The organism is Streptomyces siamensis (genome assembly GCF_039543605.1).
Taxonomy (GTDB): domain Bacteria; phylum Actinomycetota; class Actinomycetes; order Streptomycetales; family Streptomycetaceae; genus Streptomyces; species Streptomyces siamensis.
The window spans coordinates 1-45037 of record NZ_BAABKB010000014.1 but is presented as its reverse complement, the minus strand read 5'-3'; the positions used below and the strand labels follow the sequence as shown (position 1 = coordinate 45037).

The following is a 45037-nucleotide window of genomic DNA, read 5'->3' as shown; positions in this document are numbered from 1 at the left end:
CACAACACCAGCGCACCGCTGAGGACATCGAACGCAAGGCCGCCGGAGCCGCACGGCGCCTGATCACCGGCAACCGGCAGTCCGCGTAGAGGCCCCGTCGAGACGCCCAGCGGCGTGGGAGGCCGCTCAGCCACCACGCCGCTGGAGATTTTGTCCGGCCTGTGGCCGGGTGTTCCGGTCAGGCCTTGGAGAGATGCTCACCGAAGAAATCGGTCAGCCGATCCACGGCCCGGCTGACGTACTCGTCGTCGTAGAGGTCGACGCGGGTCGTGCCATCGATCGTGGGTGCCCGACGACGGTGGCCGGAGGGGGAGACCCGCCGTTCCGGAGAGCGGCGGGGTCGCCGGGGGCGTCGGCCAGGGGAGGGGAGCCCGGACCGACGCCGGGAAGCTCAGCTCGCGTCGGCGGGCTTGACGGTGAGGTGCTCGCGGAAGAAGGGTGTGGCCTCCTCGATGGCGCGGTCGACGTACTTCGGGACGTCGTAGAAGTCCATGTGGGCGCCGCCTTCGACGACCACGAGCTTCTTGGGGCTGCGGGCGCGGCCGTGCAGCTCGGTGGACATCCACAGCGAGCCGGCCTCGCTGCCGGCCACGATCAGGATGGGCTGGGTGAGCAGGTCCTCGACCATGTGGAAGGCATCGAAGGTGAAGATCCGCGAGACGCTCTTGGTGAAGAGGAACTTGTTCTTGGCGTTGGGGTGCTGGGCGCGCGGGGTGAGGTAGTAGTCGTGCGCCTCGACCAGGTCACGGGGGGTGGTCTCGTCCGGCTCGGCCGGCACGTAGGGGAGGTAGGCGACCTCGGCGCCCTGCGCTTCGGCGGTGCGCTGCTGGGCGAGGGCCTGGAGCGTGGGCACGGCGGCCGCGTCGGAGTCGGTGCCGTACCAGTTCCGGCGGAAGGACGTGCCGATGTTCAGGCCGCTGGCCGTGGTGACGGCCTTGATGCGGTAGTCCGTCATCGCGGCGTTCACGGCGTAGCCGCCACCGGCGCAGATGCCCAGCGCACCGATGCGCTCCGCGTCCACGTAGGGGAGGGACTGGAGATAGTCCACCGCGGCGCGTACGTCGTCGACGCGGGCGTAGGGGTCCTCCAGGTGGTGCGGCTCGCCGCCGCTGTCGCCCTGGAAGGAGGCGTCGAAGGCGAGCGCGACGAAGCCCTGCTCGGCCAGCTTGCTCGCGTACAGGCCGGACGCCTGCTCCTTCACGCCACCGCCGGGGTGGACGGTGACGACCGCGGCGTAGCTGCCCTCGGGGTCGAAGCCGGCGGGGAGGTAGAGGTTGCCGGCCATGTCGATCGGGCCGTTGGGGAACGTGATGGCTTCCACTGACTGCTCCATGTGCTGTCCTGATGCGCTCGACCGGTTGGTTCGGGCGACGACATTCAGACTGCGGGCTTTCGCGCGCCGGTGGGAGACGCTGCTTATCGGGGGTACTGGCAGCCTCTCCATAGCGGCCCAGGAGGCACCTAGCCTCGGAGCATGGACACCGTGGAGACCGCCAAGGACATCAAAGACTTCCTGACGACCCGGCGCGCGAAGATCACCCCCGACCAGGTGGGACTTCCCTCGTCGGGACGCCGCCGGGTGCCCGGCCTGCGCCGTGAGGAGGTCGCGTTCCTGGCCGGAGTGAGTGCCGAGTACTACATCCAGATCGAGCGCGGCCAGGTCGCCGGCGTCTCCGACGAAGTCCTCCACGCCATCACCACGGCCCTGCGACTCGACGAGGTCGAGACGACCCACCTGTTCGACCTTGCCCGCGCCGCCACCGCCAAGGCGGGCAGAAGGCAGGGGCGGGCACGTAGCCCGCGCCGGCAGGTACCGCTGAGCGTCCAGGCACTCATCCAAACGATGGTCACCGCGCCGACCATCGTGCAGAACGCCCACCTCGACATAGTGGCGGCCAATCCACTGGGCCGGGCCCTGTACGGCCCGGTCTTCGAGCACCAGGCCGAGCCGCCGAACCTCGCCCACTTCATCTTCCTGAACCCCCGTGCCGACGAGGTCTTCCCCGCCTGGCAGAAGGCGGCCGACGACGCCGTGGCACTGCTGCGTGTCGAAGCCACGCGGTCGCCCTACTCCAAGGCCGTCACCGGCCTCGTCGGAGAACTGGCAACCCGCAGCGCCGAGTTCCGGACCCGGTGGGCGGCCCATGACGTGCGGGCCCACCAGAGCGGCAGCAAGGACTTCCACCACCGTGCGGTGGGCGATATGACCCTGCGCTTCGAGGCCCTCGACGTCGCCAGCGCCCCCGGCCTCACGGTCATCGGCTACACCGCCGAACCCGGCTCACCCTCACACGAAGCGCTCATGCTGCTCTCCAGCTGGGCCGCGACGGAACAGGGCGCACCGACGCCGGACGGTGCCGAGAACGCGGACCCGTACGCCCCGAAGTAGCCCCACCGCCTCCTGGCCGCAGGCGCACGGCAGCCCCGCCGCCCGGAGGCTCGCAGAGGAGATCAGCTCATGGACACCACTCCCACCCGCGTTCTCGTCGTCGGAGCCACCGGACGCACCGGACGCCACGTCATGGCCGCGGCCGCAGGTCGTGGTCTCACCCCCGTCGCGCTCGCCCGCGACGAGAAACACGCCCGCGACGTCCTGCCCGGCGCGGAGATCATCGTCGGCGACCTCGAAGACACCGCGAGCCTGGCCGGCGCGGTCCGAGACGTCGACGGCATCATCTTCGTCCACGGCTCCGACAACGACAGCCGGGCCGACTCCGTGCGACGCGTCGACTATGGCGGCGTCGTCAACGTCATGCGGGCCCTGGGCGACCGTAAGCCCCGGATCGTGCTCCAGACCTCGATCTTCGTCACCCGCCGCGACCACTATTTCAACGTGGGCGGCCACGCCCTGGACTGGAAGCGCCGCTCGGAGCGGGTTGTCCGGCTCAGCGGCGCCCCGTACACCATCGTGCGTCCGGGCTGGCTGGATGGCGGCGAGGCCGGCCGCCACGTCACCATCGAGCAGGGCGACACCGGGGAAGGCGGCATCAGCCGCGAGGTCCTCGCCAACCTCCTGGTGGAGGCGTTGCTGACGAAGGACGCGCTCGGCAAGACCTTCGAGGCGTACTCCGGACCCGGCAGGGTCACCCGCGACTGGGCCGCCCTGTTCGGACGGGCAGTCGAGGATGCCGGCGGGGCACTGGACGCCGTCGAGGACACGGCCAACATGCCGCTGGAGGACGAGCCTTCCCGGGTCCGGTCCGACCTGGCCGAGTTCCGCGCCCACTGAACTGGGCGGTCAGCGGTGCGGGTTGCCCATGGGTGCCGACTTTCAAGGTCGGCGCCCGGCTGTGTCGGCGGTGGGGAAATCCCAGCCCACAGAGGGGTTGACGCATTTAATATATTGTATAAAGTGGCGCCATCTTACGAACTGCGCGGCCGCGAGGAGACACCCGGGTCGCCGTTCGGCGGGAGGACGAAGCTGTGGTCTGGCAAGGAAATTACGCGCGGTTCTTCATCGGGGGCGAGTGGGTCGAGCCGCGGTCGACCGAGACGATCGAGGTGATCAACCCCTTCACCGGGAAGCCGATCGCCAACGTGCCGGCGGGCTCCGCCGAGGACATGGACCGCGCCGTGGCCGCCGCGCGGCAGGCGTTCGACCAAGGCGAATGGTCACGGACCACGCTGCAGGAGCGCATGCGGGTCCTGCGTCGGCTCAGCGTGTTGATGGGGGAGCGGACGGACGACATCGCCTCGCTCGTGACGGACGAGATGGGCTGTCCGATCACGCTGTCGCGGTCCATGCAGGCCGCCAGCCCCAAGGTACTGCTGGACAGCTTCCTGGAACTCGCTCCGCAGTACCCGTTCACCGACGTCCGCCAGTCGGCGACGGGGCGGGCGCTCGTGCTGAGGGAGCCGGTCGGAGTCGTCGCCGCGGTCGTCCCGTGGAACGCGCCCCTCCTCATCACGATGCTCAAGCTGGCTCCGGCCCTGCTCAGCGGTTGCACGATGGTGCTCAAGCCCGCCCCGGACACCCCGCTCGACGCCTATCTGCTCGGCGAGCTCCTGGCGGAGGCAGGGCTTCCGGCCGGCGTCGTGAACATCGTCCCCGCTGACCGGGAGGCGAGCGAGTACCTCGTCACCCACCCAGGCGTCGACAAGGTCACCTTCACCGGTTCCACCGCGGCCGGCCGCCGGGTCGCCTCGCTGTGCGGGAACGACCTGAAGCGGGTGACGCTGGAGCTGGGAGGGAAGTCCGCCGCCATCCTCCTGGACGACGCCGACTTCGCGGCCGCCGCCGAGTCGCTGCGCGTGGGGTCGTTCCGCAACAGCGGACAGGTGTGCAGCCTCAAGACCCGCATCGTGGTTCCCCGGTCGCGGGAGGCCGAGTTCCTCGACGCCTTCGAGGCCGTCGTCTCCTCGATGCCGGTGGGTGACCCCAAGGACCCGAGCACGCAGATCGGCCCGCTCGTCAGCGCCCGCCAGCGGGAGCGCGTGGAGGGCTACATCGAGGCCGGCCGTGCGCAGGGCGCCCGGGTCGTGCTGGGTGGCGGGCGCCCCGCGAACCTCTCGGAGGGCTTCTTCGTGCAGCCCACGGTGTTCGCCGGTGTCGACCCGTCGATGACCATCGCCCAGGAGGAGATCTTCGGTCCGGTCGTCTCGGTGCTCACCTACGACGACGAGGACCAGGCCGTGGCGATCGCCAACAACTCGTCCTACGGCCTGAACGGCTCCGTGTTCACGGCAGACCCCGAACGTGGCGTCAAGCTCGCGCGCCGCATCCGCACCGGCACCATCGAGGTCAATGGCAGCCCGGTCGGATTCCACGCCCCCATCGGGGGGTTCAAGTCGAGCGGTATCGGCCGTGAGGCCGGGCTGGAGGGGTTCGACGCGTACGTCGAGCTGAAGTCCATCGGCCTGCCGCAAGGGCTCGATGTCCCGGCGTGAAGTCGCCGGACAGCAGAAAAGCACCAAACCGCAAGGCAGCAGCAGAGCACCGAACCACATAACAACAGCAGAGCACCGAACCACAAGGGAGTGGGAAGTGAGCGGAGAGCACCTGAAGGCTCAGGCGCGACGTGTGGTGTCCGGCCTCGACGCCGAAGGCAAGTCGGCGATCATAGCCGACGAGCTGACCCCGACGCGGATGGCGGCGCCGGGCTTCACGGTCATGGATGTGTGGCAGTTCGACAGCCTCCCCTCGCGCGTCGACGGGCCCAACACGCTCGGTGCGGACGCGGTCATCGCACCGCCGCCGGAGGGCCTCGTGGTCCGGCTGGCGAGCTTCCCGCCGGACAGCGAGTTCGACGCGGCCGACTACGCCGCGTCGCTCGACGCCTTCGGCGGCGGCGACACCCACGACGGTGACACCAGTGAGGCCGGCGGGGTCTGGCACCTCACCGACACGGTGGACGTCGTCACGGTCATCTCGGGCGAGCTGCACGCCGTCACCGAGACAGGGGAGACCCTCCTCAAGCAGGGCGACACGTTCGTCACGCGGGGTGTCAAGCACATCTGGAGCAACCGGACCACCGAGCCGGTCGTGATCGTGGCGACGATGACGGCGGCCAAGCGGTGACGCGTCGGACGACTGCTCGGCCCGCAACACAGCCTGACGGCGAGACTGGAGTCATCTGATGCGCGGCGTGGTGTTCAAGGGGAATCGAGAGCTCGAGGTCAGGGACTTCCCGGACCCGACTCCCGGCCCCGGTGAAGTAGTGATCGAGATCAAGGCCTCGGGTCTGTGCGGCAGCGACCTCAAGTTCTACCGCGACCCGCCCGAGGCCGCCCTGAAGGCCCTCGGGTTCAAGGACTTCGCCTCCCGGGGCATGGCGGAGGTCCCCGCGATCATCGCAGGGCATGAGCCCTGTGGCGTGGTGGCCGAGCTCGGCCCGAACGTCGATCCCCGCAGCTTCAAGGTCGGGGACCGGGTCATGGTCTTCCATTACAAGGGATGCGGATACTGCGACCTGTGTCGCACCGGATGGAGCCAGATGTGTCCCCAGGGGGCCACCATCTACGGCGCCACCGCCCACGGCGGCCACGCGAACTTCATGGTCGCGCCCGCCGAGACCCTCGTCCGCCTGCCCGAGGAGATCAGCTTCTCGGCCGGCGCCGCCATCGCGTGCGGTACCGGTACGGCGTTCGGTGCGCTGAGGCGTGCGGACGTGACAGGTCGGGACACCGTTTCGGTGTTCGGGCTCGGGCCGATCGGCCAGTCGGCCATCCAGTTCGCCTCGGCCATGGGCGCCGAGGTGATCGCGGTCGACATCGCCGCCGACCGGCTCGCCCGGGCACGTGAACTCGGGGCTCACCACGTCGTCGACTCGAGTGACACCGACGCGACAGCCGCTATCAGGGAGATCACCGGCGGCAGGGGGGCGACCGTCTCCATCGAATGTTCCGGCGCTCCCGCGGCACGTGCCGCGGCGACGCGATCTCTCGGTCCTTGGGGTCGTGTGGCGCTGGTCGGGCTCGGTGGCGACATCACTCTGGATGTGTCCCCCGACATCATCATCAAGCAGATCTCGCTCATCGGTTCCTACACCTTCTCCAACGTGGGACTGGGCGACTGCGCCAGGTTCGTCGCCAAGAACGGCATCGACGTGGACAAGCTGTTCACCGATCGCTGGAGCATCGAGGACGCCGACGCCGCGTACAAGGAGTTCGACAAGCAGGTGCGGGGCAAGGCCGTCATCGAGTTCTGACGGCCACGCTCTCTGAACCAGGATGGCCGGCTGATGCCGGCCGTCCTGGCTCTCCCGCCGGGGAGCTCGGTGAACGAAACACGACTCCCCCCAACTGATCGGCACAGAAAGGCCGCCACGCTGCGGCAACCGAAGGGAACCTTGTGAGCACGTCAGAAGCCCTCGAAGTCCAGGTACGTTCCGTGGCCGACCGCCCCACGGGTGGGTCCGCGGTGGCGGCTGCACCCGTCGGGTTCAAGAGGCTGCTCGGTGATCGCTGGAGCTGCCGTGCGTTTTTGCCGGACGAGGTTTCCGACGACGTGATCGCGGAGATGTTCGGGATCGCGCAGCGAACGGCGTCCTGGTGCAACACCCAGCCGTGGCAGGTGTATCTGACGAAGGGCGAGGCGACCGGACGGTTCGCGGCGAGTCTGACCGACCACGCGAAGACCCATCAGCCGACGCCCGACCTGGAGACGCCGGCGGAGTACCGCGGTGTCTACAAGGAGCGTCGGCGCGGGGCGGGTTACGCGCTGTACGCCAGTCTGGGGATCGCGCGGGAGGACCGGGAAGCCCGTGAGGCGCAGGGACTGAGGAACTTCGAGTTCTTCGGTGCGCCGCATGTCGCCGTGATCACCACCGATCAGGATCAGGGTGTGTACGGGGCGGTCGACTGCGGCGGTTACGTCGCGAACCTCATCAACGCCGCCACGTCGCTGGGCGTCGCGACGATTCCGCAGGCGGCGATCGCGATGCACTCGGACCACGTGCGTGAGTTCTTCCGGATTCCGCAGGACCGGCTGATCGTGTGTGCGGTCTCCTTCGGCTACGCCGACACCGAGCATCCGGTCAACCGGTTCCGCACCACTCGTGCGGACGTCGAGGACACGGTCGTCATCGTCGACCACTGACCGCTGTCACCTGATCGCCGACCACCGACCCGGACAACCGACCGCACGACGGACCCGGGGCTCCCGTTTTCGAGGCAGAGCAGAGAGGGCGCGCAGATGATGAAGCCGTGGGCCGAGGCAACTGTCCTGGATGTCTTCGAGTCCGCCGTACGGGACCGGCCGAGAGGCGAGGCGGTGGTCTGTGGGTCGGAGCGCCTCAGTTACGAGGACCTCGATGCCCAAGTCGACGGGTTCGCACAGGGGTTGAGGGAGCTCGGCGTCACCGGAGGCGACCGGGTCGCGGTGTGGATGGTCAACCGCACCGAGTGGCTCGTCACTTACTTCGCGGTGGCCCGACTCGGAGCGGTCCTGGTCGCGCTGAACCCCCGGTACACCGTTGACGAGTGCCGGCACGTTCTCGACGCCTCCCGGGCGAAGGCCGTCGTCATGCAGGACCGGTTCCGGCGGCACGACTACCTCGACGCGCTCCGCTCGCTCTGCCCCGAGATCGACGCGGCCGGGCCCGGCCGGTGGTCGAGCGTCGCCGTGCCGAGCCTGCGCGAGGTCGTCGTGGTGGGTGAGACCGGTGCGCGGGGAACACGCTCGTTCTTCGAAGTGGCGGAGCGCGGCCGCCGCTCACTCGACGCCGGCGAACCCGCACCGAGAGCCGATGTCTCCCCGGATGACATGTTCCTGCTCCTGTTCACCTCGGGGACGACGTCGCGTTCCAAGGGGGTGATGCTGAGCCATCGCAACATCGTCGCCAACAACTTCCTGAGCGGGGAGCGGCAACGGCTGACCCCGGAGGACAGGATGCTGTTCGTGCTGCCGCTCGCCTCGGCGTTCAGCTGCGCCCACGGGCTGATCGCGATCCTCAGCCATCACGGTACGTTCGTGCTGCTCGACTCCTTCTCGGCACCGGACTGCATGCGCCTGATCGAGCAGGAGCGATGCACGACGATGTACGGCGTCGCCTCGATGTTCCAGGACATCATCGACGCGCCGGAGCGTCCGGACTACGACCTGGGCTCCCTGCGCACGGGCGTCGGCATTCTGACACCCGAGGTGGCGGCCGCCATCAGGGAGATACTCGGCGTTCCCGAGTACCACAACGGCTGGGGCATGACCGAGTCCGGCGGCGTCAGCACCATGACCAGCGTCGCCGATCCCGTCGAGATCCGCACGGCCACGGTCGGCACCCCGTTGCCCGGAGTGGAGCTGAAGATCGCCGACCCCGGGACCGGTATGGCAGTCGCCGAGGGCGAGGCCGGGGAGGTCCTGGTGCGGGGCACCGCGGTCACCCAGGGCTACTACCAGGACCTGGAGGCGACCGAGGCGCTGATCGACGAGGACGGCTGGCTGCATTCCGCCGACCTCGGCCAGGTACTGCCCGGCGGTTACCTGAAATACCTCGGACGGCTCAAAGACCTGATCAAGCCGAACGGGTTCAGCGTGTCTCCCGCGGAGATCGAGACGGTGCTGTCCACGTTGCCCGGTATCAAGACCGCCGCGGTCGTCGGGGTGCCCGACCGCCGGACGATGGAGGCCGTCTTCGCCTTCGTCGTACGCGATCCCGCTGCGCGAGAACCCCTCGACACCGAGGACGTGCGGGAGTACTGCGCCCGCCGGCTCGCCGGATACAAGATCCCCAAGTACGTCGAGTTCCTCGAGGACGATCTGCCCCGCAACGACCTCGGAAAGGTACTCAAGAACCGGCTGCGTGAGGATGCGGCGCGACGGATCTCCGCACGGGCGGCCGGCCGTGGGTTCCCGCGGGCAAGGACGACCGCATGAGCGGGCCCCTGGAAGGCATCCGGGTGCTGGAACTCGCCGGGATGGGACCGGGTCCTCATGCCGGAATGCAGCTGGCGGACATGGGGGCCGACGTCGTACGCGTCGTCCGGCCGACGGCGGCCGTTCACGAGCGCGAGGGCAACGCGTACGTGCAGCGTGGGCGCACCATCGTCGTCGCGGACCTGAAGGACGAGCATGCCCGCGGCGGCCTCACGGACCTCGTCCGCCACGCGGACGTGCTGATCGAGGGCTTCCGGCCAGGGGTGGCCGAGCGCCTCGGGCTGGGACCCGAGGAGTGCCGGGCGATCAACCCGCGCCTCGTGTACGCGCGGGCGACGGGCTGGGGCCAGGACGGTCCGCTGTCCGGGCGCGGCGGGCACGACATCAACTACATCGCCCTGACCGGCGCGCTCCACGCCATCGGTACGGCCGACGAGCCGGTGCCCCCACTGAGCCTGGTGGGCAACTACGGCGGTGGCGCCATGTTCGTCGTCACCGGCGTACTGGCGGCACTGCTGCAGCGGAGCCGCACCGGACAAGGCGACGTCGTGGACATCTCCACCGTCGACGGCACCTGCACCCTCCTGCAACCGATCCTCGAACTGCGCGGTCAGGGGTTGTGGTCGGACCGTCGGCAGGACAACCTGCTCGACGGCGGACGGCCCTATTACCGCACCTACGCGTGCAGCGACGGCCGGCACATGGCCGTGGGCGCCATCGAGCCGCAGTTCTACGCGAACCTGGTCGCAGGACTAGGGCTCGACGGGGTGGATCTCCCGGCGCAGGACGACCCCGACGGCCGACCGGTCGTGGAGAAGGCGTTCGCCGACGCGTTCGGGCGGCATCCCCGCGGCCACTGGGAACAGGTCTTCCGGGATCTCGACGCCTGTGTGACGCCGGTCCTCTCGTTCGACGAGGCCGTGACGCATCCGCACATCGAGGCGCGGGGGACGCTCGTGGACGGCCCGGAAGGCCTGGTCGCGGCCGGTGCGCCCCGCTTCTCGTCCACGGCCGGCACTACTGCGCCGACTCCACCGGTCTCCCGGACGGCGACCCTGGCGGAGGCGGCCGAGACATGGCGGAGCTGAGAGATCGTCAGGAGGACGGTCGTCCTTCGACGACAGGGAGGTGGCCCGCCCCGCCACCTGGTGCTGAAGACGCCGGCGCGCCGTTGCACGGGATACGGGTGCTCGACTTCTCCGCGTTCCTCCCCGGCCCGTTCGCGTCGCTGGTCCTCGCCGAGGCGGGCGCGGACGTCGTACGCATCGAGCCCGCGGGATCCGGTGATCCGCTGCGGTTCTTCGAACCCCTGCTGGGACCGGGGCGGGTCAGTGCGATGTACGCGATGCTCAATCGCGGAAAGCGTGCCTTCGGCGCCGATATGACCGATCCCGGGGACCGGGCTTCGGTCCTGGAACTGGCCGCGGCCGCCGACGTGGTGATCGTCCAGGAGCGGCCCGGTGTCGCCGAACGCCGGGGCCTCGGCTACGACGAGCTCAGCCGGAGGAACCCGAGGCTCATCCACTGCGCGATCACCGGATACGGCTCGTCCGGGCCGCACGCCGAACGGGCCGGGTTCGACCTGGCGTTCATGGCGGACTCGGGGCTGCTCGGCGCCGCACTGTCCGCGGAGGGCGCCCCGGTACTGCCGGCGACGAGCGTGGCGGACATCGCGGGCGGCACCTATCCCGCGCTGATCAACATCCTGTTGGCGCTGCACCGGCGAGAGCGCACCGGGCGGGGGACCTCGCTGGAGATCTCCATGGCCCACAATCTCCAGGCGCTCGGCTACCGGCACTTCGTGCAGCGACAGGCACGGGGCTCTTGGCCCGATCCGCGGCAGGACTTCCTGGGTGGCGGCAGCGCGCGCTATCACATCTACCCCACGGCCGATGGTCGGTTCGTCGCGGTGTACGCACTGCACGACCGTTCATGGGACCGGCTCGTCGCCGTACTGGGTCTGACCTTGGAGGCCGCCGGGGACGGGAACGGCCGTGATGCGGTGAGGCTGTTGACCGACGCCTTTCTCCAGCACCCGGCGGCCCGTTGGCGGGACGTTTTCGCCTCCACGGGCATCAAGGCGACCGTGGTGTCCCACTTCGGCGAAGCCGAACGGTCCGGGCTGATCGACACGGACTCCGCCGACCGGGTCCGCTGCGGGGACGACGAAGTCGGAACCCTGCCGAGCGTCGTCGACCCGAACCTCCGGCGTCCGCCCGGCACGCTGGACTGCCCCGAGCTCGCCGAGCTCGGCACACCGCACGGCAAGGAGGACCGATGACCGCACTGCTTCTTTGGTGAATCGGTCTGTCACACGCACAAAGTACAAGGAGGCAATCGTGAGGACTCGAGCCGCGATCATTCGGAACAGCCCTGGGAAATTCGAGGTCGTGGACCTCGACCTGGACGAGCCGCGTCAGGGCGAACTCCAGGTCAAGCTGACGGCCGCCGGTCTGTGTCACTCCGACGACCACGCCCAGACGGGCGATCTGGTACTCGCTCACTATCCCATCGTCATGGGGCACGAGGGGGCCGGAGTCGTCGAGGCCGTGGGCCCCGACACGCCTGGCTGGGAGGTGGGGGACCACGTCGTGTTCTCCTTCCTTCCCAGTTGCGGGCGTTGCCGGTGGTGTGCCGAGGGCAGGAGCAACCTGTGCAATCTCGGCGCGTACACGCTGCGTGGGTCGCGGTTCGACGACCTCGACAGCTTCCGGTTCAGTCTCGACGGGCAGCCGGTGGGTCAGGTGTGCGGGCTGGGCACGTTCGCCGAGCGCACGGTGGTGTCGACCCAGTCCGCGGTCAAGGTGGACCAGGACCTGCCGCTGGACAAGGCGGTGCTGGTCGGGTGCGGTGTCGGTACCGGCTGGGGTTCGGCGGTGTACGCCGCCGAGGTGATGCCGGGCGAGGTCGTGATCGTGATGGGCGTGGGTGGCATAGGCATCAACGCGGTGCAGGGCGCGGCGCACGCGGGCGCGGGCACGCTGATCGCGGTGGATCCTGTCGAGTTCAAGCGGGAGACTGCCGAGAAGCTGGGGGCGACGCACTCCTTCCCGACGATCGAGGAGGCGGCCGATTTCGCGCGGTCCGTCACAGACGGGCAGGGGGCGGACAAGGCGATCGTGACGGTCGGTGTCACCACGGGGGAGCATGTCGCCCAGGCCTTCCAGGCGATCCGTAAGGCGGGCACGGTCGTCGTGACCGGCCTCGGAGACATGAACTCCACGGACGGGATGCCGATCAACCCGTGGGAGATCGCGATGCTCCAGAAGCGTATCCAGGGGTCGCTGTTCGGCCAGTGCAACCCCAACGCCGACATCCCCCGGCAGCTGCGCATGTACCGCGACGGGCAGCTCAAGCTCGACGAACTGATCACTCGGACCTACCGCCTCGACGAGGTCGGGCAGGGCTACGACGACATGAAGGCCGGCAGGAACGTCCGCGGCATCATCGAATTCGACTGAGGAGCGGGACAGTTGTGGACGCCGATATCGTCGGTAAGACCAGTCCCTCGTTCACGATGCTCGTGGAACTCGGCAAAGTCCGCGAGTTCGTACGAGCGGTCGGCGCGACCGATTCCACGGACTCGCCCGACGAGACGCCTTGCGTCCTTCCGACCTTTCTGTGCACCCAGGACCTCTGGCACGACGAGTCGGCCGACCCGATCGCCATGTCGGGGTTGGATGTGACGCGGGGACTGCACGCGGAGCAGGAGTTCGTCTTCTTCGGCCAACCTCCTCGCGTGGGCAGCCGCCTGACGTGTGCGACGAGGGTCGAGGAAGTCTTCCGCAAGACCGGACGCCGAGGCGGGGACATGACCTTCATGGTCGCCGTGACCGAATTCAGAGATGAGGAAGGTCACTTGGTGGCGGAGTCCCGTAAGACGTCCGTCGAACTGGGAGAAGGGCACGCATGAACGCGCGGGACATCCCGGCGCGCCCGGATCCTCTGGTCGTCGGGCCGGTGACGCGGACCGACTTCGTGAGATACCAAGGTGCGTCCGGAGACATGCAACCGGTCCATCACGACGAGGAGTTCGCTCGGCAGGCCGGCCACCCCAGCCCTTTCTCCGTCGGCATGTACCAGGGCGGCCTGCTGGGCGCGTGGGTGGCGCGGTGGTTCGGCGTCGAGAACGTGCGGCGGTATCGCATGCGGTTCGCGGAGCGGGTCTGGCCGGGGGACGTGCTGACGTGCACGGGCGAAGTGACCGGGTGGCGGACGGGTGACGACGGTCTCGAAGTGGACCTGGAGCTGCGCTGCATCCGGCAGAACGGCGACGTGGCCGTGGAGGGCTGGGCGATGTGCGTGGTGCCCTGTGCCCGGGCGGCCTGACGGGCTGCCCACCCGCAGGACGACGGCCGCCCGGCAACTCGGAGAACGAGTTGCCGGGCGGCCGCGGTCAGTGGTGGTGTGCTCAGGCGGTGGCGGGGGGTGTGCCGATGACGAGTCCGTACGCGCGTCGGGAGACGTGGCCGGTGAGGTCGATCGTGATGGCCTTCTCCTCGGTGAACTCGTCGAGGGCGTCGGGGCCGAGTTCCCGGCCGTTGCCGCTCTGCTTGTAGCCGCCGAAGGGCATGTGCTGGGAGATGTTGTGCCAGTCGTTGATCCAGATGCTGCCGGCCTGGAGCCGGCGGGCGACGTCGAGTGCGCGCTGGACGTCCTGGCTCCACACGCCGGCGGACAGGCCGTACTCCGTGTCGTTGGCGATCTTGATGGCTTCGTCCACGGAGTCGTAGCGCAGCACGGACAGGACCGGGCCGAAGATCTCCTCGCGGGCGATGCACATGTCGTTGGTGACGTCGGTGAAGACGGTCGGCTCGACCCAGAAGCCCTTCTCGAAACCGGGCCCGCTGGGGCTGGTGCCGCCGTGGGCCAGGGTGGCGCCCTCCTTCTTGCCACGTTCGATGTAGCCGAGGATCCGGTCGCGCTGCACGGCGTTCATCACGGGGCCGATGTCGGTGCCCGCGTCCAGTGGGTTGCCGATTTTCAGCGTCTTCAGGCGGGCGATGAGCCGCTCGACGAACTCGTCGTGCAGCGCCGTGGGCAGCAGCAGCCGCGTGCCGGACTCACAGGCCTGGCCGGCGTGCAGGAGGAAGGCGTAGAGGGAGCCGTCGACGGCCGCGTCCAGGTCGGCGTCGTCGAGGACGATGTTGGGACCCTTGCCGCCGAGTTCGAGGGTGACCTTCTTGATGGTTTCCGCGGCGGTGCGCATGACCTCGCGGCCCACCTCGGTGGATCCGGTGAAGGACACCTTGCGCACGTCCGGGTGGGCGACCAGGTGGGCACCGACGGTCTCACCGTCTCCGGTGACCACGTTGTAGACGCCGTCGGGCAGGCCCGCCTCCCGCAGCATCGTGGCGAGTTCGAGCTGGGCCGTCGGGGTCTTCTCGTCGACCTTGATGACCACGCTGTTGCCGGCCGCGAGCGCCGGGATCGCCTTCCACGCGCCCAGGACCAGAGGGAAGTTCCAGGGCACGATGCCCAGGCAGACACCGATGGGCTCCCGGCGCACCAGCTGGGCGTTGAGCACCTGCCCGGTGACCGGTCCGGGGCGTTCCCACTCGTAGGCGCGGGTCAGGTCGGCGAAGTGCTGGATGTGCATGAGAGGGAAACCGACACTGATCGCCTGGGACAGACGCAGCGGGAAGCCGCATTCGCGGGAACCGAGCTCGGCGAGTTCGTCCATCCGGCTCGCCAGCGTGGCGAGGACCCGGTCCAGGACGGCGGCCCGCTCCACCGGCGGCGTATTGCGCCACACCCCTTCTTCGAACGACCGCTTCGCCGCCGCGACCGCCGCGTCCGCATGCGCCGTCGTACCCTTCGCCGCGGTGGCGACCAACTCCTCCGTAGCGGGATTGATCACCTCGTACTGCTCATCGGAGTCCACCCACTCGCCCCCGATGAACATCCGGTAGTGCGGAACACCCTGCCGCTCAACGGCAGCCTTCTCGGTCACAGTCGACACTGTCTGCGCCCCTCTGGTCGTGCTGGCGAACCCCTTCGGCCGCTCCCGCCCAAAGGTAGGAAGGATTCAGGCGTGTGAACGTCCAGGAAATTGGACACCCCCACGCGCTTCACGGCTGACGTAGCCGGTGGAGGAACAGGCAAGACGGGGCGTACGCCGACCTGTCGCAACTCGTAGTTGTTATATAATGTTTCCTGAGGATTACGTGCTCCAGAACACTGAGCGGGACTGCATCGGCGTAGCGAGTGCGAGTCAGCACCCCCGGGCGGGCGCCACGAGTCAGAGGCCGATGTGTCCGGCGAGAAGAGGTGGCCTCGCGTGTACAGGACCTCCCGGGAAACCCACGTCGGACAGGCACGGCCCGAGATCGCGTCCTCGTGGACCCGATCCCGGCTGAACGGCCTGCGCGCGGATGACACTCCGGGGCTCAAGCAGGAATCGGTCGCCGGAGCGGGAGGTCTGACCCGCGCGGCCGGTCCCGTGCTGGAACGGGTGCGGGCGGAACTCGACGACACCCCGTTCGCCTTCGTGCTCGCCGACCGCACCGCACGTGTCGTCGACATCCGCTGCGCGGACAAGGCGTTCGGCGGGGCCCTCGTCGATCTGGGCATCGTGCCGGGCGTCAGGCTCGGTGAGGACCAGGTGGGTACGAACGCCGTCGGTACACCGGTGGAGACCCGGAAGGGACTCTTCGTACGTGGAGACGAGCACTTCATGGCGGCGTTCCACGAGTTCGCCTGCTACGGGCATCCGATCATCCATCCGATCACCCGCCGCCTCGAAGGCGTTGTGAACATCGGAGGCCGTGCGGGGGACGAGCACCGGCTGTTCTCGCCCCTGGTGCGACGCGTCGTCCGGGACATCGAGGACCGGCTTCAGCTCGACGCCTCCGGCGCCCAGCGCCGGTTGCTGGCGGCGTTCCAGGCGGCGGCGCGCTCTCCCAGGCGGCCGGTTCTGGTGGTCGGGCGCGGCCTCGTGCTGGCCACGCCGGCCGCGCTCGACCTGCTGGAGCCTGCCGACCACGCGGCGGTCCAGGCGTGCGCGGAGGGAATGCGCGGCGAAGGCGAAGTGACCCATCGGCTGACCCTGGTCTCCGGCCGGACCGTCTGGCTGAGGTGCGCACCGGTCGACGGCGTCGAGGGGGCGTTGGTCGACATCGTCCCGGAGCAGCCCGGCCGACGCGGCACTCGGGGTGCGGGCACCGCCACCGGCTGGCCCTTGCTGGTCGTCGGGGAGCCGGGCAGCGGCCGCACGACCGAGGCACGTCGGGCCGTGGGACCGGGTTCGATCACGCTCGACGCGACGGATGTCGTTCGGCACGGCGAGCAGGCCTGGGTCTCGAACCTGGTGGCACTGCTCGAGAAGGACGGACCCGCCGTCGTCATCGAGGACATTCAACTGCTCTCCGAACAGGTGACGTTGCTCCTGGCGAGATGCCTTCGGGGCACCCGGCGGATGACTGTGATGACCACGACACCGGGAGGTCACCTGGACGGCGTCCACGCGTCGTTGGCAGCCCTGTGCGGCGCCCGCCGCGATCTGGTACCCCTGCGCCGTCGCAGGCACGAGATCCCCGGGCTGGCCCAGCGCATGCTGGCCGACGCAACCGGCCCCGGACACAGGCGACTCACGCCCGACAGCCTGCGGGTGCTGGCTGCCCAACCCTGGCCGGGCAACCTCGCGGAGCTGCACCGTGTGATCCAGATCGTCGCCAGGACCCGCTCGGCGGGCGACATCATCGCCTCGGACCTGCCCGCCTCGCACCGCGGGGTGCCGGCACCCGTCTCGCCCTTCCGCCAAGCGGAGCGGGAGATCATCGTCGCGGCCATCGAGGCCGCCGGGGGCAACAAACTCCAGGCGGCACGCGCACTCGGCATGAGCCGGTCCACGCTCTACAACCGGATGCGCGCGCTGCGCATCCACTGACGCCCGATGCATGAGCCGATGCCCGTTCGGCAGGCGATCACGTCACCGCGTCCCGACGGCTCCACTTTCTTCCGTCTCGGGTAACCTCCCCTCCTGACCGGGAGGGAGTGCGTGTGGAGTCGCGGCCGAACGGTGCCAGGACGGGGCGTCCGCCGGCCACGTCGGTCCAGGCACTTGAGCGGATCGGGTTCGAGTTGTTCGCCCGGCAAGGATTCGAGCGGACAACGGTCGACGACATCGCCACCGCCGCCGGCATCGGTCGCCGTACCTTCTTCCGCTACTTCGCCTCGAAGAACGATCTCGTGTGGGGTGACTTCGGGCGTCAACTGGCCCGCCTGGAGCGCCTGCTCGCGGCGGACCCCACGCTGCCGATGATGGACGCGCTGCGCTGCGCGGTGATCGCGTTCAACCGTTTCGACCCCGCCGAAGTGCCGTGGCACCGCCAGCGCATGGAGCTGATCCTCACCGTTCCCACGCTCCAGGCGGACGCCACGCTGCGCTACCGGGCCTGGCGGAAAATCGTCACGGAGTTCGCGGCACGGCGCACCGGCTCGCGTCCGTCCGACATGGGGCCCCGGTTGATCGGTCACGCCTCCCTCGGAGCGGCTCTCGCGGCGTACGAGAGTTGGCTGGCCGAGCCGGAATCCGATCTGACGGAGTTGATGGACAGGGCCGTTCGGCAGCTGACGGTCGGCCTCGCGGTCATGGATGCGGGAGTCACGGGAACCAGGTGAGCGGCGCTCGGGGCTGCTGCCGGTGCTGCGCTCAGGTGAGGTCGCGGCGCATGGCGTCGGCCGTGAACTCCCCGATGAGTACGGCCGTAGCCGCAGGACCACGCAGCGGAGCCGTGGGGAGGAGGGAGGTGTCCGCCACCCGGAGCCCGGGCACACCATGGACTCTGCCGTACTGGTCGACCGCCGCTGTGCGTCCGTCCGGTCCCATCGGCGCGGTCCCACAGGCATGGTGGGACGTACCGAGGTTGCGGCTGATCCACTGGTCCAACGCGTCATCGCTGTCGAGGAGTTCGAGGCCGGGCTGGAGCAACCGTCCTTCGGAGACGCGGTCGAAGGCGCGGGTGGCGACGAGTTCCGCCGTGGCGCGGACGACCTCACGCAGGCGGCGGCGGTCGTCCGGCGTCGCGAGATAGCCGTACTCGATGAGCGGGGGCAGGGCGGGGTCGGCGGACTGGATGCGAAGCCGGCCGGTCGAGGCCGGTGACTGGACCGAGACGAGGAACGCCAGCGGTGCGCCGGCGACGGACGGAGTGCCGCCGACGAGCCCGGCGATCGGCACGAGGGACTGCAGGATCTCGAGGTCGCCCGGATGCGTGCGGTCCGAGGAGGACAGGTGCAGGCAGCCGCCGAGCCACGATGCGTCGGGCGCGCCCGCATCCTGCCGGGGAGCCCACTCCAGGACGAGTTGGGGGTGGTCGCTGAAGCGGGTACCGACGGCGGGGGCGTCCTTGACGACGGGGATGCCGAATCGTTCGAGGGCGGGCCGGGGCCCTATGCCGGACAGCTGGAGCAGTTGAGGGGTGACGAACGAGCCGGCACACAGGACGACTTCCCCGCAGTGGAGGACGGTGTCTCGGCCGCCTCGCCGGACGACCACCCCGCATGCGCGGCCGCGCCGGACGACGACCCGGCGAACGGGGCAGTCACCGATGGCGGTGAGGTTGGGGCGAGCCAGGGCAGGCAGGAGGTAACCGATGCCGGTGTTGAGCCGCAGACCGTCGACGGCGTTGGAGGGTACGGGGCCGAAGCCCGGCGGTGCCTGGTCGTTCTTGTCGGGCTCGAGAGGATGACCGAGTTCCTCCGCCGCCGCGCGAAAGGCCGCCGTGGCGGGATGGGAAAGCGATACGCGGCGTATGCGCATCGGACCGTCACCGCCGTGCAGTTCACCGGCGCCGTAGTCGAGATCCGTCTCCAGTGCGCGCAGCAGGGGGAGCACCCGCTCGTAGGTCCAGGCCGGGTTGCCGGCCGCCGACCAGCGGTCGAAGTCCTCGCGCCGGGCCCTGATGAAATAGCCGCCGTTCACGGTGGTCGAACCGCCGAGACCGCGCCCGCGGACCACTGTGTAGGGCCGCTCGGGCGTGAGATGCGCGGCGTACCGCTGGACGGCCGGGTGGCCGGGCTGCGCGCCGGGGACCAGCCGTGCGTCCAGCAGCTCGGGCGGGAAGGCGTCCCGTAGCCCGGCAGGGACGGCGCCGAGAAGCTCGGGCGCGAAGAGCGGTGGACGCTCGGGGATCGGCCCGGCGTCGAGCAGGAGTACGGTTCGCGCGGAGTCCTCGCTCAGCCGTGCCGCCAGAGTCGCGCCGGAGGCTCCCGCCCCGACCACGATCACATCGGCGGTCCTTCGCCCGGCGCTCTCACCCACGGGTGGGCTCGGGAGGAGGAGTGATGCCGTCGGCGGAGAACCACCAGAGCTTCGGCCGCAGCGGCTCTGTCGTGCGCTCCCGAAGGCAGCCCCGCCAGACGCCCAGGCTGTAGGCGACGTCATCGGCGAGGCGAATCGCCGTCCAGGGCAGCACCGGAAGGCCGGGGCGGCTGCGCCGGTACTCCATCAGCGGGGCGAGCACCGCGGCCGCGGTCAAGGGAAGCCTCGTCCGGGGTACGGCCGCCACCAGCGGCAGGGCCAGCGGCCACCAGGCCCTGGTCAGCGTCCGGCCCAGCTGCTCGCCCGCCAGCAACGTACCGCCGCCGCCCAGTCGGGCCGCCGTGGCCCACGGCCGGTCGGACCAGGCCGCGAGCTTACGGGCGAGCAGCGCGGTCGTGCCGACGGTGACCAGGGCGCCGGCGAGGGGCTGTCGCGCGAGTGTCAGACCCCACGCGACCGCGCTCCACCCAGCCATCGCCGTCGCCGGGAGCGTTCCCGGGTGCCGGGCGGCGAGCGGCGCGGCGGAACCGCCGTACTGGATGCGCTGGGCGACCCACTGGCGCGGGCGGGTGCGGTGGACATGGGCCACGGTCACCGACGGGTCGTAGCGCACGTGGAGTCCGGCGGCCGCCAGCCGCCACACCAGGTCGACGTCCTCCCCGACACGCAGGGTCGTGTCGAACCCCCGTCCTACCGCGGCGCGGCGCACGAGCAGCGCGGCGCCGGGCACGTAGGGCACGGCCGAGCCAGGACGGACGATCGACTCCTCGGTCCCCATGTCGAGGGCCGAGCGCTCGGCTTCGTACGAGGCGAGAAGCCCATTCCCGGGCCCGTCCGCCACGATCCGGGGCGCCACCGCGGCGACGGCGGGGTCCGCGAAGTGGGGGAGCAGGGCGTCGATCCAGCCGGGACGCGGAAGGCAGTCCGAGTCGACGAACGCGACCAACTCCGTGGTGGCGTGGGCGAGTCCGGTGTTCCGCGCGGCCGCGGGTCCGCCGTTGACGGCGCGGCGCACCAGCCTGGCACCGGCCGCCCGTACGACGTCCGCCACCGCCGCGGGACGCAGTGAGGCATCGTCCACGACGATCACCTCCAGGCCGTCCCGGAGACCGGACAGACACCGCGCGAGCTGTTCGGCCCGGTCCCGGACCGGCACCACGACCGTCACCGACGGGCGCGGGGAGGCCTGCGGGGGCAGCGGATGCATCATCCCCGCCTGGACCAGACGACGTGCCAGCAGCCCGGCCGGCCGCCTGTCCCCGACCGGCTTCCCGTCGAGCCATCCGGTGATGACCGGAACAGCCTGTGGCGTCAGCCGCATCAAACGGTACGGAGCGCCGCCGAGCAGGACTCTTCCGTCCCGCAGGACGTTCAGGCCGGGGTCGGGGTGGAGTCGAAAGGCGGCAGGCAGCGGTGGAACGTCGATCACCAGGCGTCCTCGGGCAGCACGGAGAGCCGACCATGGGGTCGGTGCGGGAAAGGGGGACGGGTCCTCAGCATGGCCCTCCGGCTGCCTCCCGACAAGCCTTCGCCGCCGGCTTCCTCCGCCTGTCATATTTTCCATATCAAATTTTGTGCATGGTCTTCATTTCGGCACTCGGTGCCGTTACGTTGTGCCTCCGACGCGGCGAACGGCCGCGTCCGGACGACGAGGGGTTCTCTCATGGGCAATGAGCCGCAGACTTCCGCCCCGACAGCCACCACCGACCTGCGCGCCGTGACGGACGAGCAGCTCATCGAGGACGAGTTGCTCATCGAGGACGTGTCCATCGACGGCATGTGCGGCGTCTACTAGAACGCCCGCGATGCCCGCGCACACCTCCGTGGACGCCGGCCCGCGTACCGCCGGCGCGCGATTCGACCTCGACGCGGCCTGGGATGTACATCCCCAGGTCGCCGTCCGCCCCGAACCCTTCGGGGCGCTGCTCTACCACTTCGGCACCCGGCGGCTGTCGTTCCTCAAGGACCGCAAGCTGCTCGCCGCCGTGACGTCGCTGGCCGACCACCCGAGTGCGGCGGACGCGTGCCGGCACGTGGGTGTCGAACCCGCCGAGTGGAAGCGCTATCGGGACGCGCTGGCCACGCTGGCGGCGTCTCACATGATCACCGAGCGCGCGGGGCGTGCCACGCCGCGCTGACGCCCATCGTCAAGAGAGGAGGCGACGTGTCACTCGCTTCCGCGAGTCCGGCGAGGCCGGTCCGGGCGGCCCGCCTCGTGGACCACTTCCAGCACGGCCTCGACGCTCCCATCTGCCTGACCTGGGAGCTGACTTACGCCTGCAACCTCGCCTGCGTGCACTGCCTGTCCAGCTCCGGGCGGCGCGACCCGCGCGAGTTGACGACCGACGAATGCAAATCGGTCATCGACGAGTTGGAGCGCATGCAGGTCTTCTACGTCAACATCGGAGGCGGTGAGCCGACGGTCCGCCCCGACTTCTGGGAGCTGGTCGACTACGCCACCGCCCACCACGTGGGCGTGAAGTTCTCCACCAACGGGGTCCGGATCACCCCCGAGGTCGCACGGCGGCTTGCGGGCAGCGACTACGTGGACGTTCAGCTGTCCCTGGACGGAGCCACCGCCGAGGTCAACGACGCGGTGCGCGGCGAGGGTTCGTACGACACCGTGCTGCGCGCCATGGAGAATCTCGCCGCGGCGGGCTTCGCCGGGTTCAAGATCTCCGTGGTGGCCACGCGCCACAACATCGGGCAACTGGACGAGTTCAAGGACCTCGCCGACCGGTACGGGGCGCAACTGCGGCTCACCCGGTTGCGGCCCTCCGGCCGCGGTGCCGATGTGTGGGACGAGCTGCACCCCACCGCCGAGCAGCAACGACAGCTGTACGACTGGCTGGTGGCGAACGGCGAGCAGGTGCTCACCGGCGATTCCTTCTTCCACCTCTCCGCCTACGGTGAGGCGTTGCCCGGGTTGAACCTGTGCGGTGCCGGCCGGGTGGTCTGTCTGATCGACCCGGTGGGCGAGGTGTACGCCTGCCCGTTCGCCATCCACGACGCCTTCCAGGCCGGCAGTGTGCGCGACGAGGGAGGCTTCGCCCGGGTGTGGCGGGAGTCGCCGCTGTTCCTGGAACTGCGGGAGCCGCAGACCGGCGGCGCCTGCACCAAGTGCTCTGCCTACGACGCCTGTCGGGGCGGATGCATGGCCGCCAAGTTCTTCACCGGTCTGCCGCTGGACGGGCCGGACCCCGAGTGCGTACAGGGCCACGCGGAGGCGGCGCTCGCCGGCGACCGCTCCGGCGCGCCTCGCCCCAGCGAGAATCACTCCCACAGGGGGCCGGTGCGGGGACAGCCCGTACTCCTCGGCATCCCCACGCGCAGGGACAGCCGCCCCGACCGAATGTGCGACGAGAGTCCGCTGGCCGGACTCGACATCCGCTGAACCAGCACGAGTTGACGTCACGCCAGCCGCGTACGAGAAGGAAAGGAGCGTCATGCCCAACGCATGGTTCGAGACCGTCGCCGTGGCGCAGCGCCGGGCGAAGCGACGGTTGCCGGGATCGGTCTACGGCGCGCTGCTCGCCGGATCCGAGCGCGGCACGACCTACCAGGACAACATGGCCGCCTTCGCGGAGGTCGGTTTCGCTCCGCATGTCGCGGACCTGTCCGCCGAGCGCGAGCAGGCCACCACGGTCCTGGGCCAGCCCGTCTCGCTCCCGGTGATCATCTCTCCGACCGGAGTGCAGGCCGTGCACCCCGACGGCGAGGTCGCCGTGGCCCGCGCGGCGGCGGCACGGGGCACCGCGATGGGGCTGAGTTCCTTCGCCAGCAAGCCAGTTGGGGAGGTCGTCGCGGCCAACCCGCATACGTTCTTCCAGATGTACTGGATGGGCGGCAAGGACTCGATGCTCGCCCAGATGCAGCGTGCCCGTGAGGCGGGAGCCAAGGGCCTGATCGTCACCCTGGACTGGTCGTTCTCGCACGGCCGGGACTGGGGCAGCCCCTGGATCCCCGAACGCCTCGACCTGAAGGCCATGGCGCGCTTCGCCCCCGAGGGCATCACACACCCGCGGTGGCTGCTCGCCTTCGCCCGAAGCCGGCGGCTTCCGGACCTCACCACCCCGAACGTCACCGCCGTCGGCGACGAGGCCCCGACCTTCTTCGGCGCCTATGGCGAATGGATGCAGACCCCGCCGCCTACCTGGGACGACGTGCGGTGGATGCGCGAGGAGTGGGGCGGACCGTTCCTCGTCAAGGGCATCATCCGCCTCGACGACGCCCAGCGTGCCGTGGACGTGGGCGCCGACGCGATCTCGGTCTCCAACCACGGCGGCAACAATCTCGACGGCACCCCGGCCACCATCCGCGCCCTGCCCGCCATCGCCGAAGCCGTGGGCGACCAGGTCGAGGTGCTTCTGGACGGCGGCGTCCGGCGGGGCAGCGACGTGGTCAAGGCCCTGGCGCTCGGCGCCCGCGCCGTGATGATCGGCCGGGCCTACCTGTGGGGACTGGCCGCGGGCGGACAGGCCGGTGTGGAGAACGTGCTCGACATCCTGCGCAACGGAATCGACTCGGCCCTGCTGGGCCTCGGGCGCTCCTCGGTCCACGAACTGACCCCCGACGACGTCGTCCTCCCGCAGGGCTTCACCCGCGTTCTTGGAGGGCCGTCATCGACCGGGACGCACCGAGGATGAGGACCGAACTGGCTTCGGTGACGTGGATCGAGGCCGCCGGTCTCGCCCGGCGGCGGGCCACCCTCGCCGTGCCCGTCGGCTCCACCGAGCAGCACGGGCCGCACCTCCCGATGTCGACCGACACGGACATCGCCGTCGCCCTGGCCGAGCGCCTGGCCCGGCAGGTCCGCGATGTGGTCGTGGCCCCGGCGGTGGCCTTCGGATCCAGTGGGGAGCACCAGGGGTTCCCCGGCACGCTGTCGATCGGTCAGGAAGCCGTCGAACTGCTCCTGGTCGAGCTGGTGCGGTCCGCGACCCTGACGTTCCCCCGGGTCATCCTGGTCTCCGCACATGACGGCAACGCACAGTCCGTCACCCGGGCCGTGGGCCGGCTGCGTGCCGAGGGACAGGACGTCCTGGCATGGGGCCCACGCTGGGGAGGCGATGCGCACGCGGGCAGAACGGAGACCTCCGTCATGCTGGCGCTGGCGCCCCACCTCGTAAGGCTTCAGGCGGCCGAGGCCGGAAACACCGCCGCCGTCGAGAGCCTCCTTCCGAGGCTCCGCGAGGCCGGGCTGGCCGCCGTCACCGCCAACGGTGTCCTCGGCGATCCCACCGGGGCGAACGCCGAAGAAGGCCGGCTGCTGATCCAGCGGGCGGCAGCCGATCTCGCGGATCTGGTGACGGGAGATCGCGGACGAACAGCGGCCGAATGAGATCATCTCGCGGCTCTGCGAATGGTTTTTGACCCTTCGGAACCAACATCCCCTCTGGTGCGGAGACAGCTATGCCGAAATCGAAGACGATCAGGCGCGTATGGGCGCTCGACGCCCCCACGATCACCGTTGACAAGAGCATTCTGCTGGTGGGCAGCGGGGGAGAGAACGTGACGGTTCCCGCGCCGTCCTTTCTGATCGAGCATGACGAAGGGCTGCTGCTGTTCGACTCCGGGCTCGCGTCCGAAGCCGCCGGAGATCCGGCAGGCGCGTACGGACCTTTGGCCGCCATGTTCGAGATGCACTTCCCGGAGGCGTGCCGTCTCGACCGGCAGCTCGAGGCGCTCGGTTTCAGCACGGCGGACGTCAAGCGTGTGGTGCTCTCGCACGCGCACTTCGACCACACCGGCGGACTTCAGCATTTTCCGCACGCCGAGGGCTTCATCGGGGCCGGTGAACTGCGCTACGCCCGCAATGCCGACAGCCACACAGCGGCCTTCTTCCGGAACCAGGACCTCGAGGCGGCCGCGAGGATCCAGTGGAACGAGCTGCCGGCCGGCTACGACCACGACATGTTCGCCGACGGCAGCGTCACCCTGCTCTCCCTGCCCGGTCACACACCTGGAGCTCTCGGCCTCCAACTCCGTCTGGAGGATCGCACGTTGATCCTGACCGGCGACGCGGCGCACGTGCGGGAGAACATCGACAACACGGTGGGTATGCCGTTCGACGCCGACATCGTGAACAAGCTGGACTCGCTGCGCAAGCTCAAACTCCTCAAGACGCGGCCGGGCACCACTGTGTGGGTCAATCACGATCCGCAGGACTGGGAAAAGCTGCGTTCCGCGGGCAAGGAGATCACGGCCGCGTCCTTGCAACCCGCATAGCACGGAACCCGATTGAGCATTCGGTTCCGGCTCATGGCAATCGAATCCAGCGCGATATCCAGCACACACCGAAGGAGAGTTGGCAATGACAGTCCACAGCGCGGTGTCGGGGCTCAGCTCCTTGGTGGAGCCGGAACGGATGCTGGTCGGCAGCTCGTGGATTCCGTCACGGTCGGGAAAGACGTTTCCCGCGGTGGACCCCGGCACGGGTGAGGTGGTCGCACAGATACCAGAGGCCGACGCGGACGACGTCGATGCCGCGGTGCGGGCCGCTCGGCAGGCCTTCGAGGAAGAGCGCTGGACGGGGCTTTCCGGTCAGCAGCGGGCGGTGGTGCTGTGGCGCGTCTCCGATCTGCTGGAGGCCAACGCCGAGGAACTGTCCCGGCTGGAGAGCCTGGACGTGGGCATGCCCGTGTCACAGGCGCGGGCCATGCTCGGCGAGGCGGTCAACCTCTTCCGTTACTACGCCGGTTGGGCGGACAAGATCCACGGCCGGAACGTGGAGATCGGCCCCGGTGAGCGCCGCTTCCAGGGCATCACGCTCAAGGAGCCGGTCGGCGTGGCCGGACTGATCGTGTCGTGGAACGCGCCACTGATCGGCGTCTCCATGAAGCTGGCACCGGCGCTGGCCGCCGGCTGCGCCTGCGTGGTCAAGCCGTCGGAGCAAGCGTCCCTCACGGTGCTGGCGATGGGGCGCGTCCTGCTGGAGGCGGGTGTCCCCGAGGGCGTGGTCAACGTGGTGACCGGGCACGCTCGGGTCGGTGCGGCTCTGGCCGCGCATGACGACGTGGACAAGGTGAGCTTCACCGGCTCCACCGCGGTCGGCAAGAAGATCGTGCAGGCGGCCGCCGGGAACCTGAAGAAGCTCTCCCTCGAACTGGGCGGCAAGTCACCCGTCATCGTGCTCCCGGACGCGGACCTGGACCAGGTGATTCCGGGCGTCGCGATGGGCATCTTCTGGAACACCGGCCAGATCTGCACCTCCGGGACGCGCCTGTTCGTCCACCGGGACGTCTTCGAGGAAGTCGTCCAAGGGGTCGCGGAATACGGACGGTCGCTCAAGGTCGGCTATGGCACCGAGCCGGGTGTGGACCTCGGTCCGCTCGTCTCGCAGCGGCAGCTGGACCGCGTCACCGGATATGTGGAGAGCGGCCTCAGGGACGGTGCCCGGCTGATCAGCGGGGGATCGCGCATCGGGGAGAAGGGCTACTTCTTCGAGCCCACGGTGCTGGCCGATGTCGACCAGTCGATGCGGGTGGTGCGCGAGGAGATCTTCGGCCCGGTGCTCGGCGCGATGCCGTTCACGGACGTGGCCGAGGCGGTGGCCGCGGCCAACGACACCGAGTACGGCCTGGCGGGCAGCATCTGGACGCGCGACATCGCGAGCGCTCACACCATCGCGCGGAAGCTGCGTACCGGCCGCATCGGCATCAACGTCCACCGCGCGGGCGGCGTGCAGATGCCCGTGGGTGGTTACAAGCAGTCCGGCTGGGGCCGCGAGAACGGCCTGGAGGGTCTTGAGGAGTACCTCGAGACCAAGTCCGTGATCACCCTGCTCGACCGCTGAGTCCGCACAGCAGAAATCGTCAACAAACAAGGAGCTCATGCCATGCGCACGCGTGGAGCGGTGATTCGCCAAGCCCCCGGCAAGCTGGAGGTCGTCGACCTCGAACTGGACGATCCGCGTCCCGACGAGGTCCAGGTGAAGCTGGTCGCCTCCGGTCTCTGCCACTCCGACGACCACCACGTCAACGGCGATCTGCCGTGCGGCACCTATCCGTTCGCGCTCGGTCACGAGGGTGCGGGCATCGTCACGAAGGCCTTCCCCAACGCCAAGGGCATCAAGGAGGGCGACCACGTCGTCTTCTCCGCGATTCCGTCCTGCGGGTACTGCCGCTGGTGCGCCTCCGGACGGCAGAACCTGTGCGACCTGACCGCCGGGATCCTGGCCGGCCCGCGCTGGACCGACGGCTCCTACCGCCTGCACACCACGGACGGAACCCCGGTCGGTCAGCACTGCGGCATCTCCACCTTCGTGGAGACGACCACGGTGTCGGTGAACTCGGTCGTGAAGATCGACGACGACATTCCACTGGACAAGGCCTGCCTCGTCGGCTGCGGCGTCAGCACCGGCTGGGGCTCGGCCGTCAACTCCGCGCAGGTGCAGCCGGGCGACGTCGTCATCGTGATGGGTATCGGCGGCATAGGGGCCAGCGCTCTCCAGGGTGCTGTGCACGCCGGAGCGTCGGTCGTCATCGCGGTGGACCCGGTGGCCTTCAAGCGGGACCAGGCCTTCGTGTTCGGCGCCACGCATGCTGTCGCCTCGGTGGAGGAAGCGGCGGAACTGGGGCGGCAGTTCACCAACGGCCAGGGTGCCGACTCCGCGATCATCACGGTCGGGGTGATCAAGCCTGAGCACGTCACCCAGGCGCTGGCCGCCATCCGCAAGGGGGGAACGGTCGTGGTGACCGCGGTGGGCATCCACGACGTCGTGGACACGCCGCTCCCGCTCTTCGACCTGACGCTCTCCCAGAAGCGCATCCAGGGCTCGCTGTTCGGCGGCACGGCCGGCAACTGGGACGTCAAGCGCCTGCTCCAGCTCTACCGCGAGGGCAGGCTCAAGCTGGACGAGATGGTCACCAGGACGTACAAGCTCGACGACATCCAGCAGGGCTACCGCGACCTGCACGACGGCAAGAACATACGTGGCGTCGTCCTCTACGACTGACCGGTGGGTACGGCCGGTCTCGATCACGCCGGTTCGTCGCGCACCCGCTTCGACCGATGTGCCCCCCGCCCCCGTCCGGGCAGGGGGCACATCTCGTACCGGGCCGTTGTTCAGCGGCACCACGGATCTCGTGGCGCTGTACGGGATCACCGAGCGGGAGAAGGCCGTCACCGTCACGCACGCCGGCGTGCCGCACCCCGATGCCGAGTGTCACGGGGTGGTCGCGCAGGCGACCCAGAACCGGGTGCTGGTGGTGTTCGTGTCCGCTCTGCAGCGGGTGGCGCACCCGCCGGCCTTCGCCGACACGGACGCCGAAGTCGGCAAGCACTGACCTGCGGCTTTCGTGATGGCCGTCGGCGTGTCCGGTGGGCCGAGCGCGGCCTTGGGGTGGCCGCGCTGCCCTCGACGACGAACGGCCACCGTCGGGTCCACCTGCCCACCGACGACGATCTCCGGGCCCACGGTTCGGCGAGCGAGGCCGCCGGGCAGGCGGGCGAGCCCCGGATCACGGACCCTGAGTGCATACTGATCCTGATCATCGAGAGTGAGCGGGTGCCGGCCATCCTTGATGACATAGTGTCCGCCGACGACCTCCGTGCGAGCGCACTCGGCCCTGGACGATCTGGCCGGACTGCTCGGGCACCCCCGACGACTTCGGGCACTCTGGCGTGAGGGCGTTCGTCGCCGAGACCGTGCGGCGCGCCCGCCGGCACGACGTCGTGGGCTTCGCCGAAATCCACGGTGGGCCGACGGCGCCCGGAAGGGGCGAAGACGGCACATTCCCTGATCACCGCCAGGCAGGGGCTGCCAGTCCCCCCGATAGAGGGCACCCCGCTCAGAGGCTGCGGATCGCCTTGTCGCACGTGAACATGGAGTTGTCGCGACAACGACCTGGAGTTCACCGTTCGACGAGGAATCGCACTCATGACCAACAACATCAAGCATGTGTCCGTCAAGGCACTGGCCTGGGACCTGGCTGCTGACATCTACTTCCCGCCCGGGTTCGACGAGAGCAAGACGTACCCGGCGATCGTCAGCGTCCACCCCATCGGATCGTGCAAGGAACAGACCTCCGGCAACGTCTACGGAACGGCGCTGGCGGACGAAGGGTTCGTCGTCATCGCCTTCGACGCCAGTTTCCAGGGCGCGAGCGGTGGAGAGCCGCGGTCGATCGAGGACCCGGTGTTCCGCGTCCAGGACATCAGCTACGTCATCGACCACCTGGTGACGCTGCCGTACGTCGACGCCGACCGCATCGGGGTCATCGGCGTGTGCGGTGGTGGCGGCTACTCCATCAACGCCGCCATGACCGATCGCCGTATCAAGGCCGTCGGAAGCGTGACCGGCGTGAACTTCGGACGCCTCATGCACGAGTCCTTCAGCGGCTACGACCCCATCGGCGCCCTCGACGCCATCGCCGCGCAGCGCACCGCCGAGGCGCGTGGAGCCGAGCGCCAGGTGACCCAGTACCTGCCGGCCTCTCCCGAGGTGGCCAAGGAGAACGGCCTCACCGAGCTCGACCTGTTCGAGGCCACCGAGTACTACCGCACCGACCGCGGCCAGGCCCCCGGCGGCCGTACCGAGGGCCTCTTCTCCCGGAATGCGACGTCGGTCGGCTGGGACGCCTTCAACCGCGCCGAGGTTCTCCTCACGCGTCCGCTGTGCGTCGTCGTCGGCGACAAGCCCGGTGCGTTCGGCGCCTACCGGGACGGCATGGAGATCTACCGCCGCGCGGCATCGAAGGACAAGGAGCTCGTCGTCGCGGAAGGCTTCTCCCACTACGACCTGTACGACCAGCCCGAGCCGGTCAAGATCGCCCTGGGCCACCTGATCCCGTTCTACAAGAAGCACCTCTGATCAACACCGAAGAACCGCTCCTGACCAGTTTCCGCAGGTCAGGGGCGGTTCTTTCATGGGTGACGGGGTCCCCTCCGCGGGTGGGTGCCGAAGAGGCCGCTTTCGGTCATTGCCTTCCTGTCCGTTACGCCCGTGTGCCGCCCGCTACTTCTTGGCGTGAATGTGCGGAACGGGGTGCGGAATCTTCTGATCCGTGGGCAGGTTGTCGATGACCATGTCCCCGGCGAAGACCTCGATCAGATACCCGTCGGGGTCGGCGGCCATGAAGATGCTGAGAGGTCCCAGACCGACCGGCTCGAACGCCACCTCGTAGCCGGCCGCCGCGAGCTCGTCCCGGGCGACCTGGACGTCGTCGACCTCCAGAACGAGCGGCGACCACCCGGGGCACGAGGGAACGGGCAGCACATCGCCGTTCATGAGGATGACGCGACGTCCCCCGGTCTCGTCCTCGAGGAGAACCTCGGTGATGTCCGGGTCGGTGAAGTTGAATCGCGCGACTTCCCGCAGGCCGAACACGCCCGTGTAGAACGCGAGAGAGCGATCGAGGTCGCCCACCACGACCTTGGTGCTGTAAAAACGACCGTTCATCAGGTGCATCTCCGTATGAGGATCGGGGAGTCCAGCGGGCCTGTTCTCGACCGCTCGTGGACGCCGGGCCCGTCCGTGGCCCGCCGAGCCATCTCATCCACTGCATCCCCCTGCGAGGAAGACCTCAGCGCGGAAGTGTCCAGGAAGTTGGACACCGGGTTTCCCGCTGGGGAAATGGGGCCGGAAGCGGGTACGCAGAGCCTTCCCAGGGGGTATTTATATGATATACGATCCTGCGGTTGGCCTTCCGGGCGACGTCGTCGGCATCGTGGCGGCGCATCGCGAGGCACTCGAATACCTGGTGACACGGCCCTGCCGGCTTCCTGCCGATCGGGGCGATCGGATGGGCCCGCGCGCCCGAAAGGATGTCAGCACATGACAGTCACGTACGACTACACGGGAAAGGTCGCGCTGGTCACCGGAGCCGGCTCTGGTATCGGACGGGCCACGGCGGTGGCCTTCGCCCGGTCGGGAGCCGTGGTCGCTCTGCTTGACCTCAACGCGGAAGGCCTCGACGAGACGGCGGCGCTGATTGCCGAAGCCGGAGGCAAGTCTCATGCCATGGTCACGGACGTGTCGGACGCCGGCCAGGTGGAACGTGCGGTCGGCTCCACCGTCGAGGAGCTCGGCCGGCTCGACGTGGCGTTCAACAACGCCGCGACCTTCGACGCGCCCCAGGCCGTGGACGAGCAGGATGTGGACGCCTGGAACCGCGTACTCGGGGTGAACCTCTCCGGGATCTTCTACTGCATGAAGTATGAAGCTGCGGCGATGCTGGAGACCGGCGGCGGCGCGATCGTCAACACGGGCTCCGTCGCGAGCGAGATCGCCTCGCTCGGCCTCACGGCCTACACCGCGACCAAGCATGCGGTCGTGGGTCTGACGAAGAAGGCGGCTCTCGATTACGCGACGCGAGGGATCCGAGTCAATGCCGTGCTTCCCGGGGCCATCGACACTCCGATGGCCGCCACCTTCAGCGGAGGAACCGAGGAGGGACGCGCCGCCATGGTCGCCCTCGAACCGATCGGGCGGCTGGGCCGGCCGGAGGAGATCGCGAACGCGGTCCTGTGGCTCAGCTCCGACGCGGCATCGTTCGTCACGGGCCACTGCCTCGCGGTCGAGGGCGGCTGGCTGGCCCGCTGATCGTCCGAGCGCTTCGGTTTTCCCCTTCCCGCCAGGGGACCAACGTGGCGGTTTCCTCGATGCGTGCCGAGCGGTCGACGAGCGACACACCGGCTGGGCCGTAGCACTCGCTGCCACGGCTCCAGTCGTGTTGTCCCGCAGTACGGCCTGCGCGACACGTCCGAGTCAACCATCAGGCCCTGGGCGCCGGTTGGGACGATGAAGCGCAGGAGTGGGAACTCAAGGTCGTCGAGGGCGGCCGGAACCGCAGGATCGTGCGCGCCACCGCGGTCTGACCGCGCTCGTACATGGGTGGGCCACCTGCCTCGGCGGTGCAGTCGCCGGCTGTAGGCCGATGCCCTACGAGTTGCCCTCTGTGAACGCCGTGACGATGGCCGACGACGCCATGCAGGGCATCGCCCTCATCGGAGAGCTCGCGATCGTCACCGGTGGCTACTGCGGCGGGTTCGCCGACGTGGGGGAGCGAGATCAAGTCCGTGGGCGTGCCCACCGGTCGACGAGGGGCACCGGCAGACCCATACTCCTGTCGACGAAGTGGCAGTGGTCGTCACCGGCGATCTGTTCGGTGACCGCTGTGCCCCGGAATCAGTCCGCTCGGGTCAGGCGACTTCGCTGGAGAAGGAGCGGCTGAACTGCTGTCCCGACCGCACCAGGTCACGGGCGCTGTGCAGGCGCGTCATCTGGTACGACTGGAGGCACTCCGCCATGGTCGATCCGGGCAGACCGGCCGCGAGGGCCTCGGCGAGGGCCTCGGCGTCCTTCACCGACTGGTCGAAGCCCTGGCCGGTCATCGGTGTCTGAACGTGCGCGGCGTTCCCGACGAGCGTGAGACGTCCGTTGGCGATCGTGTCAGGCACGTACTCCGTGATCGGGGTGCCGATGAGCTGACGTCGGCTGATGCGGTCGAGGACCGCGCTCCGCCACGGCTGGGGCCACAGGTCGCGGGCCTGGGCCTCGAGTTCGCGGTACGTCTGCTCCGGGATGTCGTCGTTGCGCAGCGAGCGCCGGACCACGTTGCCGACGATGCGGCCCTTCTCACGAAAGAGGTCGTTGCGGGTCGCGTCGAACCAGGCGAAGCCCAACTGGCGGGCTCCGACGGCGCGACTGCCGTCCTTGCCCAGGAGGGGATAGCCGACGAAGTAGTCGTCTGCGCCCGACATCATGTCGGGTCCTTCCTGGTTGCGACGCAGGCGGTGCGCCGCAGGGAGGTCGGCTTCCTCGGCGATGCCGAGCCAGAGGACGTAGCCGGCGAAGGTCGCGTCGGGCTTGTGCGGTGCGACACCTCGTCGTACGACACTGCGGTGGCCGTCGGCGCCGATGACGATGTCGGCTCGGAACGTCCTGCCGTCCGAGGTGGTCACCCAGGCGGCATCCGTGTCCTGGCCGACGCTCGCCACGACGGTGTGGTGAAGAAGTTCGATGCGGGGATCGGCCTCGACGGCCACCCGCAGCCTGGCATGGACCGCGGACCAGGAGTGCATCGCGCTCGACCCGCCGGCGGCGATGGCGATCAGAGACGGTGCGGTGCGGTTCGAGCCGTCCAGCAGTTTCGTCTCGCCGTGCAAGTCGACGCCGACAAGGCCGAGCGCGGCGCCGCTTTGCGGAGAGGGACCTGATCGCTCGAGCATCGTGACGTGGAAACCGGCCCGGGAGAGAGTCAGTCCGGTCATCAGGCCCGACAGGGAAGCACCCACGACGATGGCGGTGCCCCGGCGCTCGTGTCGGTCTGCGGCATGGTGTGTTTCGCGTATGTCTGTGCTCATGAGGCTCTGCTGTTCTCGTGGAGTGGTGGGGTGCGGCCGAAGCGGGGGGCGGCGAGTGCGGGTAGCCACCGGGAACAGTGGCTGTCCGGTGGCGTGCAGACGCGAGTCGTCCGTGCCGTGGCTTTGGTGGGGGCGTGGACGCCCGACCGCTTGTGCGGTGCCCCTGCAGGCGAAGGCGGTGTCCGGGACGCGGCGAAGGCGGCCTCGACCATGGCGGACATGACCTCCGGATTGCGTGCGGCGGCGGGTGCGAATTCCTCGGGACGGCCATGTCGGACATCCCGTCGACCACCCCGTCGAGGTTCGCACTCCCACATGTCCGGGAAAAGGGTAGATTTCTATACCCCTCAGAAGAGGGCTGTTCCAGGTACAGAAACTGGCCTCCACAGTTTTTTTGCGCACAGGAATGCGGGGCGGCATGGACCCGGTCGCTGCTGTTCTCGCAGTGGCCGGGAATGCCGCCCCGCCAGGGCTCGCGCTTTACTCGCTGTACCCTGTCAGTCGCCGGCTCCGCTCAAGCACCGGTGGCTGCCGCACTGGACCGATGGTTCGGCGCAGGTGTTCCGGCGTGTCTTCGGCGGGCGGACCATGCCGGCCGAAGACACCGCGTTTCACGCACCCGAGTAGGTGCGTACCTCAGTTCCGCTCGCCACGGTCGCTGTTCCAGTTCTGGAAGCGGCTGTCGCTGTCGCGGTACTGACGGCTGTGGCCGTAGCCGGTGTCCTTGAAGTTCCGGTAGGACGCGCGGTTGTCGTCCCAGCGGTCGGACCTGTCCTGGTGGTCCCGAACCCAGCGTTCGTCGCGGTTGTAGCGGTGTCCGTCACGGTCGTAACGGTAGGCATCGCGGTCGTAGCGGTGTCCGTCGCGTTCGTAGCGGTAGCCCGAGTTGCGGTCGTCGTCGTGAGTGCGGACTCGCTGGCCCGAACCCTCGTGACCACTCCAGTTGCCCTGTTCACCCCTGTCGTGGGTGGCGTGGCCGAGGGATCCGGCCGAGACGGTGACGGGGGCACCAGTCGACAGGGTCGCCGCCGATGCCGAGCCGCCGGCGCCGACGAGCGCAGCCGTCACCACCGCCGCGGAGGTGACGGCGACAGCAGCCCGACGCGCAATCTTGTGTGCCATGGTCTTTGCTCCTTGCTATCCCCACGTTCCTCTGAAATATGCCAGTGGGGGCTTGTTTTGATTGGCAAAGGAGACCCTACGCCCGCATAAGTGAAGGGCGAGCTGTCTTTGGCGTGATGTGTACCATGTCGGGTCATTCGCTTAATCCGGAATATTTCGCAGGCATCGATCGGCTCTGAGAACACCACGCCGATAGCCTTCGTGGCGCAAAGGAAGATCGATCCGTGGCCGGGTTGCGCCCCTCTCCGTGCAGCACGGGAAGCTCGCCGAAGCGCGGTCGCGCCGGGGGAAGCGAAGAGGGCCGGCGCTCACGCACCTGAAGGGGCGTGGTCCGCACCCGCTCGGTCCCCTCCCGTGACCGTCCGGCCTCTTCCCGGGCCTCCCTCTCCCGGGTTTCCGGCAGGTCGGGCATCGACGGCGCCAACTGCCGCCACATGTGGACCCGATCAGGCGATCCGCCCCATCGCCCTTGTCGGCGACCGGGGTTCACGCGCGCACTGCCATGGCCGCGATATGAGCGCCGGACGCAGCGACGGCTGACGTTCGCAGACCTTGCCCTGACGATCGAACACAAAATATATTCACGCGAGATGGAAGACGTGCGCGCTGATCCGAAGCCTGGCGGTCCGCCGGGACGCACTTGGAGTCGAGCTCGTGGAGAGCCCGCTCGGGAACGCTCCCGAATTCCCTTCATTCATGGGGCAGTTGGTGGCATCGCACCGACCCGCAGGATTTCCAGCAAGTGTGCGGCCAGCCGGGGGAGTGGCAGCGCGGCGCTCTTTCCTGCCCCTCTCGCAGCCCGTGGCTCGTGTCTCCCGATCATTCCGACTGAGGAGTTCCCATGGAGTTGAAGCCGGTGGCACCTGCCGCCAAAGGCCCCGCGAGCCGGTTCGTGGGGGATGTCTACTCCACCGCGATCGCCGGCCGCGAGGAACCGTCTCCCCTGATCGCCGCAGTCGTACGGTTCGTGCCCGGGGCGCGCACCCATTGGCACTCCCACGCGCTGGGCCAGACGCTGTACGTCACCGAAGGGGTCGGTCTGGTCGGCACTCGGGACGGCGAGGTCGTGTGCGTTCGGGCCGGCGACACGGTGTACGCCCCTCCTGGCGAGGAGCACTGGCACGGCGCGACGGCCGGCGACGTGATGTGTCACGTCGCGATGGTCGTCCGCGACGGGGACGCTCCGGACACCACCTGGCTCGAGGCTGTCTCCGACGAGGAGTTCCAGGCGGCCAATGAGGCTGTGGCGCCGTCACGGGTGGACGCCGTCCGATGACGACCGGAGGCATCGGCCTGGTGAACAGGAGTTGGGTGGAACTGGGTGAGCAGGCCGCGGATGCGGTTGCTTGCAGTTCTGGTACGGGATCCGGGCAGCATTCACGACTCGGTGCCGAAGTACATTCAGCTCGAAGCCCATGGCCACCAGGGCTTCCGCATGGACGTCATGCCGAGAGACCCAGTCCACGCCCAGCAACAGCTACACCGCCAAGGACGCTTGCGACGAGCATCGACCAGCTCGTTGCTGTGTGCCGGCCCCCGGTGGTCTCGGCCCACTCCGCGGCTCAGGCCGCATGCCGACACCCCGGGCGAGACGCCCCGGGAGCGGCGAAGGCCGGTGGTGATCCACCGATCACCACCCGGCCCTCGTTCTCGTGTGCGCCCTAGCCCAGGTTCATGTACACGGCCTTCGGGTACAGGTAGCTCTCCACGTGCTCCCTTGCGCCCTTCCAGCCGTAACCGCTCATCTTGGTTCCCCCGAACCCGATCGCCGGGTCGAGCACGCCATAACAGTTGACCCAGACCGTGCCCGCGTCGATCGCCTTCGACACCTTGTGCGCCGTGGACACGTTCTGCGTCCACAGGCCACCGGCCAGGCCGTACGGAGTGGCGTTGGCCAGCCGGATCGCCTCGTCCATGTCGTCGAACGGGATCACCGTGGCCACCGGGCCGAAGATCTCCTCCTGCGCGATGGTCATGTCGTTGGTGGCGCCCGCGAACACCGTCGGCTCGATGTAGTACCCGTCCGCGTGTTCGCCCCTGAGGCGGCTTCCGCCCGCCACCAGGCGGGCTTCGTTGCTGCCGATCTCGATGTAGTGCCGCACCCGCTCCAGCTGCCGGGCCGAGATCAGCGGGCCGATCTGGGTGTCCGGGTCCAAGCCGTTGCCCACCCGCACCGTCTTGGTGAACTCGCCCAGCCGTTCCACGAACTCGTCATGGATCGGCCGCTGCACGAAGATCCGCGTGCCGGCCACGCACACCTGGCCGCTGTTCGTGTACACGCCCATCGCGGCGCCGGGCACGGCCAGGTCCAGGTCGGCGTCCGCGAACACGATGTCCGGCGACTTGCCACCCAGCTCCATCTGCAGCCGCTTCATATTGCCCGCCGACGCCCGCACGATGGTCTGCGCCGTGCCCACCGAGCCGGTGAAGGCGATCCGGTCCACGCCGTGATGCTCGGCGAGCGCGCTGCCCGCGTCCTTCCCGTAGCCGGTGACCACGTTGATCACGCCATCCGGCACGCCGGTCTCGGTCAGCAGCTCCGCCACCCGCAGTACCGACAGCGACGCGTCCTCGGCCGGCTTGAGCACCGCCGTGCAGCCGGTGGCGAGCGCCGGGCCGAATATCCACCACAGGCCGATCAGCGGGCCGTTCCACGGGATGATCCCCCCGACGACGCCGACGGGCTCCAGGTACTTCAGCGTCAGGAAGTCCCCGGGCAGGGAGTTCGGTGCCGTCGCCACCGTTGTCGCGCCGGTCTGGCCGGCGAAGAACTGCAGTACCTGGCTCGTCCACTCCTTCAGTCCGCGGGTGCGGGCCAGCGGCGCGCCCATGTCGAGGGTCTCGATCATGGCGAGCTCGTCGAAGTTGTCCATCATCACGTCGTGGACCTTCAGCAGCAGCTTGCGCCGCTCGTGCGGTGTCCACCGCGACCACTCGCCCTCGAATGCGGTGCGCGCCGCCTTGACCGCGGCGTCCACGTCAGCCGCGCCACCCGCGGCGATCGCGCCGAGGGAGGACCCGGTGGCGGGGTTGATCGCGTCGATCGTCTCGCCCGACGCGGCCGGTACCCAGCGTCCGCCGATCAGGTTCTGCTTCGTGCTCCCTACGAACGCCGGGAGCTCGTATGTGGTGGTCATCGTCAATTCAATCCGTTCTCATCGGACTCGAAAGCGGTCTGGATCGGATCCGAAGTCAGTCGAACTCGAAGACGCCCTTGCCGGCGTCCTGTTTGTCGAACCACGCGTAGGCATCGGCCGCCTGGTCCAGCCGCCAGGTGTGCGAGTACAGGTCGTCCACGGGCAGGTCGTGCGCCACGATGAAATCGGCGCACCGCGCCTGCTCGATGGAGGACTGCGTCCAGCTCGTCATCACCGTCCACTGCTTCTTGTAGACCGCCTGCGTGGTGAACTTCACCTCGCCCGGCAGGCCCGTGAACACCACCCGGCCGAACGTGCCCAGCACACTGAACGCGTCATCGGCCGCGCGGCCGGACGTCTCCATCACCACGTCGGCGAGCCGCCCCCGCGTGTACTGCGCGACCACGTCCGCCAGCGACTCCGAGCGGGAGTTGACCACCACGTCCGCGCCGAACGCCCGCGACTTCGCCAGCCGCCGGTCGTCCACGTCCACCGCGATCACCTTCGCGCCCGTCGCAGCCGCGAACATCGTCGCCGAGAGGCCCACGGGCCCCTGCCCGATGACGACGGTGACGGTGTCCTCCACCCCGCCGAGCCGCTTGATCGCACCCCACGCGGTGCCCGTGCCGCAGCCGATCGCGGCGCCCGCCTTGAACGACAGCTGCTCCGGCATCGGCAGCAGCGCGGCCACCGGCACCACCGCGTACGGCGCGTGGCCGCCGTTCACGTGGACCGCCATCGTCCTGCCCGGCGCGGTCTCGCACATCTGCGGCCAACCCACCCGGCAGCGGCGACAGGTCCCGCAGCCGAAGTAGTGGTGGATCATCACGCGATCGCCCGGCGTGGCCTGCGCCGGGGTGACGCCGTCACCTACCGCGTACACCTCGCCGCACGGCTCGTGCCCCTGGATCACCGAGTGGTCGAAGTCGAAATTGCCGTGGTAGAAGTGCAGGTCGCTGCCGCACATGCCGGACGCGCGGATCTTCACCACGACCTCGCCGAGGCCGGGCTCGGGGTCGGCGAAGTCCGTCAGGGCGACGGTGCCGTCGCCCGCGAAGGTGATGCCCTTCATGATGTCGGTCTCCTTCGGATGGCCGGGTGGTTACTTCGCGCGGAGTTGGGCGGTGGCGGCGGCGTCGATCCGCAGGCCTTCCGGGTCGTGGTGCGGGTCGCCCACCACCACGACGCCGTAGTCGCGGGCGGCGCCCTCGATGCTCACGTACTCGTTGCGGACGTCGCGCAGCACCGCCTCCGGGTCGCGGGTGAGCGGGTCGCCCCAGCCGCCGCCGCCGTTGGTCAGGCAGCGCAGCACCGTGTTCGGCGCCGTTCGCCACACGTTCTGGCTCGCGAAGTAGTGGTAGCGGCCGTGCTCCGGGTCCAGGTGCTTCGCCTCCGGGTCCAGCACGCCGGCCACCGGGACGCTGTCCCGGTAGACCTCCGGCTCCGTGCCCAGCATGGTGGTGCCGGCGCCGTCAGCCTGCGGGAACAGCCACATCGCGCCGTTCGGGCCCGGACGCCCGCCGTTCGCGCCCACGCCGCTCGGCTCCTTCGTGCGGAACGGTGAGAGGTACTGCTCCGCGGCGGTCAGCCACAGCGTGTCCTTGAGGTTCGCCGCGCCGCCGCGGAACGCCCCGGGCCCGCCGCTGTCGATGGCGTGCTCCTTGCGCAGCAGCACCACCGGCGACTCGTGCTCGATGGTCTCCGTGGCCGGGTCCAGGTTGTTCAGCGGGAACAGCACCGTGTAGCTGTCGCCGTCGCCGTGCCGGGTGGCGCCCCACGGGCCGTGTTCGCCGCCGCACTGGGTGGCGCTGGTCCAGAACGTGCCGTCGTCCCGCGTGCCCGACGCGTTGTGGGTGTTGGTGGAGCCGTAGTCGCCGGCCACGCCGCGCTCGCCCAGCACCGGGTTGAGCGCGTCGAAGATCGCTGACACCACCGCCCCGGAGGCCTCCCAGAACATCATGATGCCGCCGTCGGGCGGCAGCGACGAGACGAACGAGCCGGCCGGGGTGACCACGTCGATGTTGCGCCACGTTCCGGAGGTGAACCGCACCGTCGGGTCGAGCAGCATGGTCAGCGCCACGCCGGCCGCGGTCTTGGTGTCCAGCACACCGCAGTTGATGCAGGTGCGGGCCTGCCCGGTGGTACCGGACAGGTCGACCTCGATCTCCGTGCCGCGCTTGCGCAGCGTCACGTGCACCCGGTACTCCTCGGTGTCGTCCAGGCCGTCGGCGTCCACCAGCGCGGAGCCGGGGTAGTCGCCGTCCGGGACCTGCGCGATGGCGCCGCGCATCCGCTCCGCCGAGGTGTCGCACGAGTACGTCAGATTGCCCAGGAAAGCGTCCAGCCCGTAGCGCTCGATATTGCTGTGGACCAGCTGCTCGCCCAGCTTGAGCTGGTGCAGCATGCTCTTGAAGTCGGGCAACAGCATGCTGCCCCAGCGGGTGTTGTCGAAGATCAGGCTGAACGTGCCGCGCACCGGCCGGTCCTGCGACCACAGCAGCATCGGCGGGATCACCAGGCCGTTCTCGTAGACGTTGCGCTTGGTCGCCGAGAACCCGCCGGGCACGGTGCCGCCCATGTCCAACTGGTGCGCGCACATGTTCACGAACGCCACGATCCGGCCCTCGTGGAACACCGGGCGGATGAACGCCACGTCGTTCACGTGCCGGCCGCCGCGGTACGGGTCGTTGCAGATCAGTACGTCGCCGGGGCGCAGGTTCTCCGGGCCGTACTCGACCACGGTGTTGCGCACCGCGTCTCCCATGGTGCCCAGGAACACCATGAGGCTGTTGCTCACCACGGCCATCGGGTAGCCCTGCTCCGGCGGGCCGCTGATGGTGCAGGCGAAGTCGTACCAGTCGCGGATGATGGGGGAGAAGGCCTCCCGCATGAAGCCGGTGGACATGTGCTCGACGATGTAGTCGAGCCGGTTGCGCAGGACCGACGCGGTGAATCGGTCGCTGCCGTACCGGGCTGCGAAGTCGTCGTCGGACAGGTCACGGATCCGGTCGGCCTGCCGCACGGCGGGTTCGATGGTGTCGGTCATGATCAGTGGTTCCTCCGGATGACGATCTCGCCGTACTCGCCGACGGTGGCGCTCTGGCTCGCGCCGATGTGCGTGGTGGACAGGCCCTCGTGCACGATGGCGGGGCCGACGATCTCGTCGCCTGCGCGCAGCGACTCCCGGTCGTAGACGGTGGCGGTCTGGTCACCGTCGCCGCCGTCCGAGATGTCGCCCAGGTAGCGCAGCGTGCGGGTGCCCACGGGGAGCAGTGGCTCGTCGCCGCGCGCGGGGAGCTTCGGGTACTCGATCTTGTCGGTCTTCAGCACGGCGCGGACGCGGAACGTGACGCCCTCGACGGGCATCGCCTCGAACCGGTTGTCGGACCGCGACTCGTAGGTGTCGTGGAAGCCGGCCACCATCGCTGCCACCGCGTCGGCGTCCAGCGTGCCGTCGGGCACCGGGATGAACGGCGTCTCCCAGCTCTGGCCCACCAGGTGGGCGTCCATGCTGCGCTGCAGCTCGACGTCGCCGTCGCCCACCTGGGCCCGCAGCTCGTGCTCCATCTCCACGAAGAGGGCGTCGATGCGCTCGGCGTTCGCGTCGTCGAGCATCAGGTAGGCGCTGCGGTTGACCGTGAACACCTGGTCCGCCGACAGCAGTCCGAGTGCCGAGAACAGGCCGGGGCTCGGCGGGATGATCACCTCCTTGCACCGCACGGCGTCGAGCACGGCGGGCAGCAGCATGGGGCCGGCCGCCCCGAACGCCATCAGGCTGTAGTCGCGCGGGTCGACGCCGTTCTTGATGGCCACGTTGAACAGACCCTCGGCCATGTTGTGCGCGGCCATCTCGTAGGCGTAGCGCACCCGTTGCTGCAGCGTGAACGGGGTCTCGAGCGATTCGAACGCGCGCTGGGACAGGCTCCGGTCGATGGCCACCTCGCCGCCCGCGAAGCCGTCGGGGTCCAGGATGCCGATCATCAGGCAGGTGTCGGTGGTGGTGGGTGCGGTGCCGCCGCGGCCGAAGCACGCCGGGCCCGGCTCGGCGCGGGCGCTGTCCGGGCCCACCTGGATCTCGCCGCCCGCGCCGATGTGCACGATGGAGCCGCCACCGGCACCGATGCTGGAGATGTCATTGGCGAGCGCGTTGACCACAAGGTCGTGCTCCAGCTCGAACGACGTGTTCACGAACGGCTCGCCGCCGGTCACCACGCTGATGTCACAGCTCGTGCCGCCGACGTCGGCGCACAACAGCTCGGTATGGCCGGTCAGTTTGCCGAAGTGGGCGCAGGCGACGGTGCCGGCCGCCGGCCCGGAGAACACGATGCGGAACGGCTTCGCCATCGCGTGCTCGGCCGGCACCAGCGTGGCCGCGCAGTCCGCGAAGTTCAGCGAGCCCGTGAAGCCGAGCCCGGTGAGGCCGGTGGACAACCGGTCGGTGTAGTCGGAGTAGATGATCTTCATCAGCGTGTCGATCACCGTGGTGGAGGCCCGCGCGTACTCCTTGGCCAGCGGGGAGACCTCGCTGGAGATCGACACGGGAACGTCACCCACGATCTCCCGGACCAGCTCGCGCAGCCGCAGCTCGTGGGCGGGGTTGACGTACGCGTTGATCAGGCAGATCGCGACGCCCTCGACGCCGCAGCGGGCCAGCGTCTCGATCTCGGCGCGGGCCTGGGCCTCGTCGAGCTTGAACAGCACTTCGCCGCCCGCGAGTATCCGCTCGCCGATGCCGCGCCGCAGGTAGCGGTCGATCAGCGGCTTCGCGGCGTCGCCGAAGCTGCGCCGCCAGCCGGGATCGAGCATCGCGTCGGACGGCCGCCACACGCGACCCATGTCCAGGATGTCGCGGTGCCCCTCGGTCGCCAGGAAGCCGATCTTCGGGAGCTTGCGTGTGATCACCGCGTTCAGACCGTGCGTGCTGGCGTGGTTGAAGACGGTCGATCCGTCGACACCGAGGCGCTCCGCGCCGCGCAGCACGGGCGCGGCGACGTCGGTGTACTCGGTGGACACCTTGGTGGTGAGGATCTTGCCGTCGCGCCAGCCGACGACGTCGGTGAAGGTTCCGCCTACATCAACGGCGATCATGTGGTTCTTCCTTCGGATAGTGGATCGGGGGAGGGGCCGGGGTGAGTTGGGCCCGCGAGTGGAGCCCTCCGGCTCAGAGCTGGTCGACGAGCAGGTTGATCGGTCCGAGCCGGTTCGCCGGCGTGCGGCGGACCGAGATCAGGCAGTGCCGGCACTTGACCACGTGGGTCCACCCGGTCTCGCCGACCACGTCGTAGGCGGCGAGACCGGCCCGGCCGCAGCCGGGGCAGTCGCCGGCGACGGGTGTCCGCTCGACGGGGCGTGGGGGTGCGATCTGGCTCATTCGGGTCTCCCGTGCGTGTCGTCGTGAGTTCGGTGAACGCCGGGCAACGCTAGAAATGAGTGACCTGGGGCACAATCCGCGGAGCGAAGGCCTGTCCGCTCGGCGAAATCGACGTCCGGCCGGTGCACCGGACATCCGACGCCCGAAGCCAGGGCCGCCTTGAAAAATATTGTGTACGATCACATGTGACGCCTCTCGCCACTCACCGGAGGTGACGATGCCCGGTCCGGTGCTCTCGGTCGGTGCGGTGCACCGCACGTTCACGACCACCGATCCCGACGCGGCGCACGAGTACGTGGAACGGACCTTCGCCGAGCACGAGATGACGCTCGACGGCCGCGACGGCATGTCCTTCCGGCTGGACTCCGCGGTGACACCCACGGTCACCGTCGGGCGCATGGCGTACGGCAAGCGTGCCCGCATCACGGGGCCGGCGATGCGGGACTGCTACCACGTGAACCTGCTGGTCTCGGGCAGCTGCATGGTGGAGCAGTCGGGCCGCCGCAGCGGCTTCAGGGCCGACGGTGACCGCCGCGGCGTGATCTTCGGCCCGGACGAGCCGGTGCTGATCGACTGGAGCGCCGACTCGGCCCAGTACCACCTGAAGATCTCCCGGCGCACGTTCGAGGAGCACGCGGCGAAGCTGGCGGGGCGCCCGGTGGTGGCGCCGATCGCGTTCGGCCTCACGTTCCCGCTGAACGACGCGCCCGGCCGCTCGCTGTCCTCGGCCGTGGCGTTCTACTACCAGCAGCTCGCTCAGGAGGGCGGCCTGGCCACCATGCGCGCCGTGCAGCGGGAGCTCGAGTCGGCGCTGATGACCCAGGTACTGCTGGTGGCCCGCAGCGACCTCACTCCGTCGCTGAACCGCGACGCGGATGATCAGGACGCGGACGCGCGGATCCGCTACGTCATGGACTACATCCGGGCCGGAGCGCAGGACGCCCTGACCGTCGACGACCTTGCCCTGGTCGCCGGGGTCACTGTACGCACGCTGCAGTCCGGCTTTCGCCGGTTCGCGGGGGTCACCCCGAGCGAGTTCATCCGCAACGTACGGCTCGACGGTGCCCGCGGCGACCTGCTGGCGGGGAACGGGCCGTCGGTCAGCGACATCGCGAGCCGGTGGCACTTTCACCATCTCGGCCGGTTCGCCCAACAGTACCGGCAGCGGTTCGGCGACTCCCCGTCGCAGACGCTACGCAGCCGCGCCGTCACCGTCCTGTAGCCTGCGGGCTCGTCTCCGAGCTCTGCCCCAGCGGCAAGTACGCCGAGCCCCGGTCGCGGTCCTGGTCGGGCAGCAGGCCCGATGCCGCCCGTGCGCCGAGACAGTGCTCGCGCAGTAGCGCAGAAGCCGCTGCCGGTGATGCCGTATCGAGCGTCCTGTTCGGCGAGTTGTCGCGCCGCGTCCACGTTCGCCCGGTTCAAGCCATGGCCATCAGGACCTGGGAAAGACATCTCACGGTGCTAAGAGTCAAGCCGGAGCGGCTTCGAGGAGCGGGGCGAACGCGCGGTGTTCATCGTAGGGAACC

At 69.3% G+C, this 45037-nt stretch carries 39 protein-coding genes; 27 read left to right on the top strand and 12 right to left on the bottom strand.

From position 1 onward, the window contains the following. Positions 1-391 precede the first annotated feature (391 nt). Positions 392-1333, bottom strand: a complete 942-nt coding sequence (locus ABEB03_RS20525) for an alpha/beta hydrolase (RefSeq protein WP_345650997.1) — start codon at positions 1331-1333, stop codon at positions 392-394. A gap of 141 nt (positions 1334-1474) precedes the next feature. Between ABEB03_RS20525 and ABEB03_RS20520 the strand changes: the two genes are divergently transcribed. From ABEB03_RS20520 to ABEB03_RS20465, 12 genes are all read left to right on the top strand, one after another. Next, positions 1475-2389 carry a helix-turn-helix domain-containing protein gene (locus ABEB03_RS20520; protein ID WP_345650994.1) on the top strand — a complete coding sequence of 305 codons (915 nt, stop codon included), beginning with the start codon at positions 1475-1477 and terminating at the stop codon, positions 2387-2389. A gap of 69 nt (positions 2390-2458) precedes the next feature. After that, on the top strand, positions 2459-3229 hold the full coding sequence (locus ABEB03_RS20515) for an SDR family oxidoreductase (RefSeq protein ID WP_345650991.1): 771 nt from the start codon (positions 2459-2461) through the stop codon (positions 3227-3229). Positions 3230-3423: 194 nt separating this feature from the next. After that, the gene (locus ABEB03_RS20510) at positions 3424-4887 is read left to right on the top strand and encodes an aldehyde dehydrogenase (protein ID WP_345650988.1); all 1464 of its coding nucleotides are present in this window, start codon (positions 3424-3426) and stop codon (positions 4885-4887) included. Between the two features lie 97 nt (positions 4888-4984). Then, the gene (locus ABEB03_RS20505) at positions 4985-5518 is read left to right on the top strand and encodes a cupin domain-containing protein (RefSeq protein WP_345650985.1); all 534 of its coding nucleotides are present in this window, start codon (positions 4985-4987) and stop codon (positions 5516-5518) included. A 58-nt stretch (positions 5519-5576) separates the two neighbouring features. After that, a complete protein-coding gene (locus ABEB03_RS20500) occupies positions 5577-6647 on the top strand; it encodes a zinc-dependent alcohol dehydrogenase family protein (RefSeq protein WP_345650983.1) in 1071 nt (356 codons plus the stop codon). 143 nt (positions 6648-6790) lie between these two features. Continuing rightward, positions 6791-7537, top strand: coding sequence for a nitroreductase (locus ABEB03_RS20495; protein WP_425589275.1), 747 nt, complete (start codon positions 6791-6793; stop codon positions 7535-7537). A 96-nt stretch (positions 7538-7633) separates the two neighbouring features. Beyond that, on the top strand, positions 7634-9310 hold the full coding sequence (locus ABEB03_RS20490; RefSeq protein WP_345650980.1) for an AMP-binding protein: 1677 nt from the start codon (positions 7634-7636) through the stop codon (positions 9308-9310). Further along, positions 9307-10398, top strand: coding sequence for a CaiB/BaiF CoA transferase family protein (locus tag ABEB03_RS20485; RefSeq protein ID WP_345650975.1), 1092 nt, complete (start codon positions 9307-9309; stop codon positions 10396-10398). Before ABEB03_RS20490 ends, ABEB03_RS20485 begins: the two co-directional genes overlap by 4 nt. A gap of 83 nt (positions 10399-10481) precedes the next feature. Then, complete coding sequence (locus tag ABEB03_RS20480; protein WP_345650969.1) at positions 10482-11591, top strand: CaiB/BaiF CoA transferase family protein; 1110 nt, start codon at positions 10482-10484, stop codon at positions 11589-11591. Positions 11592-11649: 58 nt separating this feature from the next. Then, complete coding sequence (locus ABEB03_RS20475) at positions 11650-12771, top strand: NDMA-dependent alcohol dehydrogenase (RefSeq protein WP_345650966.1); 1122 nt, start codon at positions 11650-11652, stop codon at positions 12769-12771. Positions 12772-12785: 14 nt separating this feature from the next. Then, on the top strand, positions 12786-13223 hold the full coding sequence (locus tag ABEB03_RS20470; protein WP_345650963.1) for an FAS1-like dehydratase domain-containing protein: 438 nt from the start codon (positions 12786-12788) through the stop codon (positions 13221-13223). Beyond that, the gene (locus ABEB03_RS20465; protein ID WP_345650960.1) at positions 13220-13639 is read left to right on the top strand and encodes a MaoC family dehydratase; all 420 of its coding nucleotides are present in this window, start codon (positions 13220-13222) and stop codon (positions 13637-13639) included. The genes ABEB03_RS20470 and ABEB03_RS20465 overlap by 4 nt, the downstream gene beginning before the upstream one ends. Positions 13640-13721: 82 nt before the next feature. Here the strand turns inward: ABEB03_RS20465 and ABEB03_RS20460 are convergent, their stop codons facing one another. Further along, positions 13722-15263 carry an aldehyde dehydrogenase family protein gene (locus ABEB03_RS20460; RefSeq protein WP_345650957.1) on the bottom strand — a complete coding sequence of 514 codons (1542 nt, stop codon included), beginning with the start codon at positions 15261-15263 and terminating at the stop codon, positions 13722-13724. A gap of 327 nt (positions 15264-15590) precedes the next feature. Here ABEB03_RS20460 and ABEB03_RS20455 point away from each other — a divergent pair, with 327 nt between their 5' ends. Both ABEB03_RS20455 and mftR read left to right on the top strand, forming a co-directional pair. Beyond that, a complete protein-coding gene (locus ABEB03_RS20455) occupies positions 15591-17198 on the top strand; it encodes a sigma-54-dependent Fis family transcriptional regulator (RefSeq protein WP_345650954.1) in 1608 nt (535 codons plus the stop codon). A 113-nt stretch (positions 17199-17311) separates the two neighbouring features. Next, positions 17312-17932 (top strand): mycofactocin system transcriptional regulator, encoded by a 621-nt coding sequence (mftR, locus tag ABEB03_RS20450; RefSeq protein WP_345650952.1) that lies wholly within the window; start codon positions 17312-17314, stop codon positions 17930-17932. A 31-nt stretch (positions 17933-17963) separates the two neighbouring features. Here the strand turns inward: mftR and mftG are convergent, their stop codons facing one another. Continuing rightward, positions 17964-19541, bottom strand: coding sequence for a mycofactocin dehydrogenase MftG (mftG, locus tag ABEB03_RS20445; RefSeq protein ID WP_345650950.1), 1578 nt, complete (start codon positions 19539-19541; stop codon positions 17964-17966). A 25-nt stretch (positions 19542-19566) separates the two neighbouring features. Continuing rightward, positions 19567-21003, bottom strand: coding sequence for a mycofactocin biosynthesis glycosyltransferase MftF (gene mftF / locus ABEB03_RS20440; protein WP_345650947.1), 1437 nt, complete (start codon positions 21001-21003; stop codon positions 19567-19569). A gap of 234 nt (positions 21004-21237) precedes the next feature. Here mftF and mftA point away from each other — a divergent pair, with 234 nt between their 5' ends. The 10 genes from mftA to ABEB03_RS20390 all read left to right on the top strand — a co-directional run bounded on the left by mftA (position 21238) and on the right by ABEB03_RS20390 (position 30387). After that, positions 21238-21369, top strand: a complete 132-nt coding sequence (mftA, locus tag ABEB03_RS20435) for a mycofactocin precursor MftA (protein WP_345650944.1) — start codon at positions 21238-21240, stop codon at positions 21367-21369. 10 nt (positions 21370-21379) lie between these two features. Further along, positions 21380-21712 carry a mycofactocin biosynthesis chaperone MftB gene (mftB, locus tag ABEB03_RS20430; protein WP_345650942.1) on the top strand — a complete coding sequence of 111 codons (333 nt, stop codon included), beginning with the start codon at positions 21380-21382 and terminating at the stop codon, positions 21710-21712. A gap of 26 nt (positions 21713-21738) precedes the next feature. Beyond that, positions 21739-22968: a mycofactocin radical SAM maturase gene (mftC, locus tag ABEB03_RS20425; protein ID WP_345650941.1), complete on the top strand. Its 1230-nt coding sequence runs from the start codon at positions 21739-21741 to the stop codon at positions 22966-22968. Between the two features lie 52 nt (positions 22969-23020). Continuing rightward, on the top strand, positions 23021-24220 hold the full coding sequence (gene mftD / locus ABEB03_RS20420; RefSeq protein WP_345650940.1) for a pre-mycofactocin synthase MftD: 1200 nt from the start codon (positions 23021-23023) through the stop codon (positions 24218-24220). Next, positions 24217-24915 carry a mycofactocin biosynthesis peptidyl-dipeptidase MftE gene (mftE, locus tag ABEB03_RS20415; RefSeq protein WP_345650939.1) on the top strand — a complete coding sequence of 233 codons (699 nt, stop codon included), beginning with the start codon at positions 24217-24219 and terminating at the stop codon, positions 24913-24915. The genes mftD and mftE overlap by 4 nt, the downstream gene beginning before the upstream one ends. A gap of 71 nt (positions 24916-24986) precedes the next feature. Further along, positions 24987-25802 (top strand): N-acyl homoserine lactonase family protein, encoded by an 816-nt coding sequence (locus ABEB03_RS20410; RefSeq protein WP_345650938.1) that lies wholly within the window; start codon positions 24987-24989, stop codon positions 25800-25802. An 85-nt stretch (positions 25803-25887) separates the two neighbouring features. Beyond that, complete coding sequence (locus ABEB03_RS20405; RefSeq protein WP_345650936.1) at positions 25888-27369, top strand: aldehyde dehydrogenase family protein; 1482 nt, start codon at positions 25888-25890, stop codon at positions 27367-27369. A gap of 42 nt (positions 27370-27411) precedes the next feature. Then, a complete protein-coding gene (locus ABEB03_RS20400) occupies positions 27412-28530 on the top strand; it encodes an NDMA-dependent alcohol dehydrogenase (protein WP_345650934.1) in 1119 nt (372 codons plus the stop codon). Between the two features lie 106 nt (positions 28531-28636). Beyond that, complete coding sequence (locus tag ABEB03_RS20395; RefSeq protein ID WP_345650932.1) at positions 28637-28861, top strand: hypothetical protein; 225 nt, start codon at positions 28637-28639, stop codon at positions 28859-28861. A 593-nt stretch (positions 28862-29454) separates the two neighbouring features. Next, positions 29455-30387, top strand: coding sequence for an alpha/beta hydrolase (locus ABEB03_RS20390; protein WP_345650930.1), 933 nt, complete (start codon positions 29455-29457; stop codon positions 30385-30387). A 144-nt stretch (positions 30388-30531) separates the two neighbouring features. Here the strand turns inward: ABEB03_RS20390 and ABEB03_RS20385 are convergent, their stop codons facing one another. Next, the gene (locus ABEB03_RS20385; RefSeq protein WP_345650928.1) at positions 30532-30975 is read right to left on the bottom strand and encodes a VOC family protein; all 444 of its coding nucleotides are present in this window, start codon (positions 30973-30975) and stop codon (positions 30532-30534) included. Positions 30976-31350: 375 nt separating this feature from the next. On the opposite strand from ABEB03_RS20385, the gene ABEB03_RS20380 reads away from it, so the two are divergent. Next, positions 31351-32118: an SDR family NAD(P)-dependent oxidoreductase gene (locus ABEB03_RS20380; RefSeq protein ID WP_345650926.1), complete on the top strand. Its 768-nt coding sequence runs from the start codon at positions 31351-31353 to the stop codon at positions 32116-32118. 599 nt (positions 32119-32717) lie between these two features. Here ABEB03_RS20380 and ABEB03_RS20375 read toward each other — a convergent pair. Continuing rightward, positions 32718-33788, bottom strand: coding sequence for an FAD-dependent monooxygenase (locus ABEB03_RS20375; RefSeq protein WP_345650924.1), 1071 nt, complete (start codon positions 33786-33788; stop codon positions 32718-32720). Between the two features lie 729 nt (positions 33789-34517). Beyond that, positions 34518-35003 carry a hypothetical protein gene (locus ABEB03_RS20370; protein ID WP_345650922.1) on the bottom strand — a complete coding sequence of 162 codons (486 nt, stop codon included), beginning with the start codon at positions 35001-35003 and terminating at the stop codon, positions 34518-34520. 841 nt (positions 35004-35844) lie between these two features. On the opposite strand from ABEB03_RS20370, the gene ABEB03_RS20365 reads away from it, so the two are divergent. Continuing rightward, positions 35845-36279 (top strand): (R)-mandelonitrile lyase, encoded by a 435-nt coding sequence (locus ABEB03_RS20365; RefSeq protein WP_345650919.1) that lies wholly within the window; start codon positions 35845-35847, stop codon positions 36277-36279. 385 nt (positions 36280-36664) lie between these two features. Here the strand turns inward: ABEB03_RS20365 and ABEB03_RS20360 are convergent, their stop codons facing one another. The 5 genes from ABEB03_RS20360 to ABEB03_RS20340 all read right to left on the bottom strand — a co-directional run bounded on the left by ABEB03_RS20360 (position 36665) and on the right by ABEB03_RS20340 (position 43511). After that, the gene (locus ABEB03_RS20360) at positions 36665-38140 is read right to left on the bottom strand and encodes an aldehyde dehydrogenase family protein (protein ID WP_345650916.1); all 1476 of its coding nucleotides are present in this window, start codon (positions 38138-38140) and stop codon (positions 36665-36667) included. A 55-nt stretch (positions 38141-38195) separates the two neighbouring features. Next, positions 38196-39212: an alcohol dehydrogenase catalytic domain-containing protein gene (locus ABEB03_RS20355; RefSeq protein WP_345650913.1), complete on the bottom strand. Its 1017-nt coding sequence runs from the start codon at positions 39210-39212 to the stop codon at positions 38196-38198. A gap of 30 nt (positions 39213-39242) precedes the next feature. Then, entirely contained in the window at positions 39243-41186 is a 1944-nt protein-coding gene (locus tag ABEB03_RS20350) for a hydantoinase B/oxoprolinase family protein (RefSeq protein WP_345650911.1), read from the bottom strand. A gap of 2 nt (positions 41187-41188) precedes the next feature. Next, the gene (locus tag ABEB03_RS20345) at positions 41189-43228 is read right to left on the bottom strand and encodes a hydantoinase/oxoprolinase family protein (protein WP_345650909.1); all 2040 of its coding nucleotides are present in this window, start codon (positions 43226-43228) and stop codon (positions 41189-41191) included. A gap of 73 nt (positions 43229-43301) precedes the next feature. Further along, a complete protein-coding gene (locus ABEB03_RS20340; RefSeq protein WP_345650907.1) occupies positions 43302-43511 on the bottom strand; it encodes a hypothetical protein in 210 nt (69 codons plus the stop codon). Positions 43512-43728: 217 nt separating this feature from the next. On the opposite strand from ABEB03_RS20340, the gene ABEB03_RS20335 reads away from it, so the two are divergent. After that, entirely contained in the window at positions 43729-44733 is a 1005-nt protein-coding gene (locus ABEB03_RS20335) for an AraC family transcriptional regulator (protein WP_345650905.1), read from the top strand. The last annotated feature ends 304 nt before the right edge of the window (positions 44734-45037 follow it).

Bases quoted from the DNA above. Each gene is read 5' to 3' on its own strand.
- ABEB03_RS20525 (WP_345650997.1), bottom strand. From the start codon at position 1,333: ATGGAGCAGTCAGTGGAAGCCATCACGTTCCCCAACGGCCCGATCGAC.
- ABEB03_RS20515 (WP_345650991.1), top strand. From the start codon at position 2,459: ATGGACACCACTCCCACCCGCGTTCTCGTCGTCGGAGCCACCGGACGC.
- ABEB03_RS20335 (WP_345650905.1), top strand. From the start codon at position 43,729: ATGCCCGGTCCGGTGCTCTCGGTCGGTGCGGTGCACCGCACGTTCACG.
- ABEB03_RS20385 (WP_345650928.1), bottom strand. From the start codon at position 30,975: ATGAACGGTCGTTTTTACAGCACCAAGGTCGTGGTGGGCGACCTCGAT.
- ABEB03_RS20400 (WP_345650934.1), top strand. From the start codon at position 27,412: ATGCGCACGCGTGGAGCGGTGATTCGCCAAGCCCCCGGCAAGCTGGAG.
- ABEB03_RS20465 (WP_345650960.1), top strand. From the start codon at position 13,220: ATGAACGCGCGGGACATCCCGGCGCGCCCGGATCCTCTGGTCGTCGGG.
- ABEB03_RS20350 (WP_345650911.1), bottom strand. From the start codon at position 41,186: ATGACCGACACCATCGAACCCGCCGTGCGGCAGGCCGACCGGATCCGT.
- ABEB03_RS20410 (WP_345650938.1), top strand. From the start codon at position 24,987: ATGCCGAAATCGAAGACGATCAGGCGCGTATGGGCGCTCGACGCCCCC.
- ABEB03_RS20375 (WP_345650924.1), bottom strand. From the start codon at position 33,788: ATGACCGGACTGACTCTCTCCCGGGCCGGTTTCCACGTCACGATGCTC.
- ABEB03_RS20370 (WP_345650922.1), bottom strand. From the start codon at position 35,003: ATGGCACACAAGATTGCGCGTCGGGCTGCTGTCGCCGTCACCTCCGCG.
- ABEB03_RS20520 (WP_345650994.1), top strand. From the start codon at position 1,475: ATGGACACCGTGGAGACCGCCAAGGACATCAAAGACTTCCTGACGACC.
- ABEB03_RS20365 (WP_345650919.1), top strand. From the start codon at position 35,845: ATGGAGTTGAAGCCGGTGGCACCTGCCGCCAAAGGCCCCGCGAGCCGG.
- mftE (WP_345650939.1), top strand. From the start codon at position 24,217: ATGAGGACCGAACTGGCTTCGGTGACGTGGATCGAGGCCGCCGGTCTC.
- ABEB03_RS20405 (WP_345650936.1), top strand. From the start codon at position 25,888: ATGACAGTCCACAGCGCGGTGTCGGGGCTCAGCTCCTTGGTGGAGCCG.
- ABEB03_RS20345 (WP_345650909.1), bottom strand. From the start codon at position 43,228: ATGATCGCCGTTGATGTAGGCGGAACCTTCACCGACGTCGTCGGCTGG.
- ABEB03_RS20500 (WP_345650983.1), top strand. From the start codon at position 5,577: ATGCGCGGCGTGGTGTTCAAGGGGAATCGAGAGCTCGAGGTCAGGGAC.
- ABEB03_RS20355 (WP_345650913.1), bottom strand. From the start codon at position 39,212: ATGAAGGGCATCACCTTCGCGGGCGACGGCACCGTCGCCCTGACGGAC.
- ABEB03_RS20485 (WP_345650975.1), top strand. From the start codon at position 9,307: ATGAGCGGGCCCCTGGAAGGCATCCGGGTGCTGGAACTCGCCGGGATG.
- mftA (WP_345650944.1), top strand. From the start codon at position 21,238: ATGGGCAATGAGCCGCAGACTTCCGCCCCGACAGCCACCACCGACCTG.
- mftD (WP_345650940.1), top strand. From the start codon at position 23,021: ATGCCCAACGCATGGTTCGAGACCGTCGCCGTGGCGCAGCGCCGGGCG.
- mftB (WP_345650942.1), top strand. From the start codon at position 21,380: ATGCCCGCGCACACCTCCGTGGACGCCGGCCCGCGTACCGCCGGCGCG.
- ABEB03_RS20340 (WP_345650907.1), bottom strand. From the start codon at position 43,511: ATGAGCCAGATCGCACCCCCACGCCCCGTCGAGCGGACACCCGTCGCC.
- ABEB03_RS20390 (WP_345650930.1), top strand. From the start codon at position 29,455: ATGACCAACAACATCAAGCATGTGTCCGTCAAGGCACTGGCCTGGGAC.
- ABEB03_RS20360 (WP_345650916.1), bottom strand. From the start codon at position 38,140: ATGACCACCACATACGAGCTCCCGGCGTTCGTAGGGAGCACGAAGCAG.
- ABEB03_RS20490 (WP_345650980.1), top strand. From the start codon at position 7,634: ATGATGAAGCCGTGGGCCGAGGCAACTGTCCTGGATGTCTTCGAGTCC.
- ABEB03_RS20380 (WP_345650926.1), top strand. From the start codon at position 31,351: ATGACAGTCACGTACGACTACACGGGAAAGGTCGCGCTGGTCACCGGA.